The sequence below is a fragment of the Bradyrhizobium sp. HKCCYLS20291 genome (genome assembly GCF_051167715.1).
In the GTDB taxonomy this organism is placed as follows: domain Bacteria; phylum Pseudomonadota; class Alphaproteobacteria; order Rhizobiales; family Xanthobacteraceae; genus Bradyrhizobium.
The window spans coordinates 1-56,945 of record NZ_JBNPTO010000025.1 but is presented as its reverse complement, the minus strand read 5'-3'; the positions used below and the strand labels follow the sequence as shown (position 1 = coordinate 56,945).

53 protein-coding genes and 1 pseudogene (1 of these 54 running past the window's edge) are annotated in these 56,945 nt (G+C 58.9%); 16 read left to right on the top strand and 38 right to left on the bottom strand.

The features are described 5' to 3' along the window. The 5 genes and pseudogenes from ACQR07_RS34545 to ACQR07_RS34525 form a co-directional block, all read left to right on the top strand. A protein-coding gene (locus ACQR07_RS34545) for an SDR family NAD(P)-dependent oxidoreductase (RefSeq protein ID WP_434906506.1) crosses the window boundary here: on the top strand, positions 1-574 show its 3' portion. Its footprint begins 188 nt before the window's first position; the window shows 574 of its 762 coding nt (coding positions 189-762); the start codon falls outside the window, past its left edge; the stop codon is at positions 572-574. Between the two features lie 76 nt (positions 575-650). After that, positions 651-1,816 (top strand): annotated as a pseudogene (locus ACQR07_RS34540) (acetyl-CoA C-acetyltransferase). Positions 1,817-2,231: 415 nt separating this feature from the next. Then, the gene (locus ACQR07_RS34535; RefSeq protein WP_434906505.1) at positions 2,232-2,867 is read left to right on the top strand and encodes a hypothetical protein; all 636 of its coding nucleotides are present in this window, start codon (positions 2,232-2,234) and stop codon (positions 2,865-2,867) included. A 62-nt stretch (positions 2,868-2,929) separates the two neighbouring features. Further along, positions 2,930-3,784 (top strand): cytochrome b/b6 domain-containing protein, encoded by an 855-nt coding sequence (locus tag ACQR07_RS34530; protein ID WP_434906504.1) that lies wholly within the window; start codon positions 2,930-2,932, stop codon positions 3,782-3,784. Then, positions 3,781-4,557, top strand: coding sequence for a molybdopterin-dependent oxidoreductase (locus ACQR07_RS34525; RefSeq protein WP_434906503.1), 777 nt, complete (start codon positions 3,781-3,783; stop codon positions 4,555-4,557). The genes ACQR07_RS34530 and ACQR07_RS34525 overlap by 4 nt, the downstream gene beginning before the upstream one ends. Before the next feature lie 143 nt (positions 4,558-4,700). Here ACQR07_RS34525 and ACQR07_RS34520 read toward each other — a convergent pair whose 3' ends face one another. From ACQR07_RS34520 to ACQR07_RS34510, 3 genes are all read right to left on the bottom strand, one after another. Further along, the gene (locus ACQR07_RS34520) at positions 4,701-5,501 is read right to left on the bottom strand and encodes an SDR family NAD(P)-dependent oxidoreductase (protein ID WP_434906502.1); all 801 of its coding nucleotides are present in this window, start codon (positions 5,499-5,501) and stop codon (positions 4,701-4,703) included. A gap of 104 nt (positions 5,502-5,605) precedes the next feature. Next, positions 5,606-6,406, bottom strand: a complete 801-nt coding sequence (locus tag ACQR07_RS34515; RefSeq protein WP_434906533.1) for an enoyl-CoA hydratase/isomerase family protein — start codon at positions 6,404-6,406, stop codon at positions 5,606-5,608. A 124-nt stretch (positions 6,407-6,530) separates the two neighbouring features. Beyond that, a complete protein-coding gene (locus ACQR07_RS34510) occupies positions 6,531-7,802 on the bottom strand; it encodes a cytochrome P450 (protein ID WP_434906501.1) in 1,272 nt (423 codons plus the stop codon). A gap of 317 nt (positions 7,803-8,119) precedes the next feature. On the opposite strand from ACQR07_RS34510, the gene ACQR07_RS34505 reads away from it, so the two are divergent. Together ACQR07_RS34505 and ACQR07_RS34500 are read left to right on the top strand one after the other, a co-directional pair. Continuing rightward, positions 8,120-8,704, top strand: a complete 585-nt coding sequence (locus ACQR07_RS34505; RefSeq protein ID WP_434906500.1) for a TetR/AcrR family transcriptional regulator — start codon at positions 8,120-8,122, stop codon at positions 8,702-8,704. Positions 8,705-8,822: 118 nt separating this feature from the next. Further along, the gene (locus ACQR07_RS34500; RefSeq protein ID WP_434906532.1) at positions 8,823-9,398 is read left to right on the top strand and encodes a DUF308 domain-containing protein; all 576 of its coding nucleotides are present in this window, start codon (positions 8,823-8,825) and stop codon (positions 9,396-9,398) included. Positions 9,399-9,600: 202 nt separating this feature from the next. On the opposite strand, the gene ACQR07_RS34495 is transcribed toward ACQR07_RS34500, so the two are convergent. The 6 genes from ACQR07_RS34495 to ACQR07_RS34470 form a co-directional block, all read right to left on the bottom strand. Continuing rightward, a complete protein-coding gene (locus tag ACQR07_RS34495; RefSeq protein WP_434906499.1) occupies positions 9,601-9,828 on the bottom strand; it encodes a rubredoxin in 228 nt (75 codons plus the stop codon). 98 nt (positions 9,829-9,926) lie between these two features. Next, complete coding sequence (locus ACQR07_RS34490) at positions 9,927-11,330, bottom strand: aldehyde dehydrogenase family protein (RefSeq protein WP_434906498.1); 1,404 nt, start codon at positions 11,328-11,330, stop codon at positions 9,927-9,929. Between the two features lie 230 nt (positions 11,331-11,560). Then, a complete protein-coding gene (locus ACQR07_RS34485) occupies positions 11,561-12,781 on the bottom strand; it encodes a CaiB/BaiF CoA transferase family protein (RefSeq protein WP_434906497.1) in 1,221 nt (406 codons plus the stop codon). A gap of 110 nt (positions 12,782-12,891) precedes the next feature. Further along, positions 12,892-14,589: an ABC transporter ATP-binding protein gene (locus ACQR07_RS34480; protein WP_434906496.1), complete on the bottom strand. Its 1,698-nt coding sequence runs from the start codon at positions 14,587-14,589 to the stop codon at positions 12,892-12,894. Next, positions 14,586-15,515: an ABC transporter permease gene (locus tag ACQR07_RS34475; RefSeq protein WP_434906531.1), complete on the bottom strand. Its 930-nt coding sequence runs from the start codon at positions 15,513-15,515 to the stop codon at positions 14,586-14,588. The genes ACQR07_RS34480 and ACQR07_RS34475 overlap by 4 nt, the downstream gene beginning before the upstream one ends. 2 nt (positions 15,516-15,517) lie before the next feature. Continuing rightward, positions 15,518-16,459 (bottom strand): ABC transporter permease, encoded by a 942-nt coding sequence (locus ACQR07_RS34470; RefSeq protein WP_434868433.1) that lies wholly within the window; start codon positions 16,457-16,459, stop codon positions 15,518-15,520. A 359-nt stretch (positions 16,460-16,818) separates the two neighbouring features. Between ACQR07_RS34470 and ACQR07_RS34465 the strand changes: the two genes are divergently transcribed. Next, a complete protein-coding gene (locus tag ACQR07_RS34465; RefSeq protein ID WP_434906495.1) occupies positions 16,819-18,381 on the top strand; it encodes an ABC transporter substrate-binding protein in 1,563 nt (520 codons plus the stop codon). Positions 18,382-18,493: 112 nt separating this feature from the next. Further along, positions 18,494-19,279, top strand: coding sequence for an SDR family oxidoreductase (locus ACQR07_RS34460; RefSeq protein WP_434906494.1), 786 nt, complete (start codon positions 18,494-18,496; stop codon positions 19,277-19,279). A gap of 183 nt (positions 19,280-19,462) precedes the next feature. Here the strand turns inward: ACQR07_RS34460 and ACQR07_RS34455 are convergent, their stop codons facing one another. Next, entirely contained in the window at positions 19,463-20,242 is a 780-nt protein-coding gene (locus ACQR07_RS34455) for an enoyl-CoA hydratase/isomerase family protein (protein WP_434906493.1), read from the bottom strand. Positions 20,243-20,506: 264 nt separating this feature from the next. On the opposite strand from ACQR07_RS34455, the gene ACQR07_RS34450 reads away from it, so the two are divergent. Further along, on the top strand, positions 20,507-21,199 hold the full coding sequence (locus ACQR07_RS34450; RefSeq protein ID WP_434906492.1) for a nitroreductase: 693 nt from the start codon (positions 20,507-20,509) through the stop codon (positions 21,197-21,199). 109 nt (positions 21,200-21,308) lie between these two features. Here the strand turns inward: ACQR07_RS34450 and ACQR07_RS34445 are convergent, their stop codons facing one another. The 8 genes from ACQR07_RS34445 to ACQR07_RS34410 form a co-directional block, all read right to left on the bottom strand. After that, positions 21,309-22,061, bottom strand: coding sequence for an SDR family NAD(P)-dependent oxidoreductase (locus tag ACQR07_RS34445; RefSeq protein WP_434906530.1), 753 nt, complete (start codon positions 22,059-22,061; stop codon positions 21,309-21,311). A 188-nt stretch (positions 22,062-22,249) separates the two neighbouring features. Further along, positions 22,250-23,485, bottom strand: a complete 1,236-nt coding sequence (locus tag ACQR07_RS34440) for an acyl-CoA dehydrogenase family protein (RefSeq protein WP_434906491.1) — start codon at positions 23,483-23,485, stop codon at positions 22,250-22,252. A 73-nt stretch (positions 23,486-23,558) separates the two neighbouring features. Beyond that, a complete protein-coding gene (locus ACQR07_RS34435; RefSeq protein ID WP_434906490.1) occupies positions 23,559-24,350 on the bottom strand; it encodes an SDR family NAD(P)-dependent oxidoreductase in 792 nt (263 codons plus the stop codon). A 146-nt stretch (positions 24,351-24,496) separates the two neighbouring features. Continuing rightward, the gene (locus ACQR07_RS34430) at positions 24,497-25,201 is read right to left on the bottom strand and encodes an NAD(P)H-dependent oxidoreductase (RefSeq protein WP_434906489.1); all 705 of its coding nucleotides are present in this window, start codon (positions 25,199-25,201) and stop codon (positions 24,497-24,499) included. 48 nt (positions 25,202-25,249) lie between these two features. Further along, positions 25,250-26,026, bottom strand: coding sequence for an enoyl-CoA hydratase/isomerase family protein (locus ACQR07_RS34425; RefSeq protein ID WP_434906488.1), 777 nt, complete (start codon positions 26,024-26,026; stop codon positions 25,250-25,252). Between the two features lie 27 nt (positions 26,027-26,053). Beyond that, on the bottom strand, positions 26,054-27,211 hold the full coding sequence (locus tag ACQR07_RS34420) for an acyl-CoA dehydrogenase family protein (RefSeq protein WP_434906487.1): 1,158 nt from the start codon (positions 27,209-27,211) through the stop codon (positions 26,054-26,056). Between the two features lie 16 nt (positions 27,212-27,227). After that, positions 27,228-28,292, bottom strand: a complete 1,065-nt coding sequence (locus ACQR07_RS34415; protein WP_434906486.1) for an acyl-CoA dehydrogenase family protein — start codon at positions 28,290-28,292, stop codon at positions 27,228-27,230. Between the two features lie 129 nt (positions 28,293-28,421). Then, positions 28,422-29,432, bottom strand: coding sequence for an NAD(P)H-dependent flavin oxidoreductase (locus ACQR07_RS34410; RefSeq protein ID WP_434906485.1), 1,011 nt, complete (start codon positions 29,430-29,432; stop codon positions 28,422-28,424). 135 nt (positions 29,433-29,567) lie between these two features. On the opposite strand from ACQR07_RS34410, the gene ACQR07_RS34405 reads away from it, so the two are divergent. Beyond that, positions 29,568-30,170 carry a DUF2867 domain-containing protein gene (locus tag ACQR07_RS34405; protein WP_434906484.1) on the top strand — a complete coding sequence of 201 codons (603 nt, stop codon included), beginning with the start codon at positions 29,568-29,570 and terminating at the stop codon, positions 30,168-30,170. 158 nt (positions 30,171-30,328) lie between these two features. Here ACQR07_RS34405 and ACQR07_RS34400 read toward each other — a convergent pair whose 3' ends face one another. After that, entirely contained in the window at positions 30,329-30,976 is a 648-nt protein-coding gene (locus ACQR07_RS34400; protein WP_434871038.1) for a TetR/AcrR family transcriptional regulator, read from the bottom strand. Continuing rightward, positions 30,976-31,611, bottom strand: coding sequence for a TetR/AcrR family transcriptional regulator (locus ACQR07_RS34395; RefSeq protein WP_434871039.1), 636 nt, complete (start codon positions 31,609-31,611; stop codon positions 30,976-30,978). The genes ACQR07_RS34400 and ACQR07_RS34395 overlap by 1 nt, the downstream gene beginning before the upstream one ends. Before the next feature lie 575 nt (positions 31,612-32,186). Between ACQR07_RS34395 and ACQR07_RS34390 the strand changes: the two genes are divergently transcribed. From ACQR07_RS34390 to ACQR07_RS34380, 3 genes are read left to right on the top strand one after another with little or no spacing between them, the layout of a single operon-like run. Next, positions 32,187-33,032, top strand: a complete 846-nt coding sequence (locus tag ACQR07_RS34390) for an MBL fold metallo-hydrolase (protein ID WP_434871040.1) — start codon at positions 32,187-32,189, stop codon at positions 33,030-33,032. Positions 33,033-33,089: 57 nt separating this feature from the next. Further along, entirely contained in the window at positions 33,090-34,178 is a 1,089-nt protein-coding gene (locus ACQR07_RS34385; RefSeq protein WP_434906483.1) for a Zn-dependent alcohol dehydrogenase, read from the top strand. A gap of 58 nt (positions 34,179-34,236) precedes the next feature. Continuing rightward, entirely contained in the window at positions 34,237-35,787 is a 1,551-nt protein-coding gene (locus tag ACQR07_RS34380; RefSeq protein ID WP_434906482.1) for an acyl-CoA synthetase, read from the top strand. Positions 35,788-36,344: 557 nt separating this feature from the next. On the opposite strand, the gene ACQR07_RS34375 is transcribed toward ACQR07_RS34380, so the two are convergent. The 11 genes from ACQR07_RS34375 to ACQR07_RS34325 form a co-directional block, all read right to left on the bottom strand. After that, entirely contained in the window at positions 36,345-37,241 is an 897-nt protein-coding gene (locus ACQR07_RS34375) for an alpha/beta fold hydrolase (RefSeq protein WP_434906481.1), read from the bottom strand. Between the two features lie 23 nt (positions 37,242-37,264). Then, positions 37,265-38,014 carry an aldehyde dehydrogenase family protein gene (locus tag ACQR07_RS34370; protein WP_434906480.1) on the bottom strand — a complete coding sequence of 250 codons (750 nt, stop codon included), beginning with the start codon at positions 38,012-38,014 and terminating at the stop codon, positions 37,265-37,267. 119 nt (positions 38,015-38,133) lie between these two features. Then, the gene (locus tag ACQR07_RS34365) at positions 38,134-38,511 is read right to left on the bottom strand and encodes a nuclear transport factor 2 family protein (RefSeq protein ID WP_434906479.1); all 378 of its coding nucleotides are present in this window, start codon (positions 38,509-38,511) and stop codon (positions 38,134-38,136) included. Between the two features lie 174 nt (positions 38,512-38,685). Beyond that, complete coding sequence (locus ACQR07_RS34360) at positions 38,686-39,180, bottom strand: YybH family protein (RefSeq protein ID WP_434906478.1); 495 nt, start codon at positions 39,178-39,180, stop codon at positions 38,686-38,688. A 42-nt stretch (positions 39,181-39,222) separates the two neighbouring features. Beyond that, positions 39,223-40,665, bottom strand: a complete 1,443-nt coding sequence (locus ACQR07_RS34355; RefSeq protein ID WP_434906529.1) for an aldehyde dehydrogenase — start codon at positions 40,663-40,665, stop codon at positions 39,223-39,225. 55 nt (positions 40,666-40,720) lie between these two features. Beyond that, entirely contained in the window at positions 40,721-41,827 is a 1,107-nt protein-coding gene (locus ACQR07_RS34350) for an NAD(P)-dependent alcohol dehydrogenase (RefSeq protein WP_434906477.1), read from the bottom strand. Then, positions 41,824-42,870 (bottom strand): branched-chain amino acid ABC transporter permease, encoded by a 1,047-nt coding sequence (locus ACQR07_RS34345; protein WP_434906476.1) that lies wholly within the window; start codon positions 42,868-42,870, stop codon positions 41,824-41,826. The genes ACQR07_RS34350 and ACQR07_RS34345 overlap by 4 nt, the downstream gene beginning before the upstream one ends. Beyond that, positions 42,867-43,769, bottom strand: coding sequence for a branched-chain amino acid ABC transporter permease (locus ACQR07_RS34340; RefSeq protein ID WP_434906475.1), 903 nt, complete (start codon positions 43,767-43,769; stop codon positions 42,867-42,869). The genes ACQR07_RS34345 and ACQR07_RS34340 overlap by 4 nt, the downstream gene beginning before the upstream one ends. Continuing rightward, the gene (locus tag ACQR07_RS34335) at positions 43,769-44,494 is read right to left on the bottom strand and encodes an ABC transporter ATP-binding protein (RefSeq protein ID WP_434906474.1); all 726 of its coding nucleotides are present in this window, start codon (positions 44,492-44,494) and stop codon (positions 43,769-43,771) included. Before ACQR07_RS34335 ends, ACQR07_RS34340 begins: the two co-directional genes overlap by 1 nt. Then, positions 44,491-45,237 (bottom strand): ABC transporter ATP-binding protein, encoded by a 747-nt coding sequence (locus ACQR07_RS34330; RefSeq protein WP_434906473.1) that lies wholly within the window; start codon positions 45,235-45,237, stop codon positions 44,491-44,493. The genes ACQR07_RS34335 and ACQR07_RS34330 overlap by 4 nt, the downstream gene beginning before the upstream one ends. Positions 45,238-45,251: 14 nt before the next feature. Continuing rightward, positions 45,252-46,577: an ABC transporter substrate-binding protein gene (locus ACQR07_RS34325; protein WP_434906472.1), complete on the bottom strand. Its 1,326-nt coding sequence runs from the start codon at positions 46,575-46,577 to the stop codon at positions 45,252-45,254. A gap of 210 nt (positions 46,578-46,787) precedes the next feature. Here ACQR07_RS34325 and ACQR07_RS34320 point away from each other — a divergent pair, with 210 nt between their 5' ends. Further along, positions 46,788-48,581 carry a sigma 54-interacting transcriptional regulator gene (locus ACQR07_RS34320; RefSeq protein ID WP_434906471.1) on the top strand — a complete coding sequence of 598 codons (1,794 nt, stop codon included), beginning with the start codon at positions 46,788-46,790 and terminating at the stop codon, positions 48,579-48,581. A 219-nt stretch (positions 48,582-48,800) separates the two neighbouring features. Here ACQR07_RS34320 and ACQR07_RS34315 read toward each other — a convergent pair whose 3' ends face one another. The 3 genes from ACQR07_RS34315 to ACQR07_RS34305 form a co-directional block, all read right to left on the bottom strand. Beyond that, entirely contained in the window at positions 48,801-50,012 is a 1,212-nt protein-coding gene (locus ACQR07_RS34315) for an ABC transporter substrate-binding protein (protein WP_434906470.1), read from the bottom strand. Between the two features lie 77 nt (positions 50,013-50,089). Beyond that, on the bottom strand, positions 50,090-51,277 hold the full coding sequence (locus ACQR07_RS34310; protein ID WP_434906469.1) for an iron-containing alcohol dehydrogenase: 1,188 nt from the start codon (positions 51,275-51,277) through the stop codon (positions 50,090-50,092). Between the two features lie 69 nt (positions 51,278-51,346). Next, the gene (locus tag ACQR07_RS34305; RefSeq protein ID WP_434906468.1) at positions 51,347-52,525 is read right to left on the bottom strand and encodes a thiolase family protein; all 1,179 of its coding nucleotides are present in this window, start codon (positions 52,523-52,525) and stop codon (positions 51,347-51,349) included. A gap of 545 nt (positions 52,526-53,070) precedes the next feature. Between ACQR07_RS34305 and ACQR07_RS34300 the strand changes: the two genes are divergently transcribed. Next, the gene (locus ACQR07_RS34300) at positions 53,071-53,358 is read left to right on the top strand and encodes a DUF1330 domain-containing protein (protein WP_434906467.1); all 288 of its coding nucleotides are present in this window, start codon (positions 53,071-53,073) and stop codon (positions 53,356-53,358) included. Between the two features lie 235 nt (positions 53,359-53,593). Here ACQR07_RS34300 and ACQR07_RS34295 read toward each other — a convergent pair whose 3' ends face one another. From ACQR07_RS34295 to trbF, 4 genes are read right to left on the bottom strand one after another with little or no spacing between them, the layout of a single operon-like run. After that, the gene (locus ACQR07_RS34295; RefSeq protein WP_434906466.1) at positions 53,594-53,815 is read right to left on the bottom strand and encodes a DUF2274 domain-containing protein; all 222 of its coding nucleotides are present in this window, start codon (positions 53,813-53,815) and stop codon (positions 53,594-53,596) included. Between the two features lie 2 nt (positions 53,816-53,817). Continuing rightward, positions 53,818-55,023: a TrbI/VirB10 family protein gene (locus ACQR07_RS34290; protein WP_434906465.1), complete on the bottom strand. Its 1,206-nt coding sequence runs from the start codon at positions 55,021-55,023 to the stop codon at positions 53,818-53,820. Then, positions 55,020-55,943: a P-type conjugative transfer protein TrbG gene (gene trbG, locus ACQR07_RS34285; RefSeq protein ID WP_434906464.1), complete on the bottom strand. Its 924-nt coding sequence runs from the start codon at positions 55,941-55,943 to the stop codon at positions 55,020-55,022. The genes ACQR07_RS34290 and trbG overlap by 4 nt, the downstream gene beginning before the upstream one ends. 41 nt (positions 55,944-55,984) lie before the next feature. Further along, positions 55,985-56,668: a conjugal transfer protein TrbF gene (trbF, locus tag ACQR07_RS34280; RefSeq protein WP_434906463.1), complete on the bottom strand. Its 684-nt coding sequence runs from the start codon at positions 56,666-56,668 to the stop codon at positions 55,985-55,987. Positions 56,669-56,945 lie beyond the last annotated feature (277 nt).

Genomic DNA, 56,945 nt, shown 5'->3' with positions numbered 1-56,945 from the left:
GGTCGCCGCAGGACTGGCTGCAGCCGAGGCCGCGCATGGGGTGGCACGGATATTGGTCAACTGCGCTGGAGTCGCGCCAGCGATCCGGGTCGTTGCGAGAGACGGAACCCCTCATGGACTGGACGCCTTCCGCAAAGCGGTTGAGGTCAATCTGATCGGGAGCTTCAACACCATCACGAAATTTGCTGCGCGGCTTATCGCTGCGCGCATCGAGGGCGAAGAAGCGGGCGTGATTGTCAACACCGCGTCCGTCGCCGCCTATGATGGACAGATCGGACAAGCAGCCTACGCCGCCTCTAAGGGAGGCGTGGTGAGCATGACACTTCCGATCGCACGGGATCTCGCGCAGTATCGAATTCGAGTCATGACGATCGCCCCTGGCATTTTCCTGACGCCCATGCTCATGGGCCTACCGCAGGCCGCACAGGATAGCCTCGGCACCCAAGTTCCTCATCCATCCCGACTGGGCAAGCCGGTTGAGTATGCGCAGCTCGTCGACAGCATCATTGGAAATCCCATGCTCAACGGCGAGGTCATTCGCCTCGATGGCGCAATCCGAATGGCCCCCAAATAACCGAGCGGCTATGGGATCCCCTGCATTCGCCAGAACTTAGCGGCAAACAAGATCCGAACCTGAAGTGAGTGCAAACATGGCCGAAGCTTACATCGTCGATGCTGTCCGTACCGCAGGCGGAAGGCGCAACGGTAAGCTAGCGGGTTGGCATCCCGCCAACATGGGGGCCGAGGTCCTCGACGCACTCATCGAACGGACTAACATCGATCCCGGCGCCATTGAGGACGTCATTCTCGGTTGCGTGACACAGGCCGGAGAGCAAGCATTCGCTCTGGCGCGAAATGTCGTCCTCGCCTCCCGCACGCTTTCCCAAATCGGTGCCGGCGGTGACGATCGATCGTCAATGCGGCAGCTCTCAACAGGCGGTCCAGTTCGCGGCCCAGGCCGTTGTGTCGGGCACGCAGGACGTTGTGATCGCTGCCGGTGTCGAGAGCATGAGCCGTGTACCGATGTTCTCAAACATGTCATTTCATGCCCAGCAGGGTGTTGGAACGGGTCCACTTAGCGACCGGATCAAAGCCCGCTATGGAGTCGACGCATTCAGTCAATTCGATGGCGCCGAGATGATAGCGACTAAATACGGCTTCGATCGCGAGACTCTCGACCGCTTTGCGCTCGATAGCCATCGCAAGGCCGCAGCGGCTAGTGCCCGCGGGGACTTCCGAAGTGAGATCGTGCCACTCGCGATCGACGGTGGTTTCCATGAGATCGACGAAGGAATCCGCTGGAATGCTTCTCTTGACGCCATTGGCTCTGTGAAGCCGTTGAAGGAAGGCGGCGTAAATATCTGCCGCCAATGCGAGCCAACTCTGCCATGGCGCGTCCGGTGCTCTAATCGTATCAGCGGAGGCACTGAAGCGCTTCAAACTCACCCCACTCGCACGCATCGTCAGTTTGACGGTCACGGCCGGCGATCCAGTGATCATGCTTGAAGAACCCATCCCGGCCACGAAACGCGCTCTCGCCCGGGCCGGCATAAAGATCGAAGATATCGACCTTTTCGAAGTCAACGAAGCCTTCGCATCTGTCCCCCTGGCATGGCTTCAGGCGACAGGCGCCGATCCCGCCAAACTCAATATAAATGGAGGCGCTATCGCGCTGGGTCACCCGCTTGGTGCAAGCGGGACCAAACTCATGGCGACACTGATTCATTCATTGAAAGCGCGCGGTGGGCGGTTTGGCCTTCAAACGATGTGTGAAGGTGGTGGCGTTGCCAATGTCACAATCGTGGAGGCTCTGTGATTCATGACCCCGTGCCCGACGCTTCCCAAAACGAAAATCGTCCGGCCGACGAGCAGCATCCGAGGCGACAATTCTTCAATAGATTCAAAACTTTGTTGAGTGACAAGCAAATTTGCGGGGGATTCCTGCAAAATTACTTGCTAATCGACCAACTAGTCGGTAGATCAGCCACGCAAGTTTGAAATCCCCTGCGAAGCCGATCCTTGAAGATCGGAAGCGATCCCCAGCTCGTTCTACGCCGCTGCTTATCCTCTCCAGAATCCACCGCTGGCGAGCGATAGGTCAGCCTTTCAAGCAAAGACTACCGACTAGTCGGTATACGTTCAAGGAAAGCCATTAAGGCGCAGCTTCCCGAGAACTCTAACTCAAGCGCCGAGCAGACCACCAGGATCTTCAAATGCAAACGAGGCCCAACATGAATCGGCCAAGCTTTTTCAGGTCGTTGATCGTCGGCATGACGACTGCCGTCGTCATCAGCCACAGCCTGTCCTCCGCGTCCGCGGCTGGTCCGGCGGATCAAAGGATCAGTGTCCGTGGCACAGTGATCGCCCTCAATAGCAACAAGCTCGAGGTTAAGTCTCGCGACGGTAACAATATCATTGTCGCCCTTGCCCCTGGCTGGGCCGCGTCGGCGGTTGTGAAGGCAACGATCGAAGACATCAAGCCTGGCGGATATGTTGGCATCGCATCGCTTCCCACATCGGAAGGCGGCGATGGCGCACTAGAGGTCTTGATCTTTCCGCCTCCGCTGAAGGGCACCGCTGAAGGTAGCTTCGCGTATGATCTGAAGCCACGCAGCACGATGACGAATGCCACCGTGGCGGACGCGGTCAAGTCGGTCAGCGGCAGCGTGGTGACGGTGAACTTCCATGGTCAGGAGAAGAAGATATCGATCCCCCAGGGCACGCCGGTGGTCACGCTGGCACCGGCAACGCCAGACGACGTCAAGCCCGGCAGTGTGATTTTCATTCCCGCGTTAAAAGGGGCAGACGGATCCATCTCAGCCGGCAACGTGATCGTCGGGAAGGACGGCGTCGTCCCCCCGATGTGACATCCAAAGCCCGACCGTGCACGCTTACGGTCGGGCTCCCCCAAGTCATATGCAGACCGAACATGTATGCCGCGACAGATTCGCCCTCACCGCCCTTGATGCAAAAGCGCCTTGTTCGGCGGCACTCTTTCATCGTGCGGCTGACCCATTGGATCAACCTGCTCTGCTTTGTGTTTCTCTTGCCGAGCGGACTTCAAATCTTTAACGCATATCCGCAGCTGCATTTCGGTGCCTACGGCGCCGACACCGACCCAGCACTCGTCAGCGTCGGCGCGGAGCAGCGTGCGGATGGACTGCGTGGATACCTCCGTATTGGCGCGGTGAAAATCCCGACCACAGGTCTCCTCGGGATATCTTCCGACGCTGGTGCCGAAACGGCAAGGGCATTCCCTGCGTGGCTTACCCTTCCATCTTACCTCGATCTCGCAGCAGGTCGGCGCTGGCACCTCTTCTTCGCCTGGCTGCTCGTCGTGAACGGCACGGTCTACCTGGCGCACGGACTCTACAGCGGGCATTTTCGGCGCGATTTGCTACTCAGCTGGGAACAGATGAAGCTACGCCACCTTTGGCAGCAGTTACGAGACCATGCCTGCCTCCATTTTCCCAAAGGCGAGGAGGCTCGGCGCTATAACGCGCTGCAGAAAATGACCTACCTGCTGGTCGTTCTACTGCTCCTCCCATTGATGGTCTGCACCGGGCTCACGATGTCCCCTGGGATGGATGCTGCGCTTCCCTTGTTGCTGGACTGCTTCGGTGGCCGCGCTTCGGCCCGCACTTTGCACTTCATCGCAGCGATGTTGTTGGTTCTGTTTGTGGCCGTCCATGTGACCATGGTCGCCGCATCCGGCCCCTGGAACAATCTCCGATCAATGCTGAGTGGTCGCTACGCGATTCGCACCGCGGAGGATGCCTCATGACCAGACACGTCTCCCGCCGTCAGTTTCTCGCCGGACTAGCGTACGGCAGCGCAGCAGCGTCGCTAGCCGGCTGCGATCGTCTGACGCAAAGCGCCGAGGTCGACGCGATGCTCCGAATAGCCGAACGGTGGACGATGACCAGCCAGCGGCTTCTGCTCTCTCACCAGCCGCTGGCCCGCGAGTTCGCCGAAAGCGACCTATCGCCCACCTTCCGCGCGAATGGAACGCAGATGCCCGACTCAGAGGAATATTCTCAGTTGCTCGACGGCGGCTTCGCGGGCTGGCGGCTGCAGGTCGATGGTCTCGTTCAGCGTCCGCTCCGACTCTCGCTTGCTGAACTGAAGCGCTTCCCACCTCGTACCCAGATCACTCGGCACGATTGCGTCGAGGGCTGGAGTGCCATCGGAAAATGGGAGGGTGTTGCCCTTCGCCATGTGCTCGACGTCGCCGGCCTACTGCCAGACGCCCGTTACGTCGTCTTCCACTGCGCGGATGAGCTGGAGCGGTCACTTGATGGCAGCGGTCGCTACTACGAGAGCATCGACCTGCTCGATGCACTTCATCCGCAGACAATCCTGGCCTACGGAATGAACGGAACAGATCTTCCTGTCGCGCACGGTGCGCCGCTGCGACTGCGCGTCGAACGACAGCTTGGCTATAAACACGCGAAGTATCTGATGCGCATCGAAGTGGTCGCAACCATCAGCCACCTCTGGGGTGGCAAAGGCGGGTTCTGGGAAGACCGTGGTTACGAGTGGTACGCGGGCATCTAAAGAACGCGCGCGACTTACCTAATTTCGCTCGACGTCATGAGAACTCATGCGCTCTTTTTGCCCGTATAGCGTTGGCCGCGCGCCTTCGTTTTAACAACGAGAATAGACAGACAATCGCGCTACACGACTCTCATCGGATCGTATCAGAGCAATGTAAGACCGCCGTCGACCGTAAGTTCCGCACCAGTCATGAACTTCGAGGCATCCGAGGCGAGAAACAGAATAACGCCGGCAACATCATCCACCTGCCCCCATCGCCCCATTGGGAAGGCCGCCTTGCTTTGCTGTAGGGCGACTTCAACGTTCGCGTAGACTCCTTGCGTGACTGCTTCATGCAACCCACTGGTCCCGAGGTCCGTTTCCGTCGGTCCGGGATGTACAGAATTCACCCGGATCTTTCCGGACGAAAGGCGTGCAAGCTCCACTGCAACAGCCTTCGTCAATAGGCGGACAGCGCCCTTCGACGCGGAGTATGCCGAATGGGATCGACCTGCGACTTGGCCGTATATCGACGATAGGTTGACGATCGAGCCGCCATGCGGCGTAATCCTAGCAGATTGCTGCATCAGCGGCACAGCCGCCTGCATGCCGATGAAGACCCCTTCCACATTTGTCGTATATACTCGGCGAAGGTCGTCCAACGATGTTTCCAAAAATGGCCGACTCAGGATAACGCCGGCATTGTTGACGAGAACGTCAAGCCGCCGTTCATTCTGTTCGACGCTCGCAATGGCGTGCCTCCAATCGTCCAAAGACGTCACATCGAGGCGGATTGCTCTTGCGCCGTTCCCTAGCAGGCCAACGCATTCCGCTAATCCTGCTTCATCAATGTCGCAAAGCACAACTTGAGCGCCCGCCTCATGCAACCGCTGAGCCGTTCTCCTGCCAATACCTTTAGCTGCTCCCGTGATGAGGGCGACGCGATCCTTCAATCCGAAGACCATCTGAGCACCTTCCGGCTCCGGTTCACCGGGCAAAAGCGTCGTTCTGCTGCCCAACGGTCTTGATTCTCGCGGACACGCTGAACGGCTTTAATCTAGGGTCACGATTATCCGCGATAGTGCGGCGCACGTTTCTCGACGAAGGCTCTCAGCCCCTCCCGGAAATCCTCGGTCTGACCGGAAAGCATCTGATTGCGATTCTCCATCGCAATTGCTGCCTCAAGGCACGGTGCATCGACCGAGAAGTTCAACCCTTCCTTGGTAAGGCGGAGCCCCATGGGAGCAGTTTGCAGCATCTCGTCGAGATATGACTGAGCCGATTGCTCGAGATGGTCGTCCGGGACCACCTCGGATACGAGCCCAGCCGCTAGGGCACGCCTCGCGTCGATAAAGCGCCCGGTGAGCATCAGCTCGGAGGCGATAGAAAGGCCCGTAAGCCGCGGCAGAAAATAGCTGACACCCATGTCACATGCTGAAAGACCGAGACGGATGAAAGCCGCGTTCATGCGAGCCGTCTCCCCCGCAATCCGGATGTCTGAGGCCAGGGCAAGACCGAGGCCACCGCCGCAAGCCGGCCCCTGGATCAACGCGAGAATTGGCTGAGGGCATCGCCGCATTTTCACGAATACGTCCGAGAGGTAGCTCTGAAAATTGAAGCCACCGGCGAACGGAACGTCCTCTGCCTTCTGGTGTTGCGCAGCTTTGATGTCGAGACCGGCGCAAAATGCGCGACCAGCGCCACGCATCACGACGACCCGGCAGACGCGATCGTGGTAAAGCGTGTCAAAGTAATCGCGCAGATCAGCCACCATGGCAGCATTGATGGCATTCAGCGCTTCGGGCCTGTTCAGCGTCAGCCAATGGACTTGCCCGCGAACATCCACCTCGATGGTCTCATATTCAACCATTCTCTTTCCATTCCCTCGGTTGGCACGTGCGCGCTTTGCTGAAGCCCGCGCGGAGCGTCCCAATCGCCGACCCAATTTCTTCCACGAAATCCAGTCCAAATCGACGTCGGCCAAGTTGAGCTTCTCAGTTCATCCTGTAGCGGATCGGCACCGACTTCGGCCCGGACACGAAATTGGCCTTGGTCCGCGTTGGCGTTCCATCGAGCTCCAGGCTCTCCAGCCTCGGCAAAAGCTCCTCCCAGAAAATCTGCATCTCCAGACGGCCGAGATGCTGGCCGAGGCAAATATGCGCCCCATAGCCGAAAGCGACGTGCTTGTTGGGGGTACGGCCTACATCGTATTGATAGGGCTCATTGAAGACGGCCTCATCGCGATTGCCGGAGAGATAACAGAGCATAAGCCAATCTCCCTTCGCGATCTTCTGCCCGCGCAGCTCGGTGTCCGCCGTTGCCGTCCGCATGAAGTGCTTCACGACAGTTTCCCAGCGGACGGACTCCTCCACATGTCTCCGAATCAATTCCGGCGCTGCCTTGAGCTTTGCAAATTGATTGGCGTTCTCTGCCAGAGCCCAGGCGCCGCCTGCTATGGTATTCGACGTGGTGTCGTGCCCCGCCGTCGCGACCAGACCGTAGTAGGAGACGAGCTCGTAATTCTTCAGTGGCTCTCCGTGAACTTTTGCATTCGCAAGTACGCTTGCCAGATCGTCGCGTGGGCATTTTCGCCGATCGTTGGCAATGTCCGTGAAATAAGTCGTGACGTCGCCGCGAAGTCTGTGGAGGTCAGCCACCCGCTCAGCGTCCGACACCTGCTTCCCGGAGCGATTGAGATCGGGGTCGGTGGAGCTAAATGCTTGTTGCGTCAGCTTCAGCATCAATGGCTCGTCGCTCGCAGGCAGCCCCATGATCTCCATCAATACGCGCAAGGGGTAAAGAAAGGCGATGTCTCTGGCAAAATCGCAACGACCGTCAAACTCGGCCATGCGATCGACGAACTCGCGTGCGATCGCGCGGATTCGGGGCTCGCGCTCGCGAAGCTTTTGCGGAAGCAGGACCCCTTGCGCGATCCGACGATGAGCAAAATGGTCCGGATTATCCATCCGGGTCAGATTTCTATTGAGGTGAGGTGAACCGCCCGTAAGCTGACGAATACTACGTTCAGCTTCCATGCTAATGACCGTTACGGATCTGTCCGCGTTGTGAAACAGCTCGTTCTGACGCTCGACTTCGAGAATGTCGGCATGGCGCGTCACAGTCCAGAAAGGTTCGTATCCGCGCGGTTCGATACGAGCGAGCGGCGCTTCCCGGCGGAGCCAGCGAAGGGCTTCGTCGACTCGCTCCACTTCTGCATAGGCAAGCGGATCTACGATCGCATCCGCAAAATTCTGCGGGACCTTCATTTGACCCTCCCATCCAAATTGTGCGCCGCGAACATCAATGAGTCCCACCGGCATTTTGGACAGTATCCTAATTTTCAACTTGCTGATTGGTCAACTAGTATTTTCTCTTCTGCGCGACCTTCGGACCATAGTCTCAAAGCCAGGCCACGAAACTGCCGGCCCCGCGCGGGCGGGTACCCAACCCATCACTCTGCATCCAAGGCAACTGCGACTGGCGGCCTGCCATGCGCTTTTCCTCAGCGGAACCCTCCCTTAATGGCTCCACCGAGCGCGATTGGTCTATTGACACTCAACCTACCAGAAGGTAGGTTCGTCATATGATGAATGTGTCCTCCACAGCCGATCAGATTCTCGCTTGCGCGCGCTCCCTGATCATATCCGGTGGCTATAACGGCTTCAGCTATGCCGATATCGCCGACGTCGTCGGAATACGCAAACCCAGCATCCACCATCACTTCGCGAGCAAAGTCGAGCTGGTTCGCGCGGTGGTCTCTCGCTACCGCCAAGAGGCAGAAGCAGGTGTCGCGGATCTCGAGCGCCATGTCGCAGATCCGGTCGAGCAACTATCCGGTTATGTCAAGTTTTGGGAAAAGTGCATCACCGATTCGAGCGCATCCTTTTGCGTCTGCGCATTGTTGGCGAGTGAGCTCCCGGCGCTGCCGCCGGAGGTTGCGCTGGAGGTGAGAGGCCACTTCCGCGCTCTGTCAGCTTGGGTCACGTCCGTCCTCCAACGCGGCGCGCGTCAGGGGCGCTTTCAACTCGCGAGTAAGGCTAACGTCGAAGCGGAAGCACTTATCGCGACAGTACACGGGGCAATGTTGTCAGCCCGGGCCTACGGTGACCCCAAGATGTTCGGCATCATCACAACGCCCCTACTGAGACGTCTCACGACGCTTGACTGATCTCCACTCGACGCCCGCCAGGACCAACCGCCACCAAGCTTAGGAGGCCACTGCTGAAACAGAGCCCATGACAAAAGCGTTCGTTCACGTCGTCTACCAACTAGTCGAAAGGTTGCCTATGACCACCACATCAGTCTCTCCAAACCAGGTGCACTGGTTGAAGCAGTACTATTTCGTTCGAACGGGCGTATCCTTCCTGTGGATCGCTGCAGCGTTCGCGGTTGGCCAGCACTCCGAGCCGGCCGCGACGATACTTCTCATCTCGTATCCTGCTTGGGACGCTCTCGCAAATTACCTGGATGCATCCCGCAGCGGCGGACTGGCCCAAAACCGAACCCAACTCATCAACGTGATCGTGAGCGTTTTAGCCACGCTGGCCGTAGCTTTCACCATCCAAATCAGCATGAATTGGGTGATCGGCGTATTCGGTGCGTGGGCGATCCTTGCTGGGCTCCTTCAGCTCGCAACCGCGGCGCGTCGATGGAAGACCTATGGTGCTCAATGGGCGATGATCCTAAGCGGCGGCCAATCTGCGCTGGTTGGGGGCATACTGATTTTCCAGGCGCGCATGCCTGTGCCTCCGTCCATTCTGAACATCGCGGGATACGCCTCAGGCGGAGCATTCTACTTCCTGGTTTCGGCAGTATGGCTGGTCGTAAGCGAATTGCGCCAAAGGGCATCCACCGCATCCTGACGACATCGCGCTCCACGCCAATTGCACCGAAACGTACTAGGCCCTGGACATCGATCCAGGGCTTTAGTCATCAATGTCCAGGAAGAGCATGAGCGACCTCGGGCCGGCTTACTTACTGAGGGACAGTCAACGGCTGGAAGACCCAATTGCACCGATGAAGGCCGGCAGTGACGTTCTATGCTCGGAGTGCCCCGGTCGTCGCTCAGGCGCGGTCAATTTCCACCATGTCGAAATCGGCTTTCGTTGCACCGCAGGCCGGGCAGATCCATTCGTCAGTCACATCCTCCCACCGCGTGCCAGGTGGCAGCCCCTCCTCGGGCGCGCCGGCCTGTTCATCATAGACAAACCCGCACGTCCGACACTGATAGATCTTGAACTGGCTCTCAGTTGTCTTGACCTCGTCTCCATCAAGCCGCGGCATCTCGGTCATCAAACATCTCCCATCTGATACAGTTCAATCTGCCTGCCATCGTCGCCTCATTCACGCTCTTACGATTACCAGACGTCATTCGCAGGCAGGTTGTTGGTCTATCGAGGAATGCTAATGACCTGGAGCTGAGTAAACTCAGCCAGTCCCTCGTCTCCAAATTCGACTCCAAAGCCAGACTGCTTGCTTCCACCAAACGGAACGTTAGGCGCTAACGCCGCATGGCTATTGATCCACACGGTGCCAGCTTCGACCTGGCCGGCGACCTCGAGCGCTCGGTTCTCGTCGTTGGACCATACGGAGCCGCCAAGCCCCCACGGGCTATCATTCACTCGGCGAACCACATCATCGATATCGGTAAACTTCAGAACAGGCAAAATGGGGCCGAATTGCTCCTCCTTGACCAACCGGGCATCGTCTGCAATGTCACGCACAATAGTCGGCCGAACGAAGTAGCCGCTACGGCCTTCAACGAGACCTCCGGCAATGACGTTGGCATTCTCCTTTGCGTCATCGATGAGCTCACGCACTCGCTCGAACTGAGCCCGATTCTGGATCGGCCCGATCTGAACACCCTGCTCAAGGCCATCGCCAACCACCGCGGCATCCGCCAGCATTGCGAGCTTATTGCACAGTTCGTCGTAAATTGACGCATGCGCATAGACCCTCTTCACTGCGATGCAGATCTGCCCACTGTTCCGGAAGGCTTGTTGGAAGATCTTCGGCGCCACGGCACTGGGTTCGACGTCGCCCAGCACAATCGCCGCATCGTTACCTCCCAATTCGAGCGTTAGCCGTTTGAGCGTATCTGCAGCGTTCGCCATGACTTTCTTGCCGGTCGCGGTCGAGCCGGTAAAGCTGACCTTGCGGATATCCGGGTGAGCGGACAGGGCGCCACCAAGGTCATTGGCATCGGCGATGACGTTGAGGACGCCGGCGGGAACAACATCTGAGATCAACTCACCGAATTTGAGGGTGCTGAGCGGCGTGGTTGCTGCCGGCTTTATGACAACAGTGTTGCCAGCCAAAAGGGCCGGAGGAACCTTGAAAGCCATCAGAGCGATAGGAAAGTTCCACGGCACGATGGCCGCCACGACCCCTAGCGGCCTACGATGGACTTCCACCCTCCTCTGCGTTGAGTCTTCGATGATTCTCGCCGGCAGCTCCATCTGTGAAATCGCCCGAAATACGCCGGCTGCGCCACGAACCTCTTGTACGGCGTCTGTGAGAGGCTTCCCCTGCTCCTGGGTCAAGATTCGGCCCAACATGTCGGCATTCGCCTCGACCACCGCAGCTATTCTCTGCAGTACGGTGCGTCGGTCGCCAATCGGAATGCGGCTCCAACTTGGGAATGCCGCTTTGGCAGCGCTGACGGCATGATCAAGCTGGCTGATCGATGCCCTCGGCGCTATCGCGACCAGAGTCTCCGTGGCCGGATTCATGACTTCCATCGTCAAGTCGCCTTGGACGAGACGCCCGTTGATCAGCATAGCGTAATCGTTCATCGATATCCTCCTCGTGCGCGCGACACGTTCCCTGGTGCAGAGAGCCCCGCTCGCGAGACTCGGAGCCGCCACCGCTCTATCGCTCTCAAAGCGAGCGTCACCCTTTTCTCTGTTTGTCCGTAAACCCATCTATTCGTGAATTTTACGCAACCTGATGCGGGCGGATGTCGCTAATTCGGCAACCGCCCCAATTGATTGAACTGGATGCGTGCGCGAACCGACACCCACCTTCAGCCGTCCGCTTTGCCACCAATCACACCTTCGGATCGTAGACCTTCGATGTCCTCAGCGGAGAAATCGAGCATTGTGCGCAAGATCTCTTCGGTGTCCTGCCCAAGCTTTGGAGATATCGCTGCCGGAAGGCGATCAGTCCCGTGAATTCGGATGGGACTATCAGGGATGACGATCCTTCCGAATTGTGGATGATCGATCCACGTCAACATGCCTCGGGCCTGCATATGAGCATCGTTGCTCACCTCGGACAAATTGCGGACCGGAGCGGACGGCACCTTCCATTCGTCGAGGATTGCGCAGGCCTCCTGTCGCGTAATTCTCGAACTCCATTCCGAAACAGTCCGGTCGACCTCCTCCATGTTGCGAACACGTGAGACCTTGCTCGAGAAGCGCGGATCGCTTAGCAGGTCAGCGCGATTCATTGCGCGGAGCAGGTTTGTCCAATGCTTTTCGTTCGTCGCGATAATCGCGACATGACCATCACTGGACCTATATACGTTGTATGGCGCAGCCGAGAGGCCTCCATGACGATTTCCTGTACGAGGAGGCGCCTGCCCGAGATCATACATATAGGCAAGATTTGACGCGAGCGTCGGGTATACAACCTCCTGCATCGCGACTTCGACGAGACGGCCCCGCCCCGTGAAATGCCGCTCGTAGAGAGCAGTCACCACGCCGGCATAAAGATGGGTACCAGCCAGGAAATCAACGATTGCCGCGCCCGCTTTGACAGGAGGACTATCAGTAAAACCCGTGATGCTCATTAACCCCGAGACGGCCTGGACCGTAATGTCCATCGCGAGCTTGTCCTTGTCTGGACCGGAAAGGCCAAAACCGGATCCCGATGCATAGACGAGCCGCGGTTTGAGATCGCTAAGCACTGACCAGCCGACACCTAGCCTGTCCAATACGCCTGGTGCGAAGTTTTCCAACAGAACGTCGGCTGTCCCGACAAGCGCTTTGAGAATCTCCCGGCCTCGCGCGCTCTTCAAGTTCAAGGTCATAGACCTCTTGTGCCCATTGAGCATCGCAAAGGGCGCACCGGAGCCACGACTGACTGCATCACGCTGGCGAACTGGCTCTCCATCCAGTGGCTCAACCTTGATGACGTTGGCTCCGGCCTTCGCCATCAGATAGGTCGCGTATGGCCCTTGGTAGACTTGCCCTAAATCAATCACTGTAATGCCGTCCAACGGACGATTCTGACGAGCGTTCATAACATTCCTACCTTGCTTCTACGGCGCTCGGGCTTGAGAGCGCAAAGCCGCACGCCGGGCATCGCCTACGACGCCGCCGCATCCTGACAACGCTCAGGACGTTCCAGCGATTAGCCGGGGAGTTGCGTGATGAACTCACCAAACTTGCGACCGCGGCCAGGAGCGGCTGCAAACAACGATTTGGTGTAATCGTGCTGCGGATCCCGGAATATCGCTTCGGTCGAACCGAGCTCGACGACTTCCCCCTGCCTCATGACGGCCACTCGGTCGCACACTTGCGCCGCCACCCGAAGGTCATGCGTTATGAAGAGAACCGCCAACTTGAGGCGCTTACGAACGTCATCCAGAAGCTGCAGAACCTGTCTCTGGACCGAAACGTCCAGTGCGGACACCGCCTCGTCCGCAATCAGAAGATCTGGCTCCATCGCCAGCGCGCGAGCAATACAAATTCGCTGACGTTGACCTCCCGAGAACTGATGCGGATAGCGCTGTAGCATGGAACCGTCGAGCTGCACGGTCTCCATCAGCCGCGCTGCACGGGACAGGGCCTCCGTCCTGCTCATGCCGAAATTTACGGGGCCTTCAATGATTGACTGGCCCACCGTTAGCCGCGGGTTGAGGGATCGATAAGGATCCTGGAAGACGATCTGAACCCGCCGGCGGTGCGGGCGCATTTGTGACGCCGCAAGATGCGTTACATCCGTTCCGCCGAGGAACACTTGGCCTTCACTCGGATCGATCAGGCGTGCGATGCACCGCGCCACTGTCGACTTTCCGGAGCCGGATTCTCCCACAATCCCGAGCGTCTCTCCTCTTTGAATCTCGATATCCACATTGGCGGCCGCCCGGACGACGCTTCCGCGCCGGAAGAGTCCAGATCGCTGATAGCTTTTGCCCAGCTTGTCGGTCCTGAGAATGATCGGTTGACCCCGCACTGGCTCGCGCGCCGGTGGCTGTAGCGAGGGAACCGAGGAGATCAGCATCTTCGTATAGTCCTGGCGAGGGTTCGACAAAATCTGATCTGTCGGCCCCACCTCGACAAGCTCCCCCGACCGGAGCACCGCGACGCGATGCGCAATCTCGGCAACGACGCCGAAATCGTGGGTAATGAATAGTACGCCCGCGCCTCGGGTGCTTTGCAGCTCCGAGATCAGCTTCAAGATTCCGGCTTGTGTCGTGACATCCAGCGCCGTGGTTGGCTCGTCCGCAATGAGAAGGACAGGATCGAGAACCAATGCCATAGCGATCATGATCCGCTGGCGCTGCCCTCCGGACAGTTGGTGCGGAAAGGCTGCGTAGATCCTCTCTGCGTCGCGAAGCCGCACGCTCTCGAACATGGAGATGATCTTGGCTTTGCGAGCGGCGGGGCCCATATCACAGTGCGCTTGGAGAACCTCGTCAATCTGTCTTCCGCACGTCAACACTGGGTTGAGTGCGGTCATGGGTTCCTGAAAAATCATGGACATTCGCGCACAGCGCAATTGGCGCAGCCTGGCCTCGCCTACGCTGAGCACATCTTCTCCCTCGAGAAGAATCTGCCCCGCGGAAGGCTTGAGGGGCTTCGACAGCAATCCCATCGTAGCAAAGGCTGTCACCGACTTGCCCGAGCCCGATTCTCCGACCAGGCAGACCACTTCACCTGCCTTGACGGTCAAGTTGAAGTCGCGGACCGCGTAGCGGCGATCGATTCTAGTCGGAAGACCTATCGTGAGGTTGCGAATTTCGAGCACGGGTTTGCCGGTCGACGTCTTGTTACCGACTTGGTATTCGGAGCCGGAACGCTCTGGGATGACCGCTGCTCCTGTCATGGCTCCTCGCCCATCGTAGGGTCGAGCGCGTCGCGCAGGCCGTCACCGATCATGTTGATGGCAAGAACGGTTACTGCGAGAAATACGCCGGGGTAAAGCACGTTGTGAGGTTGGATACGGAACAACGCACGCCCTTCGGACATAATGTTCCCCCAACTCGGAATTTCAGGCGGCGTGCCGATCCCGATGAAGGACAAAGCGGCCTCCAGCAGGATGGCCGACGCTGCGAGAAACGTGCCCTGCACGATGAGCGGTGGCACGAGGTTGGGCAGAATGTGCCGAAACATGATAACCCACGTCCTCGTGCCGACCGATACCGCGCTTTCTACATACGGTTCCTCGCGCACGCTCAGCACGATCGATCTCACGACCCGCGCAACGCGGGGCACCTCGGGCACCACGATCGCAAAAATGACGGTCAGCAGCCCCCCACGCCAAATCGAAACCAGCGCGACCGCTAGCAAAATACCTGGAATGGCCATCAAGCCATCCATTATCCGCATGACCGGACCATCCAGACGCCTGATGTACCCCGAGAGAAGGCCTGTGAAGACACCTATCGCAATGGCGAGGACGGCGACCGTGACGCCGACAAACAACGATACCCGGGTGCCGTAGATCACCCGGCTGTAAACGTCGCGCCCCAAAGTGTCGGTCCCCATCAGGGCGGTCCGCGTCACTTTGCTACCATCATCCAGCCGCACGGAGATCTCCGTGCCCGGCTTGCGATTGCGGTTTCCAGGATCAATCCGCGAGGGATCCACGGTTCCGAGCACCGGAGCCATCGCAGCGGTGCATATCGCCGATAGCAGAAGTAACGTTCCAACGATGACGCCGGGGCTCAGCATGGCGGGAAGCCAGAGCCAGCCACGGCTTCGTCGCACGTTGGCGCTCCGTCCCTGACCCGACGCTTTTTCAACCAGCATACTCAAAGCCGAATCCTCGGATCGCAAATGGTATAGAGGATGTCGATCAGCAGGTTGATCAACACGTACACAACCGAAAACATCAGGATCACCGCCTGAATCGTCGGGAAATCGCGACTGAGCACAGCCTCCACGGTCAGCCGTCCTAGCCCAGGAAGGCCGAAGACCGTCTCTGTGACGACGACGCCACCAATGAGCACAGCAACGCTTGTGCCAATAATGGTCAGCACTGGAACGGCAGCGTTGCGAAGAGCATGACGAACCAAGACGGTCTGCTCGGACAGTCCCTTCGCACGGGCTGTACGAATATAGTCTTCCTTCAAGACCTCGATTACCGCGGCCCGCGTCATCCGCGAAATGAGAGCGATGAAGCCGACGGAGAGCGTCAACGACGGCAGAATGAGATGAAGGATGCAGCCCACTGCATCCTCGTGCAGCCGAACGTAGCCCTGTACGGGAAGAAGGCTCAGAGAAATCGAGAAGACGTAGATGAGGCAGTAGCCAACAACAAAGCCTGGAACAGAGAAGCCGATTACTGAAAGAGCCATCACGATCCGATCGAAGTACGATCCTTGCCGATAGGCGGCCAACACTCCGGTTGGTACCGCTATCACCGTAGCAATGAGAAGCGTACAGAGAGACAGCGCCAATGTCGGCTCGATGCGCTGCCCTATCAGTTCAGCGACGGTCGTCTTGAAGAAGAAACTTTCTCCAAGATTCCCTTGCGCAAGGTGGCCGAGCCAGATCCCGAATTGCGCCCATAATGCCTCGTTCAAGCCCAGCTTGCCTCTAATGAGCTCAATCTGATCTGACGTCGCATTGTCTCCGGCGATGATCGCTGCCGGATCCCCGGGAATGAGGCGCAACATTAGGAAAACCAGGATCGTCACAACGGCGAGAACGGGCAACGTCCCGAGCAGGCGCCGAACAATGAAATCAGGCATATCTGCACCATCGATAGCGGGAGATAGCTTGGCATGCCAGATCAAGGCCAACGGCCGACATCGATTTGCGGCAGAACCGTACTCGACGACGGCGAGCGCGGTCGGCCCGATCAGGACGCGAGCAGACCCGAGCAAGGCAAGACAGCACCGGATTACGACCCGGCAAGCATATCCGCGCAATCAAGCTCCACGGCACCGGACGACGGAACGTCATCGGCGTGATCTCCTTCCCTTCTGCCCGACTTCTTTCGGCCGAGGCAGATGAGACTTTGATCATAATACTTGCTTTTTGTCTAGCAAGTGTTTCACTTCGCCACGAAGCGCCCTCCAGGGGCGTTCACCGAGGGAGAAAACAAGAAATGTCGTGGGTTCGCTGCATCCTTGTAGCGGCCGTCCTCGCGCTAACCGCAGGCACGGTCGAGGCCAACACGCTACGCGTGGTCATGTCTTCCGATTTCAAAATCCTCGATCCGTACTGGACGACCGCCTATATCGTACGGAATCACGCCTATATGATCTACGATACCCTGTTTGCGACCGACGCAAATTTGCAGATCAGGCCGCAGATGGTTGATTCCTGGAATGTTTCCGAAGACCAGCTGACCTATACGTTCAAGTTGCGAGAGGGTCTCCAGTGGCACGATGGCCAACCGGTCACCAGCGCAGACGTGATTCCGTCGATCAGACGGTGGTCGGCGCGTGACGCCGCCCTGGGACAACCGCTCATGCGGCTGATCAAGGAAATGACGCCCGTCGATGAACGTACTTTTCGGATCGTTCTGACTGAGCCGACCTCCTTGTTGATGACCGCACTTTCGAAGCCCTCGCTGAGCATCTTCATCATGCCTCGGCGCGTTGCCGAGCTCGATCCGAATGTCCAACTGAGCGATACGACCGGCTCAGGTCCATTCATTTTCAAGAAGGACGAATGGAAGCCAGGCGAAAAGGCCGTCTACGTCAAGAACCCGAATTACAAGCCGCGCGCGGAGCCGCCTTCGGGCCTCGCGGGAGGCAAGGTAGCAAAAGTCGACCGCGTGGAGTGGATCACTCTCGCTGACGCACAAACGACCGTGAATGCGCTGCTGAAGGGTGAAATCGATATGATCGAATCACCTCAACCCGATCTCTTCCCGCTGCTTGAGGGGGACCCCAATATCGAGCTCGTATCGCTGAGCAAGCAGGGTTCCCAGTTTCTGCTTCGCTTCAATGTGCTGAACAAGCCGTTTGATAATCCCAAAATTCGCCAAGCCGTGCTCTACGCACTCAACCAGGAGGACTTTTTAAATGCCGCGGTCGGAGACCCGCGGTTCTATATCAAGTGTAAGGCAGTCTTCATCTGTAATACCCCCTTCGGTTCAACCAAGGGGTGGGACGACAAGCTCGAATCGAATTTCACCAAAGCGAAAGCCCTGCTCACCGAGGCAGGTTATGACGGAACTCCCGTCGTCCTCATGGGTCCTACAGATCTTCCAATCCTTAACAATCTCGGGCCCGTCGCCAAATCCCTGCTCGAGCGAGCCGGCTTTGTCGTCGATTTTCAGCGGATGGACTGGTCCACCCTGGTCTCTCGCAGGGCCAAGAAGGACCCCCCTCCTGCAGGTTGGAGCGCGATGTTCACGCTGCCAACCGCTTCGGATCTCTATAATCCTCTGGTCAATGGCATGGTCAACGCATCCTGCGACAAGGCTTGGTTCGGCTGGCCCTGTGATGAACGACTCGAGGACCTTCGGCGCGCCTTCAGTCAAGCAACCACGATGGAACGGCAAACGGAGATTGCCGAGGCGATCCAGATTCGGATGTTGGAATACCCGACGCATATCCCGCTCGGTCAGGTCAACCTACCCATCGCCCGCCGAAAAACCGTGAGTGGAAACATCGAGGCCAATGTGCCGGTGTTCTGGAACGTCGAAAAGAAGCCCTGATCCGGTCCCCGCAAAAGGACGGGGCCGCGGCAGGCCGACACCGTTGGCGTTGTCGGCCTGCTTGTGTGCCTGGTCGCTTCAATGTTACGGCCCGCTAGAGAGGAGAGCTATCGTGGATCTTGGAATAAAGGGGCGCAGAGCCATTGTGGCCGGCGGCAGCGCCGGGATGGGACGGGCAACCGCAGCGGCCCTCGCTCTGGAAGGCGCCGATGTCCTGATCAGCGCCAGAAACGAGGAGCGATTACGGCAGGCTGCAGCGGAGCTCACCCGCGAGACCCGTCGAGAGGTCAGGTTCATTCGAGCGGACCATACCACTGCGGAGGGTCGAGCAGCGCTCCTCGACGCGTGCCCCGCCCCCGACATTTTGGTCACCACGATTTCGCCCCCGCCGTACACACCTGATTTCCGGCAAATCACAGCCGATGATTGGATCGATGCTTATCGATCTGGCACGGTAGGACCAATCGAGCTGATGCGAGCAGTCGTGGACGGCATGGCCGACCGTCAATGGGGCCGCATCATCAACATCGTAACCGTTGCCATAAAGTTCCCGGTCGAGCGTCGGCTGTTGTCTGGTGCGCCCCGGACGGCGCTGGCGAGCTATACGGCGGTGGTGGCTCGAAAGCTGGCGAAGCACAACGTCATCATCAACAATCTACTCCCCGGAATGTATGCAACAGACTCCTTTCTGTCGCGCGCCGAGCTGCTCAACGCGTCGACCGACGAGCTCGATCGTGCGAAGAAGGATGTCGCAAAAGAGTGGCGTATCCCAGCGGGACGAATGGGAGATCCCGACGACTTCGGTCGCTTCGCGGCCATCTTCGCTTCCGAATTCGCAAACTTCGTTGTGGGACAGAATATCGTCATCGATGGAGGCTCCGGGGGCGGCATGTTCTAGCAGCCAGCCGAAGAGCACAAGCTGGGCCCCGAGTCTTTCCTGCTTCACGTCACTCTGCTCAAGGGCGCTTGAAGCGATCACAACGCTGACCCTGTTGGTGCGCAGGGTCAGCCTTGCCCCTTTCGGCGGGCCGGGTCAGCGCGCCGCAGCTGCAGATATTGGGGACCACAGCTTCGAGTCTCATCAGGATTGAAGGATCGTCTGGATGCGTTTCCTCAATTCGGTTCGATAGAACTCGGTCCCCATGCAATCGATGATCGCCTCCATCTCGGCAAAGAGCTGCACAGCATGGGGCGTCGACATAGACTGCCGAAGCAGTGCTTTCGTATGAAGGATCGCGTCAGCAGAGTTCTGGGCAAGCCGATTGGAAAGCTCGCGTGTCGCTTGCTCAAGCTCGGCCGCCGGAACGAGGCGGTCGATCAAGCCGAGCTCAAGACCGCGGTCCGCGTCAAGCGTCTGTTCACCTAGATAGAGCTGGATAGCCCTTCTTATTCCGATCCGCTCCGCAGCCGCCCTGGTTGCCCCGCCGTCGGGCGGAAGCCCAAGGAGCGCGTAGGCCGGCGTGAGCGTCGTTGTATCTGCAGCGACGCAAAAGTCGGCCTGTATTGCCAGCGATAATCCTATGCCCACCGTCCGACCATGAATGCTTGAGATGACCAGACGCCCGCCCTCGCGTAGAGCGAGCGACACCTCGTTGAGATCACCCAGAATTTCCCTCACCATAGGGGATGGATCTCCCCGATGGCGAAAGAACGTCGCCAAATCGGCCCCAATGCAAAAGGCGGGGCCATTTCCCCTCAAGACGACGACTCGAACCGTGTCATTCTTCATCACACGACGCACGATCTCGCTCAATCGCCTGGCCAAAGCTCCGTCGAAGGCATTTTGGGCCCGAGATCTGTTCAGCGTTATCGTTGCAACGCCACCATCCACATCAAGTAACACAAGCTCATTGTCGTTCATGGAGGCCACTTCACCAATTGGGAGCCCAACAGGGCTGCGAGACAACATTTACTTGTTGACTGTTTAGCAAATTTACGACCGTATTGAAATGACGATATCAAATGCAGGGGACGCCTATCTTCACGACTCGTGGCTTGATGCCTCGGTCCTGGCGTTGCCCAAACGCCGAGTGTGGCTTCGAAATAGCTGCTTTTCCGAGGCGAGCAGAAGTGGGAGAAGAGCAAGGTGAGCGATCGAACATGTCGGCCTATCATCGATGCTGCAATGACGGCGCCAACCGCCGCCGATTCGTTTTTCCTTCGACGCGGCGACATACTCGTCGGTATCGTTCAAGAGAGATACAGTTGTCGCGCATTTCTGCCGATGGATATTCCGCAGCAAACGATCGACGCGATATTGCTGACCGCGCAGCGCACGGCATCCTGGCAAAATACCCAACCCTGGAACGTCGCGATCGCTAGCGCCAGGGCGACCCGACGTCTGCGAACCTTGATCCGTCAATATGCAAAAGAACATCGGAAACAGCCAGACCCTCCTACATGCCTGAGCGGAGAATACAAGAAGCGCGCCGAGCGCTTCTGGGATTCCCGCCGTAAGGCTCAGAACCTGCCGTCCAGGACGAGCGATGCTGTGGAGCCGGAGGAGCTACAGTTCTTTGACGCTCCTCGTTTGGCGCTTGTCACAACACCGGGAGGGCTAGGGCACTTGAGTACTCTCGATTGCGGCGGCTACATAGCTAATTTTCTGCTTGCGGCCCAAGCTTTCGGAGTCGCAACGTCAATTCTGGCTACTCTAGCCGACTTTCCCGATTTTTGGCGTGAACAGTTCGCGCTTCCTTCGGATCAATTTATCCTTTGTGGGATTGCCTTCGGGTACGAAGACTCCCGGCATACCGCCAATCGGCAACGAACCACTCGCGCCCCGATCAGCCAGTCGGTGAAATGGTTCGACGACTAATTTAGACGGTCAAGGAGAACTGCCGAATCTAAGCCTCGTTGTGTGCTCGTAGACAAACCCACCGCCGCCTGAACGACGTTCGGATGTCTGTTGCCTGCAAGGCTCTGGGCTAGACAGCCAATGTGCCGCCATCAACAATGATGGTCTGCCCGTTGACGTAGGATCCGGCCCGCGACGCCAAGAACACCGCAGCGCCCGCGATTTCATCGGGCTCTCCGATACGCCCCATCGGATTGCGTTCTTCAGTCCGCTTGAGATTCTCCTGATCTTCCCAAAGAGCCCGTGCAAAATCCGTTTTGATCAAGCCCGGTGCAATGCAGTTGCTCCGGATGTTGTACTTGCCCAATTCGACGGCCAAATTTCGCACCAACTGAACGTCGGCCGCCTTTGAGATGCTATAGGCTCCTAGAACGTCACTTCCCTTGAACCCTCCGATCGAGGATACAACGATGATCGCTCCATCCCTACGTTCGATCATCTGCGGCGTCACCATCGTAACCAGCCAATGGTTGGCCACAATATTGTTCTCAAGAACCTTACGAAATGCCGCGTCAGGCAGCCCGGACATTGGTCCATGATAGGGATTGCTGGCCGCATTGCAGACGAGCACGTCGATCTTTCCGAGCCTCCGCGTCGCCTCTTCAATCAGATGCTGCAGATCGCTCTTCAACGAGATATTTGCCGGTGTTGATAAGGCTGTACCAGCACCATGGCGGGCGTTGATCGTATCCGCCACCTGATCACAGGACGTCGCATTTCGGGACGAGATGACGACCTTCGAACCGTGCTGGGCGAGCCGCTCGGCAATCGCGCGTCCAATCCCTCGCGATGATCCTGTGATCACTGCGACCTTTCCGGACATATCAAACAGATTTTCCAAGCAAGGCTCCTAAGAGATCTTCACACGCTGCAATACTCACAACGATGTCCTTGCCGAACAGCTCGGCTCCTGGGCCATGGAACGGCAAGTCGTCCAGTCGATAACTGCGCTCACATTTGCTGCATCGCAGAAGGTCATTTTCCGCACTCGACAGCCGAAGACGGTCGTTATCACCGCGCTATGCCATGCCGCTGCCGCCTGAGTTCCATCCGCGCGATCGCGCGGTTATGCACTTCGTCCGGGCCATCGGCAAAGCGCAGGGATCGAATCGATGCGTAGGCGCTTGCCAAGCCAGGGTCCTCGGTCACACCGGCGGCGCCCCAGGCCTGAATCGCATCGTCGATAATTCTGATCGCCATGTTGGGTGCCGCCACCTTGATCATTGCGATTTCGAGTTGCGCCGCCTTGTTGCCGACCTTGTCCATCATATCTGCAGCCTTCAAGGTCAGCAGCCTTGTGCGCTCGATATCGATCCGAGCCTCGGCGATTCGCTGCTCCCACACCGAATGCTCGACAATGCGTTTGCCAAATGCAGTTCGCTCGGTGAGGCGCTCGACCATCTTCTGCAGAGCGAATTCTGCTACGCCGATCGTCCTCATACAGTGATGTATGCGGCCTGGACCGAGCCTTCCTTGGGCGATTTCAAAGCCCCGCCCCTCGCCCAAGATGAGATTTTCCGCCGGAACCTTCACATTCTCCAGGACGATCTGCGCATGCCCATGCGGAGCATGATCGTAGCCGAATACAGTCAATATTCGTTCAGTTCGAATGCCTGGGCTATCCAAGGGAACCAACAGCTGCGATTGCTGCTGATAAGGGGGAGCCGAGGGGTCCGTCTTCCCCATGAGAAGCCCCAACTTGCAACGCGGATCGGGGGCACCCGAGGAGAACCACTTTGTTCCATTGACCACGTAGTGATCGCCGCGTCGTTCGATGCGCGTCTGGATATTTGTGGCATCCGAGGATGCGACGGCAGGTTCAGTCATCAGGAAGGCCGACCGGATCTCTCCGTCCATGAGCGGTCGCAACCACTTGCGCTTCTGCTCCTTGGTTCCATATCGAATGAGCACTTCCATGTTGCCAGTATCTGGCGCCGAGCAGTTGAAGACCTCCGACGACCACTCGATTTTTCCCATCTCTTCAGCAAGCGGTGCATATTCAAGATTGCTCAACCCCGCTCCACGAAACTCCTCATCTTCATGCTCATTTGGCGGCATGAACAGGTTCCAGAGCCCCTCAGCCCGGGCTTGGACCTTCAGCTCCTCGATGACCGGGATCACCTTCCAACGGTCGCCCTCGGACTGCTGTCTGCGATAGGTTGGCTGGGCGGGTCGAACGTGGCGGTTGAGAAAGGTCGCCACACGATGCCCCCATTCACGCTGACGCTCTGACAGCTCGAAATCCATGCACCGCTCCCGCAATCGTCGCGTTGGTCACATCATCCTGACTGGCCCATGGTCAGTCAGGAGCACTTGTCGGCTAAAGTGCCAGCGTGAATCCGCCATTGACTGGATAGGTCTGGCCGGTGATCCAGGGGCTCGCATCCGACGCAAGAAAGAGAACCATGTTCGCAACATCGACGGGATCGCCGCGCCGGCGAATGATGTACTTCTCAAGGATGCGCTTCTCGACTTCCGGATTGGGATTTACACGAGCGTTCGTCTCGGTTGAAATTGCGGCAATTGCTATCGAGTTAGCGGTGACCTGATGGCGCCCGAGACTGCGCGCAACTGCTCGCATGAAGCCTGCCGCTCCGGCCTTGGCTCCCGCATAGATCTCAAGACCAGGATCTCCCCAGCGGCTCGCGTCGGAAATGATGGTAATGATGCGTCCAGGTGCCTGCCTCGCAATCAGGCTTGGAATGACCGCAGACGTGCAGTTGATAACGCCGTAGAGATTCACACCTATGAATTTGTTCCAACTCTCCGGGCCGACCTCCCAAAACGGCTTCTTCAAATCAGCAGTCGGATTTGCTCCCGCATTGCCTGCATTGTTCACCAGAATCCCGATCCGGCCAAATTCCTTCTCGGTCCGCGCCACTGCCTCTTTGACGCTGCTGAGATCGGTGACGTCGGCCTGGACTGCGATTGCCTTGCCCCCCGCAGATCGAATCTCCTCGACAACTGCTTCGGCTCGATCCAGGTGAAAGTCGTTCACAGCAACGCCGCCGGCATTGTGAGCGGCGAAGTGTAGCGCAATGCGCCGGCCGACGTTTTGTCCCGCACCCGTCACGAAGGCAACGCGACCGCCCAAGTCTAGTACATCGTTCACGGGCTTCTCCCTCTCTTTTTTCGTTGGCGAACGTCTTCTTATCGTCGAGACCAGATTGCCACCCGTTCTCCGCGAAACGCGACGTCACCGAATTCTGCGCTGAAGTTGTAGTCTCGCGCAGATTTGCTTGTCAATTAACAAGTTCTCTATGTCCGCTGGCTGGCGGCTTCGAAGTCGGACGCATGGGCAAACGGCAACGGCTTCTCGTTGCTCAATGAAATCAGCCTGTCCCGCCAACGCTTGAGAACATGTTCACGTTCGCCGGGCGTCATAGACGCTGGCCCATGCACGATATGATGCTCGAGGACCTCGAATCCACAAAAGTTGAGCGTCCCGACCCGGATCGGATGAAGTATCCAGTTCATGTCGCCATAAAGCGCAGACGGACCGAAGCGATCTTCACCGGCGCCCATCGAGATCGATAGCAGAGCCCGCTTGCCATACAGCGGTGCTGCTTCGAAAAAGCGACCTCCCCCATATGCGAAGCCCGTCGCCAAAACACGATCGAACCAGCCTTTGAGGATCGCCGGCACAGAAAACCAATAGAGAGGAAACTGAAATATGACCAGATCAGCGCGGGTCAATCGCTCTTGTTCACGTGCGATATCCGCCGCAAAAGAGTGATCGCCTCCGGAGGCCGCTGCCCTCTGCTCAGCTTGGTATTTAAAGAAGCGGTTATCCGCACGTTTGCCAAAGTCCCTTGCAGTCGCCCGCGCCTCGAATTCTTCTGCGTAGAGATCGCTGACCTCAACCGTGAACCCCTGCCGCGAAAGAGTTTGCACGGCGATATCGCGTAGCGCTCCATTGAACGAACGCGGCTCCTGATGAGCAAATACAATAAGTACGTTCATGGACCTTCTCCGCCCCTACCTCAACGCCCTCACCCTTCTGCGGCTTTTTCAACGGCCGCGGAAGATCGGGACCCTTCGTTCGGCCGTAGCCCTCACGCCTTCGTCAAAATCCTCCGTCTGACGGAGCCTATTCTGCTCAGCCAATTCGTGATCGGTGGCCTTCTGGACCCGCTGCGCCAGTCCCTCACGCATTGTCGCGCGCGTAGCGAGCAGGCCCAGCGGAGAGCACTCTGCGATCTCATGGGCAAAATTAATCGCAGCCTCCCGAACTTGACCTTGCGGTACGAGCATATCCGCAAGTCCGATCTCGTAGGCTTCCTGGCCATTCAGCCGACGGCTGGTGTAGAACATCATTGCGGCCTTCGTTCTTCCGATCACCTCGGGGAGAGTGACGGTAAGCCCGAACCCGGGATGGAAACCCAACTTCGTAAAATTGGCCGAGAACCGTGCCTCTGCACAGGTCACTCGGAAATCCGCCGACATCGCCAGTCCAAGGCCGCCGCCGATCGCGGCGCCGTGAACCGCGGCGACGATTGGCTTCTTGTTACGGAATATACGAATTGCCTCGACATAAAGATGACCGGCCTGTCGAGACGAGCGGCGCTCCTCGGATTCCACGTCGACCGCGCGAAAGTCGGCTCCCGCGCAGAACGCCTTGCCCTGGGCTGCAAGCACCACGCAACGCACCTCGATATCTGAATCAATCCGGTCGAGCGCATCCGCAATGCTGCGGATCAGCTTGAGGTCGAAATAGTTCAACGGGGGACGCCGGATCTCGATAATCGCAACGTGCCCGGCTTGAGAAACATCGATATCTCCGCTCAACCTCTATCTCCCGATTTGTTGTCCGCGCTATCGCAAGCCGAGCCCGCGCGCTATGATTCCTCTGAGGATCTCCGTCGTCCCCCCCTGGATCGTGACCTTCGGGGCGATCTTGAGATAGAAGCCGAGCTTTTCTTCGAAAATATGATACGGACGCTCAATCGTCTCGGCGAAGCCGGCCAGATCGCGCGCACGATGCGGAAGCCCCTGTTCCCAGACTGTCCCAACGTCCTTTACAATGGCGGCCTCGACAACGGGTTCGTGACCCTCTTCCAGCATCCCGGCCACTGAAACCGACATACGACGCAAAGTATGTAGTTCCGCGACCAGTCGACCGAGTCCTGAGATGACAGCCGGATGCGACGTCTCACCAACGAAATCGATCAGCTCGACGAGCGCGCCATAGGTCTCAAGGAATCGCTCGGGGCCACTCCGCTCGTAAGCGAGTTCGCTCGTCGCCTGCTTCCATGCGCCGTCGACCTCACCGATGACATGGTCCGTAGGGATGTAGACGTCCTCGAAAACAACCTCATTGAACTCTCGCTGCCCACTCATCTGGCCAATCGGATTGCATCTGACTCCAGGCAACCTCATGTCGACCAAGAACGACGTCAGCCCGTGGCGGCGATTTTCCTTCGACGAGGGCGAGGTCCGGAATAGGCCGATCATATAGTCGGCGTTCTGGGCGTTACTCGTCCAGATTTTGCTGCCATTGATCGTCCAGCCTCCATCGCAGCGCGTCGCTTTTGTGCTCGCTGCGAACAGGTCAGAACCGGAATTCGGCTCGCTCATTCCGATACAGAAACAAAGCTCGCCACGGACAATGGCGGGAAGAATTCGATCCTTGATGGCCTCGTTGGCATAGCGAATCAGCGTTGGGCCGCTCTGCCTATCTGCAACGAAGAAGTGACGGGTCGGAGCATTCGCCACCCGCATTTCTTCGGTAACAACATAGCGATCGAGAAAGCTCCGCTCCTGACCGCCGTACGTCTTCGGCCACGTCATTCCGATCCAGCCCCGCTCGCCTACTCGCTTGCTGAATTCGCGAGCGGTGGACGAGCCGCTTTCCGGATCACGCGGGTCGAACGTTCCTGCGCGGGTTTCAGCCGACAGAAACTCGCGAACTTCACGACGCAACTCCTGGCAGCGCGCCGGCAGACGAATTGGATCAAAGCGCAAGCCGCTCATGTTTTCGTCTCCCAACTCATCGCGACGCGAGCAAGGGCCAGAGCCCTCGCGCGCCAATACGTGAAACTAGCGACCCGAGCTTCCCGCTCCAGAAGACCTCGCTACCGAAGTCATCCCTCCAACCCATTGCCCGCAGGGTATACATGTGAAGCACGTGCTCATCGGTGAAGCCAATTGCACCGTGGACTTGATGGGCAATTGCAGCGCCAACCTCTGCGGCTTCACCGCAGCGGATTTTCGCCGCCGCGACTTCCAGCAAACAGGAGTCACTGGCCGTTAGATCGCGCACGATGGTATCGGCAGCGGAGCCGGCAGCAGCAACCGCTGCCGCCACTTCGCCCCCAAATCTCGCGAGACTGTGCTGCACGGCTTGAAACTTTCCAATCGGCCGTTCGAAAGCGACTCGCTCGGTCGCGTATCTGACCGAAAGATCGAGCATCTTTTCAAGCGCGCCAGCAATCTGCTGCGTTCGTACCACAGCGCCGATCGTCAGCAGCTCCGCCTCGCCCATGCCCTGAGGGGCCACCTCGAGCGCAAGTGGGAGAACGCCGCCGCAATCGACCAGGTCACTGGGCTCTCCGGCGAGATTCTCGCTGTGTTCGATGCGACAATCACTTCTCCGTACGAGGGCGACTTGGCTTGCTTCATCGGATTGGACGAGCAAGACCAAGTGGTCGACATCCCTTGCAAACGGAACCCGTGTGAGTCGGCCCGATAGCCGACCATCGCTGCCCACCCTCAGCTTATCGGTCGGCCGGACCGGACCAATACTGATAGACCCACTTGGCGGAGCGATAGCGGCCCGAGAAAGCAGCCACGACCCCAGCATGGTTTCCGCGAGAGGCAGAGCCAGCGCAGCTCGGCCCGCAGCACGGAGCACCTCAAAGCCTTCCTCGAAGGGCACCTCGGCGCCACCATAGATCTCCGGCACCCAGATGAAGGTGAGACCGGTTTCCTGCAACGCAGCCCATGCAGCATCGCGCCAGCCGCGACTGCGGCTTCGTAAGATCGCACTAGGATCTGCCAAATCGGCAAACACACGCTCAGCAGTCGCAACAATAAAACTTCCGGATTCGGACATTGCATATCCCGCTTATCGTGGCGCTCAGACGATCATTGATCGATCCTGGACACCCGGTCGTGATGAACGCCTTTTGGCTATCCCCGCTAGCTTGCGTCGGAGTCCATGGTCGGTTCACGTAGGTCAACATCACACCCGCTTGGAGTGCCCCTCTGATACTGCCGTTCCTTTGAGATATCCTCCGAGCCGTTGATGTACGATCCGCTCGGCTTCATCCATGATCCGGTCTATCAATTCCCGCACGGTCGGGATGTCATGAATCAGCCCCGCAACCATGCCGCAGCTCCAGACACCACGGTCGACAAGTCCGTCCAGCATCACCTTGGGATAGACACCGCCGACGTGCTCATGAAGCTCGTCGATCGTGACGGCTCCTCCCTTCGTCCTCTCGATCTCAAGAACCTTCTCCGCGGCTTCGTTCTTCAACACGCGCACCGTATTCCTCAAGGGGCGCATGACGAGCCGCGTATCAAGCTCTGTCGCGGCAAGCAGAGCTTGTTTGACATTGTCGTGAACCGGCGCTTCCTTCGTCGCGATAAATCGCGTCCCCATGTTGATTCCGTCCGCCCCTAAAGCCAGAGCCGCTATAAGACTTCGAGCGTCCGCCATTCCACCAGAGGCAATGAACGGAATCGTCAGTTCATCAGCCGCCCGAGGTAGCAGAATCATGTTTGGAATGTCGTCTTCTCCAGGGTGACCGCCGCACTCGAAGCCGTCAACGCTCACCGCATCACAGCCGAGCTTTTCGGCTTTAAGAGAATGCCTCACGGAGGTGCATTTGTGGATGACAGTAACGTTGGCCGCTTTAAAGACGGGAATATAGCGCTCGGGATTGCTGCCTGCCGTCTCGACGATCCTGACGCCGCCATCGACGATCGCGGCGATGTACTCCATATACGGAGGGGGATTGAATGAGGGCAAAAATGACATATTGACGCCAAACGGCTTGTCGGTCATCTCCCTGCACCTTGCGATTTCCCTCGCGAGCAGTTCCGGGGTCCTTTGGGTGAGGCCCGTGATGATCCCGAGACCACCAGCATTCGACACAGCCGAAGCAAGCTCAGCGAAACCCACGTAGTGCATCCCACCCTGAACGATCGGGTGCCTGATGCCGAAAAGCTCGGTAATCCTCGTCCTCATCGTTTCCTTCCCCGGCGCAATTCGCCTCACCCGCCGCCCCATAAAATCGCACAGTATTACTTGCTGGTCATTAAGCAAGTTCATATTTGCCTGTGCGTCGCACAACGGATCTTTACGGCTGGGCCAGGACTAGGAATGGCTTATGAGCCCTTGAATGGATTGGATGAAAACATGTCAAAGCGGACAACCTTGAGGATTTCTAGCATCAGACCGGTAACACCACCTACCGATAGCGGTATCGCCGAATGGTACCACCGCGCCGACTTGGCTGACGCCTTTGCGGTCAACCTCGCTCCCGCGGATGCCGCCAAAGGGATCGAACATCTTGCGCGATGCGTGATGGACGAGCCGTATCCTTGGGTGCGCATGCTCCTGGCCATTCGAGACTTTCTCGTGGCGGGCTTGGGCATCAAGACGTCCGCTCGACTTCGTCATAGAGCCGCGGTGGCGCCAGCGGATTACATCGGCTTCTTTCGCATCCGGTCGCGGTCAGAAAGGGAAATGATCTTGGGTGAAGACGATTGGCACCTGGATTTTCGTGCGTCGGTGATGCTCCGAGCCGCACCTAACGGCTCCCCCGAATTGGTAGCCACGACCGCCGTTCACTGCCGGCATTCGATCGGTCGAGCCTACCTGTGGGCCATTGCGCCATTCCATCGGCTGATCGTGCGCGCAAATCTAGCCCGAGCCGCAAGCAATGCATGGAAGATTAACGATGGGGCCGTCGCAAAGGCGTAAACGCCCGCAGCACAATTGCTCCATCGGCGCCGACGTTCGCTCGCCCCGATCGCAACCGACATCTCTGCGTCGGTTCGCGCACCAAGAGGCCCTTCCCCGGCGGAACTCAAGGCCGATTTCGGCACGCCCCGAACGTTAGCGACGACACGCCTGCTGCGCTAAAGCGTCAACGCTCGCCGGACTGAGCCAGCGAATGCTTTTCGAACGACCTCCAAATTTACATCGCGAGGATCGATCAGCCACATCGCAATTAGAGCCCGAAGAGCTCCGAGTATGATAACGGCCTCGCGATCGGGATTGACGTCCGGACGGACCTCCCCCCGATCAATCCCCGTCCGTATCATGGCTGCAAGCCGCTGCAATGACCGATCATTCACTTGCGACACCGCCCCCCTCAACGCCTGCTCGGTCAGCGATTCGGCTATGAGTGATTGGAGGGTGACGGTGTTTTTTCGGCTCCGCGGCGTTGCCGTCAAATAGCTTTCCACAGCACCCAAGAGGGTGGGCAAGCCAGGCTCAAAGCGCCCTCCCTGATCCAATCGATTCGCGAACCCTTCCGCAATATAGCCCGCCACTGCCTCGAGCAGACCGTTCTTATTGCCGTAGTAGTGCGCCGGCAGACCTCGACTATACCCCGCAGCAATGCCGACATCAGCCAACGTCATCCCCTCGACACCACGCTCGGCGATGATCTCAGCAGCGGCGGCCAGAAGTCTCCGCTCCGCCTCATCGCGACGTTCCGCGTGCGTACCAGGCTCCGGAGGCGTTGCAGGCTTGGCCTTGCGCACGGTGATCCGCCCGGCCATCAGCGCCCCCTTCTTGTAGAGAGATTGCTCCGAACGAACTCCGCCATTTCATCCTTCATCTTGAGAAGATTCAGCTTGTCGGGATTCAAGATCCACTGCGAACGAAGGCCGCGCGTTAGCGCCAGAAGCAAGATCGCCTCGGACTTGGGATCCGCATCCTTCCGGATCTCCCCTTCCAAGATTCCTGCCCGTATCTCGCTCTCAAGACGTTTCAACGCCCTCTTATTGTACTTCTTGAAGACCTCGGCCAGGCCCCACGTGTCGAAGAAAGCCTCCTTTTGCATCAGGTATATTGCACGGGAGAGCTCGAGCCGCCGGGGTGTACACGACATCTCGACAAACCGCATCAGGGTCTCGAGACCCGGCTTGGACGACCCCTCATCCAAAAGCTGCGCATACACCTCATTCACGTACTCGGCAGTGGCCTGAAGCATACGGTCTTTGGTCTTGAAGTAGTGCGCCGCAATGCCCTTACTGTAGCCAGCGGCCTCCCCAACCTCCGCCAACGTCGTCCCCTTGACGCCCCGGACAGAAATAAGCGATAGCGCAGCATCCAAAAGGGCGGCCTCAGCCGCCTCCCGCCGATGAGCTTGGGTCCTACGTGGACGTCGCTGTACCTCGTGTGTCGACGCCATACCTTCCTCGAAATGCTTGCTGACCTTACAATAAGTGCGAAGCCCCTCGCCACGCAAGCCCGAGTTCGACCAACCCACCAGCACCGTACAATTCGAGGACAGCTGAACCGGCTCAGCGGTCGTCGGATTGCTGGTCTCGAATCAGTAAAAAGCCGACAGCTATGCTCAGCCAAAGCAGCCCTAACACGAACGACACTTTCATGGATCGCTCCTCCCGGCCCGCGAAGACCGCCCCCCTTGAGCCTCCCACCCGACGGCTTGCCACAGACTATATTACTTGCTAAACATTCAGCAAGTATGACAAAGATGACCGCGGTTGCGGCGGGTCGGAGCCAGCGAGAGGCTTGACCACCATGGGGGATGCGAACTGATGGGGCGCAGGATGCGAACGCACAAGCCATCGATCCACGGGCCGATGCCGGCACACACGGTCTTCAACTGCACCTAGTAGCATCCTTGCAGCACGGCCGTCCCCTGGGGCGGAGCCGACCACGCCTTTTTTAGCCTCGGAACTGCCCGGCCCGTTCTGCACCAGCGCAGCTCCACTTCCGAAATGTCGATGAAAGGGAACGCACGTGAGCTGGAACGTCGGACAGGTGAGAATCACCAAGATCGTCGAAGTCAAGGGCACTGGCGGAATTAGCGTCGTACTTCCTCAAGCCACTGACGAGGAGGTCCGTAAGGTCGGGTGGATGGTGCCAGACTTTGCACAGTCCGACGGCATGCTGAAGACCACCATCCATTCGCTCGTTCTCGAAGTGGGCGACCGCCGAATTGTCGTCGACACGGGACTGGGAAACGACAAGCAGGGGCGGATCGTCGATGCATGGAACGGTCTGCAGACCTCGTTTCTCGATGACCTGACAAGGGCTGGCTTTCCTCCCGACAGCATCGACACAGTCGTCTGTACGCACCTTCATGTCGATCACGTAGGCTGGAATACTCGCCTCGTGAACGGCAAGTGGATCCCGACGTTCCCTAACGCTCGGTATGTTTTCGGCAAGCACGAGTTCGACTTTTGGAAACACGCTCGTCGAACCCCGATGGACGCTGCCGTCTTTGGAGACTCCGTAGGGCCGATCGCCGAAGCCGGCTTGGCCGACCTCGTGCCCGGCGACTACAGGTTGACCGACGAGATCACCATGATCCCAAGCCCGGGGCACAGCCCGGGTCATATGAGCATTCATATCAGATCCGCTGGAGAGGAATGTCTCCTTCTCGGCGACGTGGCGCACCACCCCATACAGATGCACTACGTCGGATGGTCGTCTCGGGTTGATACGGATGGGGAGCAATCGGCTCGAACGCGTTGGGAGCTCTTTTCCCGCTTCGCAGACCGTCCGGTACTCATCATCGGCGGCCATTTTGACGGTGGCTATATCAAGCGCAGCGGCGACGCGTTCCGCTACGAGCTTGCCTAACGCCGTTCACGGCCACTGCGGCTCTAGATTTGTGACCCGGGCAGGAAGGAGCGAGGGATGAAGGCAGCCGTTCTTTACGAGGTGGGCAAGCCACTCTCGATCGAGGATGTCCGGGTCAAACGACCCGGATCCCGCGAGGTGCTGATCCGAACCAAAGCTGCCGGCCTATGTCATTCCGACCTGCATATGATGGAAGGCGCATTTCCGTGGCCTCTTCCTACTATTCCCGGGCACGAAGCGTCCGGCGTGGTGGAGGAGGTGGGAGCCGAGGTCACCTACGTCAAACCAGGCGATCACGTGATCACCTGTTTGACGGCGTTTTGCGGCTGCTGTGCAATGTGCACGACAGGACGCCCTGTCCTCTGCTCCTCGAGTGACGTGAGGCTCCCGCCAGGAGCCGCCGATCGGTTCGACTGGAGCCACAAGGAAAAGCTCAACCAGTTCATCAACGTATCTGCATTCGCGGAACAGATGCTCGTCCACGAGAATGCAGTCGTGAAGATCCGAAAGGATATGCCTCTGGCGCTCGCAGCGCTCATTGGATGCGCGATTGTCACGGGCTATGGGGCGGTCGTCAACACTGCAAACGTGCGGCCTGGAGAAGTGATTGCAGTTATCGGCTGCGGCGGCGTCGGGATGGCAGCGATCAACGCTGCCAAGATTGTCGGCGCCAGCCGTATCATCGCGATTGATACCAACCCCGTCAAACTTGGTATCGCCGCGAAACTCGGCGCCACCGATCTCATCAATGCCAATGAGGTCGATCCTGTTGCGCAGGTCAAGGAGCTTACCGATGGGGCGGGCGTTCCACACTCTTTTGAAATGATTGGGTCTAGAAAGACTGCCGAACAGTCGTTCGCGATGCTGGCTCCCGGCGGAGCCTCAACCATCGTTGGCATCATGCCGCTCGGAACGACTTTTGAGCTACATGGGATCGATTTCATACGCGAACGTCGTATCCAAGGTTCCTATATGGGATCAAGTCACATTCGTGTCGACATGCCGCGCTTGGTCGACTTCTATCTTTCCGGCCAGCTGCAGCTGGATGAGTGGGTGACGTCGCGGATACGATTGCAGGATGTCAATGAAGGCTTCGCAAGCATGAAGTCGGGCACCGTCCTGCGAAACCTGATCGAGTTCAACTAGGCTCGCCTGGATCAAATCGCATTTGCCTGTCTCCTACGTTTTAGCAGCGGATCAAACAATGATAAGTTCACCTGACCAGCTCTACCGCGGCATTGTTTGTGGTCGGGAGCGCCGCACGCACGAGGAGATTTCATTCCGTGTCGTGCGACTTGCCGGCGGCTTGAGTCGTCTCGGTGTAAAGCAGGGAGACAGCGTATGCATATTGATGCGAAATGACATTTCCTTTCTCGAAGTCTCGTATGCAACGATGCGGCTCGGCGCGTATGCCGTTCCATTGAACTGGCACTTCAAGCCCGACGAGCTCCGCTACATACTCCTGGATTCGAAAGCCACTGTACTGATCGCGCACGTCGATCTTCTTCATGAAGTACGTGACTGGATCCCGCAGACAATCACTGTCATCTGCCTGAACACGCCGTCAGCAGTTCTGGACACCTATTCCATACACCCCGACCGCCTTCTTAAACCCGACTCCACGATTGACTGCGAGACGTGGCTGACGAAACAGGCTCCGTACGACGGGCCGATTCGGCCCCAGCCGCAAAGCATGATCTATACGTCTGGAACGACAGGACATCCGAAAGGAGTCCGTCGCGAGGCGCCGACGCCGGAACAGCAGGCGCACTCCGACCGCCTACGAACGATCATCTCTGGGCTTACAGAGGGATCGAGAGTACTCATGCCGGGCCCACTCTACCATTCCGCCCCGAACGGCTTCGCGCTCCGAGCTGGCAGACTGGGAGGTCTTCTCACCATAATGCCTCGCTTCGATGCCGAGGAATTTCTGGCTTCGGTAGAGCGGGATCGCATCGAAATGACGTTCATGGTTCCTACGATGTTCGTTAGGCTCCTGAAGCTCCCCGAGGGCATCCGCCGCCGATACGATATCTCCTCTCTGAAGCGTGTGGTCCACGCTGCAGCCCCCTGTCCGGCCGAAGTGAAGCGCGCAATGATCGAGTGGTGGGGCCCGATCATCTACGAGTTTTACGGGTCAACCGAATCAGGACCGGTCACGCTGGCAAGTTCCGAGGACGCCCTCAAGAAGCCGGGGACCGTAGGCAAGGTGATGCCTTGGGCCGAACTTCGCTTCATCGACGACAACGGCCACATCCTGCCGCCTGGCAATGTCGGCGAGATCTATACACGCATAGAGGGCACCGCAGATTTCGCCTATCACAACCAGCCTGGTAAGCGTAAGGAGGTCGATCGAGACGGCTTTGTAACGTCTGGCGACGTGGGTTCCCTCGATGAGGATGGCTACGTATTCATCTGCGATCGTAAGCGAGACATGGTCATCTCCGGCGGCGTGAATATTTACCCGGCCGAGATCGAAGCAGTCTTGCATACGATGAAGGGAGTACAAGATTGCGCTGTATTCGGCATTCCTGATCCGGAATTTGGGGAAGCGCTCATGGCGGTCGTTGAGCCCGTGGTGGGAGACAAGATCGATCCGACCGCGATCAGAGCTCATTTGAAAGCCTCTCTCGCCGACTACAAAGTTCCAAAGCACATCGAGATTCGAACGGAGCTGCCGCGTGAAGACTCCGGCAAGATCTTCAAGCGGCGGCTGCGCGATCCGTACTGGGTAGATGCGGGCCGCAGAATCTAGTGACTCATGGCTAGAGGAGCTCCTGCACCAATAACCGCTGGCCTGTGCCGGCGGTCCTTCGTGGCGCGACGATGACACCTGTCAATCGGCGTCAAAACTTTCCTGTAAAAACGACACAAATTTTCACCGGCTCATTGTTTTGTTCATTTTGAGGGCATCTTGGCGCTGCGTCGGCTGGCTTACTACAAGACCATTTTGGAGTTTTGGGCCTCCGGGACTGCCCGTTGTAAGAAACAGATCCTTATCGTGTCCATAGCCGCCATCGGCATCGTGCGGAAGATCCCGTCGCTCCCGGGTCTTATCGAAAAGCTCCGGCTGATCGCCCACCGTCTTCAATCGATCCAGTCTCCTGGCGTCAGATCTTCACGGAGCGGCCGGTCAACGGCATACGGTACCGGCGGCAGCCGAGCCGGCCATCTCCAGTTCTATGACCCATCAATTTGCCTTCTAGCTACCACGCAAGGTGCGCCCCATATATAGTGCTTGGACTCGCTAGAGAGGTACTGATCAGCTTCGCTGAGCTTCATCGTTTCAGCCCTCGACGTCTATAGATAAATTCATCTGCCTGAGAGAAAGGCTTCGACAACAGCATTAAAGACCGCCGGTTCCTGCCGATTCATGGCGTGTGAGGCACCGCGAATTACAACAGCTTCTGCTACGTTGGTGGTGGAGCACTTGCGCATGGCCTCAAACATCTCAGCGTAGCGTTTCGGACTCTTTTCCCCGTTCAGGAGTAGAACCGGAAATTGAAACTTGGCGATCACTTCACACGAAAGACTCGGCCGTTGCTCGGGGCGCATCGCCGTGCCAATGTTGTCCAGAAGAATTGTCTTCTCCTCCTGACTCAATTCGTCCCATCCCTTGGGACCATTCAAAGCTTCGACAAACCCCTTTATGGCACCCTCGCGGTCGCCTTTGGCAAGGTGGGCCGCAAATTCATCACGCAGCTTCCGTCCATCTGCGGCACCACTTTGAGAGCTGTCCGGAAGCAACGTTTCCATACCGCTTGCATCGGCAAGCATGAGGGTCTTGATGACTTCAGGATGTCGTGCGGCGACATTCAGCACGACTGCACCACCGCGCGAGTGACCGAGGAGGTGCACCGGACCGAGATCAAGTTTCCGGATTAACTCGGCCACATCGTCGGCGTGTTGGATGATAGAGAAATCCGAGCCATTGCCGTCCCACCGCTCGGGGAAGAAGTGCCTCAAGCTAACCGCAATGACTCGGTGCTGCCCCGCGAAAGCCTCGATTTGCGGGCTCCAATACCGATAATCGTTCATCGAACCGTGCACCAGCAAAACCGGCGTTCCGCTGCCAGCTTCCTGATATGCCATTGGATAGCCGTTGACCTCGATCGATTTGATACCGGGCGGGAGTTGCCACGGAGCTTGAGCCTGTGCGGGTAACATGATGGCCGCCCAAAAAAGTGTCGCGATCAAACACTTGTGCATAGATTGTTCCCTTCGAGATTTCCTCACGTCCGACTAACTACGACTGAGACCAGCAGACGTGCGTTCTCCCCTGCTTCATACGCATCCGCGATATCCGCGATTTCGAATGGATGCTGCGGTGGACCCTTGATAGTGAGCGAGCGCAAGTCGGTGAACTCGTCGACTACTGCATTGCCGCCGGAGCGGTCGTAACCGCTCGACTTGCCCCTTCCGAACCGCATCGGCGGCTCGTCGGCGGCTTCAGATCGTTGATGTGACAGATGCCGCTCGCGATTCTTCTTGCGGTAGCCATGACCCGAGAACTGTCCTGGCTGATAATTGCGGCTGAAAGCTCGTACTCCGTGTCGTTGGCGGCCTTGATGGCCTCCCCGATTCCATTCACGCGCATGATCGGCATGACCGAACGACTCCTCGCGGTAGATCGTCATCTCCGGCGTCAGGTGGTCGAGCAGGGTTGCTTCGATCACGCGCCCTGCCCGCATTCTACGGACGACTACCTTGGCTCCTTCGGCGACGGCATCGTCGCTCAGCGCATCCATCTGCTCGGCGGCCTTGAGATTGACGAGCGAGCCTAACGCGATATGCCCGCGCGCATCCCCCATGGGATGTTTCGATGCCTTGGCCGCAAACTCGGCCCCGAACTGGTCCGCGACCTGTCTGTCGACGATGACGCGCTCGGTCGACATGCAGATCAGGCCCTGGTTGCACTGGTTTATGAATACACCGAAGGCGGCTGCGTTCACAGCGTGATCGACATCTACGTCACCCATCATAACGAACAGCGCCTTGTCGCATTTTATGCCCTTTGTCTCTTTCCAAGACTGTCACGAGGCGTTTCGGGTCTTGGCTCGTTTGCGGAAACAGCGTCACGAATCGACGGCCGCAGGCTTCCTCAGAACATCGAGTTTGAGTTTGCGGCCTCGAATGGAACGCGCTGCAGGACGTCCCAATGCTCCACGATCTTGCCGTTCACGAAGCGAAAGATGTCCATCCCGGCCCAGTCGGCATCGCCGGGCCACTCCTGACGCGTGTGCAGCACCACGAGATCCCCCTCGGCCAGAGCACGGACAAAATGAACCCGCTTGCCTGGATACTCGCGTGCCATGCGCTCGAAATAAGTGATGAACCCATCCTTGCCGTCGGGCACCACAGGGTTGTGCTGGATGTAGCGGTCGCCGACGTAAAGTTCGACGGCTTCGTGTGGACGACATTGATTGAACATGAGCTCGTAGAAGGCCTGTGCCGTCGCTTTGTTTTGATCGGGACCCATGCGGACCTCAGGCGTTGAAGGCCGAAGCGGTGCTTTCACCGCTTCACTTTGGTGCTCACATGCGGAATGGCCGCCACGATTACTATGGTGGCCAGTCCGGAAACCTTGGAGCCACGGATCCCGCGGCACCGGCAACGCCCGCCTTTCCGTTGCATCGCTTGGCGGGGTTGTCCGTCAAAGTCCCTTGGACAATTCGGTCGCCGGCGGCCGGGAATAATGAATGTGGACGATCCGCCATCCCAATCCTGCGAGATTTTCGTAGACCTGGGTTTCCCTACCGGTGGTGTGCAAGGCCGCGCCGTTTTCCTTGATCGTGGCGACGAAGTCCCAGTAGAACTCCACGACTGCCGACTCCCCATAAACGTGGATTGCCGGCTCGCCGACCAGCTTGAGGTGCCGGTCCTTGAGCGCGCCGCCCATGATCTTGTCGTAGAAGTTGGTCTTGATCGAGTCCCAACCCTTTTCGTGTCCGAGCGGATGAATGAAGCTCACTTGCGGGGTCGTCGACCAGACCTTTGTGGCCATGTCCGGATCGGCCGCATCAATCGATTGCATGTAGATGTCGATGTCCTTGCGGATCGTTGCTCCTGCGTCCTCGGCCCGTGCGGTCGAAGCCAGCGCCATACACACTACGGCTACACTTGTCGTGAACTTGATACCAGCAGACACGAGTACTCCTCCCTTTCGCAATGCATGGACGACATTCGGCAGCTAGAACGGATAGTGCTGCGGACCTTCGATCGTGATCCAGCGCAGCTCGGTGAACTCGTCGATCACGGCCTTTCCGCCGAAGCGGCCGTAGCCGCTCGACTTGACGCCTCCGAACGGCATCTGCGGCTCGTCGGCGACGGTCGGACCGTTGATGTGACAGATGCCGCTCGCAATCCTTCTTGCGGTGGCAATGGCTTGCGGAATGTCCTGGCTGAAAACCGCGGCCGAAAGCCCGTACTCGGTGTCGTTGGCGACCTTGATGGCTTCCTCGATTCCGTTGACGCGCACGATCGGCTTGACCGGACCGAACGACTCCTCGCGGTAGATCTTCATCTCCGGCGTCACGTGGTCCAGCAGCGTCGCTTCCATCACGCTTCCAGTCCGCTTGCCTCCCGCAACGATCTTGGCTCCCTTGGCGACGGCATCAGCGATCAGCGCATCCATCTGTTCCGCGGCCTTGAGATCGATGAGCGAGCCCAGCACGACATGCCCGCGCGGATCGCCCGCGGGAAGTTTCGATGCCTTGGCGGCTAGCTTGGCCACGAACTGGTCCGCGACCTTGCTGTCGACGATGATGCGCTCGGTCGACATGCAGATCTGGCCCTGGTTCATGAACGCACCGAAGGCGGCCGCGTTCACAGCGTGATCGATATCTGCGTCATCGAGCACGACGAACGGTGCCTTGCCGCCGAGTTCCAGCAGCACGGGCTTCAAATGCTCGGCCGCGAGCTTCGCGATGATGCGGCCGACGCGCGTCGACCCCGTGAAGTTCACGCGGCGCACGTCAGGATGGGAAATCAGGGCTTCGACGATCTTCGGAGCATCCTGGGGCGCGTTGGACAGAACATTGATGACCCCTTTCGGGAAGCCGGCATCGTTCAGGACCTTGCCAATGAGATGGTGTGTGCCCGGGCACAGTTCGGAGGAGCGAAGAACAACCGTGTTGCCGCACGCCAGCGCCGCGGCGATGGCCCGCGTCCCGAGAATGACCGGCGCATTCCACGGCGCGATCCCGACGACCACCCCCACCGGCTGCCGGATTGCCATTGCCAGAACGCCGGGCTTGTCAGAGGGGATGATCTCGCCAGTAATCTGCGTGGTCATCGCGGCGGCCTCGCGGAGAATTCCAGCCGCGAGATGCACATTGAAGCCGGCCCACGGCGCCGTGGCGCCGGTCTCGCGCAGCATCAGGTCGACGAATTCCGCCTGTCGACTCTCCATCAGATCCGCCGCCTTGAGAAGCAGGGCGCGGCGCTGGCCCGGTCCGGTCTGCGACCAGATCTCGAACGCGTTGTGCGCGGCGGCAACCGTCCGGTTGACGTCGTCGACCGATGCGGCCGCGGCGCGCGAGGCGCACTGGCCGGTGACCGGGTCGTGGCGATCGAAGGTCGCACCGTCATGTGCGTCGACGGGCTCGCCGCCGATCAGGAGACTGACGTTCATTGTCATGCCTTTCGTCTCTTTCCAAGAATGTCGCAGAGCGTCGGGGGCCTTGGCTCTATTGCGGAAACCGCACCACCGGCTTCACGGCCTTGCCGTGTTCGGAATCATGGATCGCCTCGTTGATCTTCTCGAAGGGATAGAAGGTGATCAGCTTGTCGAAGGGAAAGCGGCCCTGCTTGTAGAACTCGATCATGCGCGGAATGAACACGTCGGGATTGCTGTCGCCTTCGACAATGCCCTGGATCTTGCGACCGGCGGTCATGATGTCGATGACGTTGACGGAGACTTCCGAGCCTGCGGCTGATGCACCGACAAAGCCGCAAGTGCCGCGCGGCGCCAGCGCATCGATGGCCTGGCGCAGAACCGGGATGACGCCTGTCGTCTCGAAGGTGAAGTCAGTCCCGGCTCCGTTCGTCAAGTTCCGGATCTGCTCGACGGCATTCTCGCTACGTGCATTGACGGCATGGGTCGCACCGAGCTCGAGCGCGAGCTTCAGTCGCGCATCGTTGAGATCGACCGCAATGACCTTGCCCGCACCTACGAGACGGGCAGCCATGATGGCACTCAGCCCGACCGAGCCGACTCCGAAGACCGCGAGGCTCTGCCCCATTACGACTTTCAGCGAATTGATGATCGCGCCAGCGCCCGTCTGGATGCCGCAAGCCAGCGGCCCCAGCAACTCGAGCGGAACATCGTCCGGCACCTTGACCACATTGCGCTCGTGACAAAGCGCGTGACTGGCAAAGGACGACTGCCCGAAGAAGTTGCCATGGATGCGTTGCCCGTCCTTGGACAGCGGGCTGGTGCCATCGGGACGATTTCCGGAGAAGTTGTATCCGAAGAACTCGTAGCAATAGGTCGAGGCATGCTCGCTGCAGCTTGGGCAATGACCGCAGGAATTGAAGGTCATCACGACGCGGTCGCCGGGCTTCACCTTGGTCACGGCGCTTCCGACGGTGGCGACGACACCTGCGCCCTCATGTCCGAGCACGATTGGCTGAGGTACAGGGAATGCCTGATCGCGCATCGCAATGTCCGTGTGGCAGATCCCGGTAGCGGCGAGCTTGACCAGGATTTCGTCCGGGCGAGGCGCGTCGAGCTCAAGGGTCTCGAGCGACATCGGCGCGGCCTTGGCTCGCGTCACGGCGGCGTGCACTTTCATCGGATATCCTCCTTCAGACTTGCGGAAGCGTCGAGCAACTTGGAATTCGAGGCGGAAGGGCGCAGCCAATGGCCGATCGGCAGAAGCCGCACGCCGGTCGTCGCGACGAAGGTGCCGAACAAGCCGCGCGGCATCGCGAGCGACATGACGAGCGCAACCGCGCCCAGTCCGATCAGGTACCAGACTCCGGCAGCGCCGAACGAAGCCTCGATGACGAAGAAGATGATCGCACCCAAGATCGCGCCCTCGAACGTCGCGAGGCCACCCACGAGAACCATGAAGATCATGTAGGAGGTCCACTGGACGCTGAAGTAGGTCTTGGGCTGGAACGAGATGGCCGTCGCGAGCCACAACGCGCCCGCGATCGCCGCGCCTGCTGCCGCGAATACGAAGATGATCTGCTTGGTGCTCGCGACGCGGATCCCGATCGATGCCGCCGCCTCCTCGTTGTCGCGGATCGCCTGCAATCCTGCGCCGACTTGTGACCGAAGCAGTATGAACAGGATGGCCAGCACGGCGGCCAGCGCAACGAGGGCAGTCCAGAACGTCAGCGCATTGCGGGTGCTGGCATCATACGCGTTGAGCGCGATCAAGGATGTGCCGGTCTCGCCCTGGATGAGCGGGTCGAGGTTGACCAGAAGGTGAAACAGCTCGGCGAGCACCCACATGCCGATGGCGAATTCCCCGGCGCGGAGCCGGAGCATCGGCCAGGAGATCGGCCATGCGAGAAGGCCGACAATGACCGGGGAGGCGAATGCCGCGAGATAGGCGTTGACGCCATAATCCGACAGCCGGATCGTGAAATAGGCGCCCAGTCCGAAGAAGGCCTGCTGGCCGATCGATACGAGACCGCCATAGCCCGCCAGCGCGTTCCAGGTCGCCGCAAGAATGACGTAGATGAACAAGGTGGTAAATTTGTCGAGCACCGCGCTGCCGGTGGCGAATGGCAGCAGTGCAAGCGCTGCCAGCACCAACAGACTGCCGCCGGTTGCCACGATCGACACCCTGGTCCAGCGCTCGACCTTGACGAACGCATTCGTCATGACGCCCTCCTGGCAGAAAAGAGCACGCGCCAAAGGTCGGCTGGCCGGCCGACGACGCTGCGGGCGATCAGCACGGTCAGGAAGACGCCGTGGCCGGCAATCAGGAAGCCCTGGGGATTGAGTTGCGCGCCGATAGTCTGTGCGACGCCGAGCACGATTCCTCCAACCAGGGTGCCCCAGAGCGAGCCGGTCCCGCCGATCACGGCGGCTTCGAACGCGTAGATCAGCTGCGGCGCTCCGGCATAGGGGTTGAATGTCGCGCGCATGCCGAGCGCCGCGCCGGCAATTCCCGCCGTGGCAAGTGCTATCGCTGTCGCGCAGGCATTGACCGTGCGTGCATCAATGCCAACCAGGCCGGCGGTATCGCGATCGGCGGCGGTGGCTCGGATCGCCCGTCCCATCTGGGTGTTCGACAGGAACAGCTGTAGGCCGCCGAGTAGCAGAACCGCGGCAGTGAAGATGTAGGCTGCGAGCTTTCCGATGAACAGACCATCCGCGAGCTCCCAAGAATCGTAGGAGAGGTCCTCAATGAACGGCGCAAGCGAGCGCGTATCGGCGCCGAACTGCTGGAACAAGAGATTGTCCAGCACGATGGACAGGCCGAAAGTCGCGAGAACCGGAATGAGAAATCCTGATCGAGTCGAACGATCCAGCACGAGCCGCTGGAAGGCGATGCCGGTGAGCGCCATCGCCGGCAGGATCAGCGCGGCGCCGATCGGCAGGTCGATGCCGGCATGCTCGGCGAGCGCCCACAGGCCGTAGGCGGCGAGCATCGCGAAACTGCCATGCGCCAGATTGATCACGCCCATCACACTGAACATGAAGGACAGTCCGCAGGCGATCAGCGCGTAGTAACCGCCGAGCAGCACGCCTTGCAGAACCTGCGACAGCCAGACCATCAATGCCCTCCCGCTCTTCGAGAGCTGCCCAGGCCGAAATAGGCATTGGTAATTTGCACACGTTCGAGGCTCTTGGCTTGTCCTTCAAGGACGACGCTGCCTTCCAGCATGCAGATGAGCCGGTCCGCCACCGCAATGGCGCGATCGAGATTCTGCTCGACAAGCACGATTGTCGTTCCCGCCTTGATGAGCTTGTTGATGGCGGCGTAGACCAGATCGATCGCAGCTGGCGACAGGCCAAGCGAAATCTCGTCGAGCAGCAAGAGAGCTGGGTTGGTCATGAGCGCGCGGCCGATCGCGACAGCCTGTTGCTGGCCTCCCGACAAGTTCTTGGCAAGCGCGTTGCGGACCGGCTTGAGTTGCGGGAGCGCTTCCATGACGCTGTCGAGCGTCCAATTACCCGACCGGTGTGCGGCTCGCCCGAGCAGCATGTTTTCGGTCACGGAGAGGTCGCCGAACAGCCGCCGCCCTTCCGGCACGAGCGCAATGCCCGACCGGACCCGCAGATGCGAGGGCACCATGGTGACGTTGGAACCCGAGAAGGCGACGCTGCCGGACAGCGGCAGGTGAGCACCGGCGAGCGCACGCAACAATGTGGTCTTGCCGGCACCGTTCGCACCCACGAACGCCACTGTCTCCCCCTTCGCGATGTCGAACGAGATGCCGCGAACCGCGCGCAGCAAGCCATGCCGCACCTCGAGATCGCGAACTGAAATGAGACTCATGCCGGCGTGCTCCCGAGATAGGCGCGCACCACCTCCGGATCGGTCATCACCTCGTGCGGATCACCGTCGGCAATGATGCGGCCGTTGTCCATGCAGACGAGGCGCTCGGTGACCTGCACCAGGACGTGGACGATGTGCTCGATCCAGACCAGGGCGACGCCCCGCGCGCGCAGCTTCTTGATCGTCGTCACCAATTCGCTGGCTTCGGCGTCCGTCAGACCTCCGCCAATCTCGTCCAGCAGCAACAGTGCCGGATTTGTCGCAACGGCGCGTGCGAGTTCCAGGCGCTTGCGATCGAGCAGACCCAACGTCTCGGCCGGTCGGTTGGCAAGCCGCAGCATTCCGCAGAGTTCGAGCGTCTCGACCGAATGGTCGTAGGCCTGCTGCCGGTGCAGTCCGCCGCCATGGTGGGCGGCGACCAGAACGTTTTCGAACACGGTCATGCCACCAAATGACTTCGGCACTTGATGTGTCCGAGCGATCCCTATGCGGCAGCGATCCGCCGCGGAGAGGCTGGTGACGTCGGCGCCCTTGTAGAGGATGGACCCGTTCGTCGGTTCGAGCGAGCCCATCAGGACGCTGAGAAGCGTCGTCTTTCCCGCACCATTGGGACCGACGATGCCCACCGCTTCATGCGCGGATACCGCGAAATCGATGCCGTTCAACACCGCAAGCGCTCCGAAGTGCTTGTGAATGTTGCGCGCGGCAATCGTGACCGCGATGTCTGTAGAAGTGGCGAGCATCGGCCGGATCGCGATCAGTTGGAGTATGGCAAGAGCTTCGCTCCGACCGGAACATTCGGATCGGTTGCATTCTCGGTGATCACGTAGTCGGTCTTGAACTTGCTGCCGGCGGGCGCCTTGATCCACTGCGAGCCGATGATCGGACCGGGCGAGACGTTGGGAACGGGTCCGGAGGTGAAATCGACCTTGCCGCCGATGGTCGTTGTTTTCAGGCGCGCCAGCGACTGAACGACGGCGTCCTTCTTCTTCGGGTCGGACGAGGCTTTGAGTGCGTCGAATCCGGCATCGAGCAGCGACAGGGTTGCGCCAAGCTGCTGGGTCCACTGCTTCCCCGAAGCCTTCTCATAGCCGTCGGCGAGCTCCGCCCCCGACACACCGGTAAGCGAGGACTTGTAGGGGAAGGCCTTGTGCCAGTAGCAGGCACTTGCGATGTTGAAGCCGAGATTGCCGAGCGCTTCGACGTCACTCGGAAACAGCCCGGTCTTGGCGACCTGGCAGATCTTGACGGTCTTGGTGTAGCCCTGCTGGGCAGCCTGGCGCCAGAAGGCGGCGAAGTCAGGCGGAATGGGAAAGGTGTTGAAGATCTCGCACTGCTCTTTCTTGAACAGCGAAATCTGCGCTGAATAGTCGGTCGTACCGTCCTCATAGGGACCGGGATCGACGATCGTGAATCCCTGCTTTGCGAGCAGCGGAGCGAGATTGGCGCGGATTGCATTGCCGTCGGCATCGTTCGGATAGAGCACGCCGACCTTCTTGTTGGTCTTCACCGCGCTGTTCCACTGCGAGATGTAAGCGCGGTAGAACTCATCGACGCCGAAGCCGAAATGATAGGTCCACTTGAATGGCGAGGGCTGGCCCGGCTTGGCGCCGCGACCGAAGTACCAGGCTTCCCACGGCATGACCGTCGAGAGGCAGGGAACGCCGGCAGCCTCACACGCATCCGAAACCGGGTTGATCGTCTCCGGCGTGGATACCGCCAGCATCAGGTCAACCTGGTCGCCGGTAATGAGCGTCTTGGCGAGCTGGCTGGCGCGCGACGGATCGGACTGCGTGTCGCGATCGATAACCTCGACCTTGTAGGTCTTCTCCCCAACTCTTAAGCCGGCCGCCAAGGTCTTGCGGATGTGTTCGAGCACGAACCCATCGGTCTGGCCGAAGCCCGCCAGGGCTCCGGTTCGCGGGCTGATGAAGCCGACCTTCAACACGGATTCGCTATCTGCGGCGAATGCCCCATACGGCGCAGAGAGCGCAAGGCCGGCTCCGCCAGCACAACGCAGGAGCTCACGTCGGGACATCGGGCGGCCAGCCGCGCGAGGTTTACCGGTCAACTCAATCATCATTCCCCTCCCTATGAAGACCGCGTTGTGCGGCCGATCGCTCGAAAGCGCGTTGTTGTTGGGAGAGGACAGCAACCGCCGTGCCAGAATGGCGATTTAACGTTTTGTTTAACGAAAACAATTTGTTGGATGGGAAAGGCCGAATGCAACCATCGGTCAAATTTGATCAAATGATCAAATTTGCTGTAGAATGCGGATCATCAATATGATCAAATGAGCAATATGGCCGAGCCAACGCGAATTTCACTTGCCGCCATTCGTGAAAAGGCGGGCTTGTTCGGAACAAGCGCCGATCTCGACGAGGGCTCCTCGCCGACTGTCCGCGAGCTCTCGGAGTCGCTCTCGTTCTCCCCCGGCGATGGCCGCATCTGGCTGGATGAACAGCGCATGATGCTCGTCCATTGTGCTTCGATGGGAGCGTTGCGCCATGAGATGATCGAAGCTTTCGGCATCGAGCACACCCGCGCGATGCTGACCCGCGTCGGCTTCGCGTCAGGCGTGCGCGACGCCGAACTAATCCAGAAGCGGTGGCCGAACAGTCATCCGTCGATCGTCTTTGCCGCTGGCCCGCGGCTCCACTCCCTCGAAGGCGTCGTCAAGGTCCTCCCGGTACGTTTCGACTTCGACATCGGCGCCGGCAGCTTCTACGGCGAGTTCCTCTGGCACGATTCCAGCGAAGACGAGGAGCACATCCGGCGTTATGGGATCGGCAGCGAACCTGTCTGCTGGATGCAGCTCGGCTATGCCAGCGGGTACGCGACAGCTTTCATGGGCAAGATGATCGTCTACCGAGAGGTCGAATGCCGCGCGATGGGCTCGCCGCACTGTCGCGTCATCGGCAAGCCGGCTGGCGAATGGGACAATGGTCAAGAGGATCTGCGTTACTTCAACGCCGACCTGTTCGCTCAATCGCAGCGTGCCGACGGTGCTGCGAAGATCGTTCACGCGAAACGCAATGCGAAAAAGTCTCCCGAGGATTCCGCGCAGCTGGTCGGCGCATCGGGATCATTCAACGTCGTTCGGCACTTGGTCGATCGTGTCGCCTCGACGGATGCGACCGTGCTGTTCATTGGAGAGTCCGGCGTCGGCAAGGAAATCTTTGCTCGAACGCTCCATCGCGTCAGCAAGCGGGCCGCACGGCCGTTCATCGCCCTGAACTGCGCGGCGATCCCCGACAATCTGATCGAGTCGGAATTGTTCGGGGTCGAGAAAGGTGCGTTTACCGGTGCAATGGCTTCCAGACCCGGCCGCTTCGAGCGGGCCGACGGCGGCACGCTGTTCCTGGATGAAATCGCCTCCCTGAGCATGGTCGCCCAAGGCAAGCTGTTGCGCGCCGTTCAGGAGCGGGAAGTCGAGCGGGTCGGCGGGACCAAAACCATTCCCACCAATGTACGAATCGTCGCCGCCACAAATCGGGACTTGCGCGACGAAGTGAGGGCCGGTCGATTTCGCGAAGACCTCTTCTTCCGGTTGAACGTCTTTCCAATCAATATACCGCCGCTGCGTGAACGACGGGACGACATCCCGCTTCTGATGGAGGCTTTCGCGAACCGCTATTGCGACCTGCATAATAAGCAGGTTACTGGGTTCACACAGCGCGCGGTCGAGGCACTCTTAAAGTATGACTTCCCGGGAAATATCCGAGAACTACAGAACATTGTCGAGCGCGCCGTCATTCTGACTTCCGACTCTTTCCCGATAGACGTGTCTAACCTTGCTTTGGGAGAAACGAAATCGCAATCCGGCGGGATGTCGCTGAGCACGGCTGGCCGCCTCGAGCTGCAAAATTCCTTGAGTTCCTTCACCGAAGATATTGCATTCGTGAGTTCCACGGATCAGCCCTTCTCGCTGCCAGATCACCAGACGGAAATCTATTTGTCGGCACTCGAAGCGGCACGCGGGAATGTTGCCGCAGCGGCGAGATCGATTGGTATCACAAGAGCTCAATTGGCCTATCGGCTGAAACAGTGCGGGCACCGCAAGAGAATTCAAGGCCAGAAACGTTGAATCGTCGCGAAGTGACGTACAAATTGGCGCAGGCTGAGTTTCGAACTATTTCAAGTCAGATCATGCGCCCCAAGCACATCAGGCGTCAAGTTCACGGCCCCGGCTTCAATGCGATCTCCCTAGTCTTGGTCGATCGTGTCGGCTGCAGCGTGTACTGCTCGACCAATTGGCAATCGAGCAGGCCGGAGCGGTGTATTCAGGTCGCCAAACGGAATAAAATCAGTGAAGTGCGGCGTCGATCGTCTCGCCGAGACGTTGCCAAGTTCTTCCGTCAAACTGCATGATCTGAAGCTGATCTAGCGGAAGAAAATCGGTCGGACTTGTGTTTGCATGGATTCCTGGAAGTAGGAGATCAGACCGATAATCCTTTAGGCTCGCGGCTTGCTTCATGACGTTCTCCCGGCTGAGATCCTCGCCACACTGCTTGAGGACATGAATCAGCGCTTCCGCTTGAACAACGGCCAGAACATTGTTGATGTCCCCTTTGTCTCCTTGCGGATAGTATTGATCCATGAAGGACCGCCAGCCGATTACGGCAGGGTCGTCAACCCAGCTCGGGTCGTTAGGGTCTTTGAGAAACACGGTCGATATGATCCCCTTGGAATTCTCAAGGCCGGCTGGTCGCAACACCGAGGGGATCGATGCGGACACGTTAGTCAAGAGAAAAATCGGCTTCCAGCCAAGTTCGGCCGTCTTCCTGATCGTCTGGGCCGCGGGCTTCGGCGTCGTGAACGATGCCAGGATATCGGCGCCGGAGTCACGCAAGGCAACAACCTGGGAATCAACCGTCGGATCGGTTGACTCGTAGGTCTTTTCTACGACGATCATGCTGCTCTTGCTGCCGAGAGCCTCCTTGAAGCCCTTCATGATGTCCTTACCAGCATCGTCATTCTGCCATATGGCCGCGATCTTGCTGTTTGGATATTTTGACAGAATGTACTTTCCGAAAATTCTTCCTTCAGACTGATAGGTGGGAAACCACCCCATAGTCCACGGAAAATTCGAAGGATCGTCCCACCGCGATGCCCCAGACGCCACGAAGAGCTGCGGCACTTTGTGAGAGTTCAGATACCTCTGTGTTGCAGCATTAGTCGGTGTTCCTACTGAACCAAAGACAAGCAAGACTTCGTCGCTTTCCACGAGCTTACGTGTCTGTTCAACACTCTTAGGTGGGCTGTAGGCATCGTCATAAGAAATGAAGTTGATCTTCCGGCCGTTGATTCCGCCCTCATCATTGATCTTTTTGAAATAGCTGGCATAGGCCTTACCGATCGTCCCGTAGGCTGACGCTGGGCCACTATATGGAGCGAGCGAGCCGATCTTGATCTCGCTCTCGGTCACCCCTGGTCCAGAATATTTCTGGGCCAGAGCTGGTCCACAGAGCCAAGCGCCTGCCGCTACGACGATAGCCGAAATCCCAATCCGGTTCATTCCGGGCCCCCCTCAAAAGCCTTCTTCGTTCCCGACGCGCCATCTCTGCCTATTGATTGGCGGTATGCGGCAGCCCGTCACCAAGCCAAATCAAGGATTTCGATCACCTGGCTCTCGGTCGTAAGCGGCCTAGGATTGGTTTTGCTCGACCAGTCGTGAAGCGTTCTTGTTGCGATTTCAGAGAACTGCTCCCGTTTGATGCCCACGTCCCGCATTCGCGTCGGCAAACCCAGCTTTGACACGAACGTCTCAATGGCATCAGCCAAAGCCAGACCTTTGACGCCAATAACTTCCCCGGTCGCATCTTGCCGAGCAGAATTGGCGCTCAGGTTCCAACGCAGCACCGACGGCAGACAGACGCCAGTCGTTTCGCCGTGGGGTACTCCATATCCACCGATCACATGTCCGAGCGCGTGACTAGCGCCGACAGGAACCCCGCCCGTTCCGCCGGAGATTGACAGCCACATTCCGAACTGGCCCGACATCCGACACCCTAAGTTATCGGCTGGCCCACCCATTTGCGGCAGCGACGTGTAAAGGAGCCGCAAGGCTTCCTTGGAAACGGCCTCGGCAAGCGGCGGGACATGGAGGCCACAGAGCCGCTCGACGGCGTGATCGATCGCCTTCATCCCTGTCGCATAAAGAATTGGTAGAGGAGTCGGCAGCGTTGCAGCCGGATCGAGTACCACCACTTGCGGAACAATCAGAGGGTGAGCGAAGGCATCCTTCGCATGGCGATTGGGGTTAAATACGCCTGCGAACCAAGTAAACTCTGCTGCAGAAAACATGGTGGGAACGGCAATCATTCGGACCCGACTGGCGCCGTCGGCCGGCCAACGGCTAGGATCGGCATCCAGACCTCCAATATACGGGTCCAGCTCGCTGGGATCCTTGAGTCCGTGCCAGAGACAGATCAGCATGACCTTGGTCGCATCGATGACCGATCCGCCGCCGATGGCAACCATGATGTCGGCGTTCGCTTCGCGAGCGGCGGCCGCACCATCGATGACGCACTGACGTGGAGAATGAGCGGTGATTCCGGAGTATAGCCCGGCAAAGCGCTCTCCGAGAGCCTGCGCGACCTGCCTCGGCAAGCCATCTTCCCGACTGAGAGATGGGCTTGTCGTGATGAACACACGCGACTTTCCTAGTTTTCGAGTTTCCTCAACAATAACCTCGGCCGCCGGCTGGCCGTGCACGACACGTTCCTGCAAATAGTTTCGCTGGGTGCCCGGCATGAGATTTTGGAGACTGCTTTCGGTCATCGCTTGTCCTTGGGTCGGAAGCCCCACATCAAAGGAGCAAATTCGCTGTTGGCGTGAGCAAAGTGCCGCTCAGAGACGCTCTATGATGGTCGCGTTGGCCATACCGCCGGCCTCGCACATGCTCTGGAGACCAAAGCGCCCCTTGGTCTGCTCGAGCGCATTGAGCATGGTCGTCATGAGCCGCGCCCCCGACCCCCCGAGCGGATGTCCGAGCGCAATAGCGCCTCCTCGCGGGTTTACGCGGGAAGGATCTGCTTTCAATTCACGATTCCATGCGAGAGGCACACTGGCGAACGCTTCATTGATCTCGAAGTGATCGATTTGCTCGACGTTCATCGACGCCTTGGCCAACGCCCTGCGTGTCGCAGGTATTGGCGCAGTCAGCATCAACACCGGATCGTCCGCAATCACATCAAATGCCACGAAGCGCGCCCGCGGCTTAAGACCTAGGCGAATTGCTACGCTCTCCTCCATGATCAACAGCGCTGAAGCACCGTCCGTGATCTGAGACGAGTTACCTGCTGTCACGCCCCAGGGCAGATTTGGATATCGCTGCGCGAGCTCGTCGTTACGAAAGGCCGACTTGAGTCCGGAAAGCGCTTCCGAAGTCGTAGCCGGGCGAATCGTTTCGTCCATATCGATTTTTGTTTCGACCGCTTCTATAGGAACAATTTCGTCAGCGAACGCTTCGCTCCTCTGAGCAACGGCGGCACATTGATGAGACCGCACGGCATAGCTATCAAGCTCCTCTCGCGAAATGTTCCACGCTGCAGCCACCATTTCGGCAGCGATCCCTTGTGATACCAACCCCGACAGAAAACGGGTGCGTACCCCTGGGCCCAGGTCATCCTTGCCCATTCGGTTGGAGCCCATCTGAACCCTGCTCATGGACTCGACGCCCCCAGCTATCACCATGTCGTAAGCCCCGGCGATCACGCCTTGGGCGGCAAAGTGAATGGCTTGCTGGCTTGAACCGCATTTGCGATCAATGTTCGTCGCCGGTACGTGCACCGGGAATCCGGCCGATAACACCGCCATCCGGCCGACATTGGCTTGTTCACCGGACTGGGTCACGCAGCCGACAATGACATCCTCAACCTTTCCGGGGTCAATCTGATTGCGATCGACTAGCCCCCTTAGAACGTGAGCAAGCAGATCCACAGGGTGCACCCCAGACAGCGCGCCACCCGCCTTTCCTCGGCCCATGGGACTGCGGACGGCATCTACGATCACGGCATTTCGGGTCAATCGACGCTCCAATCTTTCCGAGTTGACAGTCTTTTCGATGGTACTCTGCCGTTCCGGCGCTAGTGAAACATCTCAGCCCTCGCCGGCCTTGCGGGCGAATTCGCGCGTGATCGGCCAGTCGACCGTCGTTGGCCTCCACCATAATGGGTGCAGAAGCTGACGGCCCTCTTTCGGTCTGTTCAGCCCAGGGGGGCTGGCAAAGGTGTCCGACATGCTCGGCGAAACAAGTCCTGCTCCTCCATCCCAATTTTTTGCGGCGACGCCGAAAGGCCAGGCGAATTTGGTCACCCCCGCAGCGGCTAGACGGGAAGGCTAGCCACTTGTTTATCAAAAAGCAAGTTACCTTGCGGATATCTTGCGCTACCACCGTAAGGCCGTAACTTTTACCAAAATCGAAATTGCGCGAAATACTTGCTTATTACCTTACAAGCTCTTAGATCAGAACGACGATCGGCCCGCGCTCTGAAATTCCCTCATCAAAGTTCCGGGCGATCCTCAGAAGCGCATCGGTCCGCTTCTATCGTTGGCTCTAGAGAGGTTTGATCATGCCTGCCTATTTCATCGCCCAGAGCACCATCACTGACGAAGCCCAGTTCCAGAAATACGTGCAGGCGGTCGTGCCGCTCATCGCTCGCTTCGGCGGAACGCTCTCTGCAAGAGGGGCCAAAGTGGAGGTCCTGGAAGGCGAACCTGATCAACGGCCAGTCGTTATGTTTGAATTTCCTGACATGCAAGCAATCAACTCCTTGTGGAGCTCGGCAGACTATGTGCCGATCAAAAAGCTCCGTGAAGGCATCGCGACCATGAATATCTGGGCATTTTCCGGCGTCTAGCCTGCAATTTTCACTAGCTGCTCTAGGCTAAAAATGAAGCGACCGAGGCAATTTGCTTTTCGATTGCCTCGGCTCTTCTCCAATATCCTGCGGCGCTTCTGACTCACTTCGCGAGATCGAGTTCTTGAACCCGATCTCAAACAGCATTGTGGTGTGGCACATTCTGGACGTTTATCAAAATCAGACGTTGGCTTATGCGTTCGGATTTCTATCCTGTGCTAGATGCGCGGCCGCGTCAGCTGACGTGTTTTCTTTTACATCCTAGAAATGCACGGTCAGTTGCCATAAAGCGGGCCACCATCGCGACAACGAGCGCTTCCAGGTTTCCCGACACTTGACCGGACTCTCCAGCGACGATCTCTGCGTAGACTTTCAAGTCGCGGTGCACAGCTGCGGGAAATTCAATTGTCAGCTTTATTGGCTTTTCGTCGGGCAAGGCCGTAATTTTTAACTTCATTGCTAGTAATCCGATCCACGATATGGCCCAAGGACGAGATCGCGATTGACGATCACCCGCACAGGAAAGCCCGGCTTCACCGTCAATGTCGGCTGAATGTTCATCTGCTGGCGTACGAGCTGCTGGCCGGTCTGACTCATCGCGTTTCCAAAGCCCTGGCGCAACGCCTGGATGATCCCGGCATTGTTCGTGTTCGCGTTTGCTCCGGCATTCACTTCACTACCTACCGACAGCAGGCTCGATAGCAATGCCGCCCCGATAAGTTGCTTCCAATGATTATCGACCTCGTCAGAGAGCCCGGAATAGCCGCCCGCGTCGGCTCCCGGGAGACGTTCGAGCACGATCGAGCGGCCGTTGGGCATGATCAGTCTCGTCCAGACCAGGAGCACGCGTGTCTGGCCGGTCGTCACCTGGCTATCGTACGCGCCGATGAGGCGAGCTCCCTGCGGAACGAGCAAAGTGCGTCCCGAAGGAGTGTCGAAGACGTTCTCGGTCACGTGAGCCGTGATCTGTCCAGGAAGGTCGGAGCGAATCCCCGTGATCAAAGCGCCGGGTATGACGGTCCCGGCTTGGACAACGAATGGAGACGCCGGCCGCGTGACCCGGTCCGGACTGGTGGTGCGGCGATCGACAGGAGAATTAACGAAGGCGAGCTTGCGCTCCTGGCCATTCTGAGTGAGAAGATCATCCGGATTTGGCGCCATCCCGGTCCGGTCGCCGCCCTGAACTGTGCTTGCCGACGGCTGGGCGTCGCGTGCATTGGTGGCGGCAAACAGCCGGCTGACGCGCGCAGCTTCCGTCTCCTGCTCTCGGCGCTGTTGGTCCGGATCGGGCGTGGCGGGCGCTGCCTGACCTTGCGACGCCAGGATCGGCCGGCCGAGGTCGCCAGGTAGCGGAGGGCCGAGAACGGGGGTGTCCTTGCCCAAGCTCGCATAATCGCGTGGCAGCGCAGACACGCCGTCGGCCACATCGTGGTGATCGGTGCTGTAGAGCTCGTCCGAACCGGATTGCCGTGGCTTGTTGGCCTGCAGCGCCCAGATGAAGGTGCCGCCGATCACGAGGAGCGCCAGCGCGCTCCCGCCCGCCAGGACGTTGCGAGACAGCCGCGTGATCGGTGGCGGATCACCCTTGAGCCGCAGCTCCTTTGTACGCTGGTCGGCAGCAGACGTCTCTTGCGCGACCGAAGCTGTGTCTTCGCCGCCCGTCACGGGGTTGCTCCATCGGTTCGGATGATCCGGACCCGCTGCTGCTGTTCGCCACCCAGGCGCAATTCTGCTGCGGCAAACAGCCGATCGACGATGATCACATTGCGGAAGGTCCGATAGTTGACGATCTCCGGCGCACCATCCGGGCCAACTACGAACAAGGGCGGCAATTCGCCTTGCACGATGCCACGGGCGAACTCGATATAGACCTTGCGTCCGTCGTCATAGGCATTCACCGGCTTCCACGGCGGATCATCACCCTCGATCCGATATCGTAGACGCCGCTGCGACGGCTCAGGCAACTCCGGCCTCAGCATCGCCTGTCGGGCTCGGGTATCCGCATTCTGCGGATAGTACCAGGCGACGGCCGGCATATACGGCTTCTCGCGAGACCGCAGCTCGAGCAGGTAGGTCCGGCGATCGGTATTGACGACGAGGTTGGTCTCTATTGCAGGCCGCGTAGGCTTGACGAGGATGTGGACGCGTCGCGTCTCACCCACGCCGCTCTCGGTATCACCGACTACCCAGCGGACGGTGTCGCCGGCCGAGACCGGACCGGAGCCCGTAAGCTGCTCGCCCTCCTCGAGCATGATGTCGGTGATCTGCCCAGGCGCCGCGTAGACCTGGTAGAGCGCGCCAGGACTGTAGGCGTAGATTTGCGCCGCGTTGAAATACCCCCGCTTTCGCGGCTCAACCCGCGCGGCGCTGTTGGCTGTCTCGACACGATCGAGCGGGTCCGCGTCCTCCTTGGCACCAGTTCGGCCACCAAGAGACACCTTCCATGGCGGCGGCAAGTGAAGCGGTCTGGGCCTGTCCTCCATGGCCGGAGGCGGTGCCGGCAGGGGCGGTACGTCGCTGTCATAGCTGATCTTGGGCGGCGCAGTCGTCACGCAGCCGGCAAGCGGAACAATAGTCGCAAGCACGATCGTCCATCGCGCGCGCGACAACCCAGCAATTGGCCTATTCACTGCGACAACTCCTTCGACCAGTTGATGGCTTGGACGTAGACACCGAGCGGGTTTTTGCGCAGCCGATCGGCGTTGTCGGGCATCGCGAGCACGATCGTCAGGATCGCAGTCCAGCGCTCGGTCGCGCTCAGCGCGCCGTTCTCGTAGCGACGCTCCACCCAGGCGACCCGGAAACTATCCGGCGAGGCTCGGATGACGCTGGAGACCTCGACGGAGACCTGGGATTTGCCAAGCTTCGTGAACGGATCGTTGGAGCGAGCGTAGTCGTTGAGCGCAGCGGCGCCGCGATCTGTCGTGAAATCATAGGCGCGCAACCAGTTCTGACGCAGCACGATCCCGTCCGCGGGCAGACCTCTGACATCCTCGATGAATCGAGCGAGATGAAACGCGACCTGCGGATCGGTGGGTTTGTAGTCCGCGATCGCCGGCGCGACACGTTGGACCTCGCCGAGATGACCGACCTCGACCACCCAGGGCGTCACCGTTCCACGCGTTGACTGCCAGATCAGCGCGGAAGCCAGACCTGCAGCGAGGCCCAGACACCCCAATGCCATCAACCGCCAGTTCTTGGCCTGAACGCGGGCCGAGCCGATGCGCTCGTCCCAGACTTGCGCGGCCTTCTGATAGGGCGTGACCGGCTCGGGTGTGCGGCCATAGTGGACGGAGGGACGCTTGAACATGTCAGGATTTCCCCTCGGAGAGATCAACGGAGCTGCCGTGCCCGCCCTGCTCGGCATTGCGCACTGCTTGCGTGGTTGTGGACGCCCCCTGGTGAACGGCGCGCGCTGCCTTGATGCGTTGAGCCCAGCGGGGCGAGGTAGCGGCTGAGACATTCCCCTCGACCGGCGAAGAGGATTCTGCCTGGCTGTTCTGGGCAGCACCCCTTGTGTGCGCCAGATCTGCCAGAATGCGCAAACGGGCGGTTCTCGCAAAACCGCCCGTCGCTGGAGCTGAGCC

What these genes read in the sequence shown, in the direction of transcription:
- ACQR07_RS34300 (WP_434906467.1), top strand. Translation starts at nt 53,071, where the DNA reads ATGCCTGCCTATTTCATCGCCCAGAGCACCATCACTGACGAAGCCCAG.
- ACQR07_RS34485 (WP_434906497.1), bottom strand. Translation starts at nt 12,781, where the DNA reads ATGAACGCTCGTCAGAATCGTCCGTTGGACGGCATTACAGTGATTGAT.
- ACQR07_RS34385 (WP_434906483.1), top strand. Translation starts at nt 33,090, where the DNA reads ATGAAGGCAGCCGTTCTTTACGAGGTGGGCAAGCCACTCTCGATCGAG.
- ACQR07_RS34400 (WP_434871038.1), bottom strand. Translation starts at nt 30,976, where the DNA reads ATGGCCGGGCGGATCACCGTGCGCAAGGCCAAGCCTGCAACGCCTCCG.
- ACQR07_RS34490 (WP_434906498.1), bottom strand. Translation starts at nt 11,330, where the DNA reads ATGAACGATTACGCTATGCTGATCAACGGGCGTCTCGTCCAAGGCGAC.
- ACQR07_RS34350 (WP_434906477.1), bottom strand. Translation starts at nt 41,827, where the DNA reads ATGAAAGTGCACGCCGCCGTGACGCGAGCCAAGGCCGCGCCGATGTCG.
- ACQR07_RS34340 (WP_434906475.1), bottom strand. Translation starts at nt 43,769, where the DNA reads ATGGTCTGGCTGTCGCAGGTTCTGCAAGGCGTGCTGCTCGGCGGTTAC.
- ACQR07_RS34535 (WP_434906505.1), top strand. Translation starts at nt 2,232, where the DNA reads ATGAATCGGCCAAGCTTTTTCAGGTCGTTGATCGTCGGCATGACGACT.
- ACQR07_RS34475 (WP_434906531.1), bottom strand. Translation starts at nt 15,515, where the DNA reads ATGCTGGTTGAAAAAGCGTCGGGTCAGGGACGGAGCGCCAACGTGCGA.
- ACQR07_RS34515 (WP_434906533.1), bottom strand. Translation starts at nt 6,406, where the DNA reads ATGGTTGAATATGAGACCATCGAGGTGGATGTTCGCGGGCAAGTCCAT.
- ACQR07_RS34415 (WP_434906486.1), bottom strand. Translation starts at nt 28,292, where the DNA reads ATGTCCGAATCCGGAAGTTTTATTGTTGCGACTGCTGAGCGTGTGTTT.
- ACQR07_RS34310 (WP_434906469.1), bottom strand. Translation starts at nt 51,277, where the DNA reads ATGACCGAAAGCAGTCTCCAAAATCTCATGCCGGGCACCCAGCGAAAC.
- ACQR07_RS34315 (WP_434906470.1), bottom strand. Translation starts at nt 50,012, where the DNA reads ATGAACCGGATTGGGATTTCGGCTATCGTCGTAGCGGCAGGCGCTTGG.
- ACQR07_RS34345 (WP_434906476.1), bottom strand. Translation starts at nt 42,870, where the DNA reads ATGACGAATGCGTTCGTCAAGGTCGAGCGCTGGACCAGGGTGTCGATC.
- trbF (WP_434906463.1), bottom strand. Translation starts at nt 56,668, where the DNA reads ATGTTCAAGCGTCCCTCCGTCCACTATGGCCGCACACCCGAGCCGGTC.
- ACQR07_RS34510 (WP_434906501.1), bottom strand. Translation starts at nt 7,802, where the DNA reads ATGAAGGTCCCGCAGAATTTTGCGGATGCGATCGTAGATCCGCTTGCC.
- ACQR07_RS34430 (WP_434906489.1), bottom strand. Translation starts at nt 25,201, where the DNA reads ATGAACGTACTTATTGTATTTGCTCATCAGGAGCCGCGTTCGTTCAAT.
- ACQR07_RS34320 (WP_434906471.1), top strand. Translation starts at nt 46,788, where the DNA reads ATGAGCAATATGGCCGAGCCAACGCGAATTTCACTTGCCGCCATTCGT.
- ACQR07_RS34470 (WP_434868433.1), bottom strand. Translation starts at nt 16,459, where the DNA reads ATGCCTGATTTCATTGTTCGGCGCCTGCTCGGGACGTTGCCCGTTCTC.
- ACQR07_RS34440 (WP_434906491.1), bottom strand. Translation starts at nt 23,485, where the DNA reads ATGGATTTCGAGCTGTCAGAGCGTCAGCGTGAATGGGGGCATCGTGTG.
- ACQR07_RS34520 (WP_434906502.1), bottom strand. Translation starts at nt 5,501, where the DNA reads ATGGTCTTCGGATTGAAGGATCGCGTCGCCCTCATCACGGGAGCAGCT.
- ACQR07_RS34325 (WP_434906472.1), bottom strand. Translation starts at nt 46,577, where the DNA reads ATGATGATTGAGTTGACCGGTAAACCTCGCGCGGCTGGCCGCCCGATG.
- ACQR07_RS34355 (WP_434906529.1), bottom strand. Translation starts at nt 40,665, where the DNA reads ATGAACGTCAGTCTCCTGATCGGCGGCGAGCCCGTCGACGCACATGAC.
- ACQR07_RS34465 (WP_434906495.1), top strand. Translation starts at nt 16,819, where the DNA reads ATGTCGTGGGTTCGCTGCATCCTTGTAGCGGCCGTCCTCGCGCTAACC.
- ACQR07_RS34365 (WP_434906479.1), bottom strand. Translation starts at nt 38,511, where the DNA reads ATGGGTCCCGATCAAAACAAAGCGACGGCACAGGCCTTCTACGAGCTC.
- ACQR07_RS34525 (WP_434906503.1), top strand. Translation starts at nt 3,781, where the DNA reads ATGACCAGACACGTCTCCCGCCGTCAGTTTCTCGCCGGACTAGCGTAC.
- ACQR07_RS34405 (WP_434906484.1), top strand. Translation starts at nt 29,568, where the DNA reads ATGGCTTATGAGCCCTTGAATGGATTGGATGAAAACATGTCAAAGCGG.
- ACQR07_RS34530 (WP_434906504.1), top strand. Translation starts at nt 2,930, where the DNA reads ATGTATGCCGCGACAGATTCGCCCTCACCGCCCTTGATGCAAAAGCGC.
- ACQR07_RS34480 (WP_434906496.1), bottom strand. Translation starts at nt 14,589, where the DNA reads ATGACAGGAGCAGCGGTCATCCCAGAGCGTTCCGGCTCCGAATACCAA.
- ACQR07_RS34455 (WP_434906493.1), bottom strand. Translation starts at nt 20,242, where the DNA reads ATGAACGACAATGAGCTTGTGTTACTTGATGTGGATGGTGGCGTTGCA.
- ACQR07_RS34375 (WP_434906481.1), bottom strand. Translation starts at nt 37,241, where the DNA reads ATGCACAAGTGTTTGATCGCGACACTTTTTTGGGCGGCCATCATGTTA.
- ACQR07_RS34495 (WP_434906499.1), bottom strand. Translation starts at nt 9,828, where the DNA reads ATGACCGAGATGCCGCGGCTTGATGGAGACGAGGTCAAGACAACTGAG.
- ACQR07_RS34370 (WP_434906480.1), bottom strand. Translation starts at nt 38,014, where the DNA reads ATGATGGGTGACGTAGATGTCGATCACGCTGTGAACGCAGCCGCCTTC.
- ACQR07_RS34505 (WP_434906500.1), top strand. Translation starts at nt 8,120, where the DNA reads ATGATGAATGTGTCCTCCACAGCCGATCAGATTCTCGCTTGCGCGCGC.
- ACQR07_RS34335 (WP_434906474.1), bottom strand. Translation starts at nt 44,494, where the DNA reads ATGAGTCTCATTTCAGTTCGCGATCTCGAGGTGCGGCATGGCTTGCTG.
- ACQR07_RS34295 (WP_434906466.1), bottom strand. Translation starts at nt 53,815, where the DNA reads ATGAAGTTAAAAATTACGGCCTTGCCCGACGAAAAGCCAATAAAGCTG.
- ACQR07_RS34380 (WP_434906482.1), top strand. Translation starts at nt 34,237, where the DNA reads ATGATAAGTTCACCTGACCAGCTCTACCGCGGCATTGTTTGTGGTCGG.
- ACQR07_RS34395 (WP_434871039.1), bottom strand. Translation starts at nt 31,611, where the DNA reads ATGGCGTCGACACACGAGGTACAGCGACGTCCACGTAGGACCCAAGCT.
- ACQR07_RS34420 (WP_434906487.1), bottom strand. Translation starts at nt 27,211, where the DNA reads ATGAGCGGCTTGCGCTTTGATCCAATTCGTCTGCCGGCGCGCTGCCAG.
- ACQR07_RS34410 (WP_434906485.1), bottom strand. Translation starts at nt 29,432, where the DNA reads ATGAGGACGAGGATTACCGAGCTTTTCGGCATCAGGCACCCGATCGTT.
- ACQR07_RS34450 (WP_434906492.1), top strand. Translation starts at nt 20,507, where the DNA reads ATGACGGCGCCAACCGCCGCCGATTCGTTTTTCCTTCGACGCGGCGAC.
- ACQR07_RS34500 (WP_434906532.1), top strand. Translation starts at nt 8,823, where the DNA reads ATGACCACCACATCAGTCTCTCCAAACCAGGTGCACTGGTTGAAGCAG.
- ACQR07_RS34330 (WP_434906473.1), bottom strand. Translation starts at nt 45,237, where the DNA reads ATGCTCGCCACTTCTACAGACATCGCGGTCACGATTGCCGCGCGCAAC.
- ACQR07_RS34445 (WP_434906530.1), bottom strand. Translation starts at nt 22,061, where the DNA reads ATGTCCGGAAAGGTCGCAGTGATCACAGGATCATCGCGAGGGATTGGA.